The organism is Rhizomicrobium sp., assembly GCA_037200045.1.
Classification (GTDB): domain Bacteria; phylum Pseudomonadota; class Alphaproteobacteria; order Micropepsales; family Micropepsaceae; genus Rhizomicrobium.
Map to the genome: position 1 here is coordinate 571854 of JBBCHM010000001.1, position 57671 is coordinate 629524.

At 64.9% G+C, this 57671-nt stretch carries 42 protein-coding genes (2 of these 42 cut by a window edge); 21 read left to right on the forward strand and 21 right to left on the reverse strand.

What is annotated here, in order from left to right:
• On the forward strand, nucleotides 1–222 hold the 3' portion of the coding sequence (locus tag WDM86_02615) for a periplasmic heavy metal sensor (protein ID MEI9988908.1). The gene continues 249 nt to the left of window position 1, outside the view; the window shows 222 of its 471 coding nt (coding positions 250–471); its start codon lies off the left edge, out of view; the stop codon is at nucleotides 220–222.
• Between the two features lie 158 nt (nucleotides 223–380).
• On the opposite strand, the gene WDM86_02620 is transcribed toward WDM86_02615, so the two are convergent.
• Nucleotides 381–1460, reverse strand: a complete 1080-nt coding sequence (locus tag WDM86_02620) for an extracellular solute-binding protein (GenBank protein MEI9988909.1) — start codon at nucleotides 1458–1460, stop codon at nucleotides 381–383.
• A gap of 117 nt (nucleotides 1461–1577) precedes the next feature.
• Here WDM86_02620 and WDM86_02625 point away from each other — a divergent pair, with 117 nt between their 5' ends.
• A complete protein-coding gene (locus WDM86_02625) occupies nucleotides 1578–2978 on the forward strand; it encodes a glutamine synthetase family protein (protein ID MEI9988910.1) in 1401 nt (466 codons plus the stop codon).
• A gap of 6 nt (nucleotides 2979–2984) precedes the next feature.
• Here WDM86_02625 and WDM86_02630 read toward each other — a convergent pair whose 3' ends face one another.
• On the reverse strand, nucleotides 2985–3737 hold the full coding sequence (locus tag WDM86_02630; GenBank protein MEI9988911.1) for an AraC family transcriptional regulator: 753 nt from the start codon (nucleotides 3735–3737) through the stop codon (nucleotides 2985–2987).
• Nucleotides 3738–3836: 99 nt separating this feature from the next.
• Here WDM86_02630 and WDM86_02635 point away from each other — a divergent pair, with 99 nt between their 5' ends.
• Nucleotides 3837–5726 carry a S9 family peptidase gene (locus tag WDM86_02635; protein MEI9988912.1) on the forward strand — a complete coding sequence of 630 codons (1890 nt, stop codon included), beginning with the start codon at nucleotides 3837–3839 and terminating at the stop codon, nucleotides 5724–5726.
• Nucleotides 5727–5729: 3 nt separating this feature from the next.
• Here WDM86_02635 and WDM86_02640 read toward each other — a convergent pair whose 3' ends face one another.
• The 5 genes from WDM86_02640 to WDM86_02660 all read right to left on the reverse strand — a co-directional run bounded on the left by WDM86_02640 (nucleotide 5730) and on the right by WDM86_02660 (nucleotide 12854).
• Nucleotides 5730–7250, reverse strand: coding sequence for a HAMP domain-containing sensor histidine kinase (locus WDM86_02640; GenBank protein MEI9988913.1), 1521 nt, complete (start codon nucleotides 7248–7250; stop codon nucleotides 5730–5732).
• 87 nt (nucleotides 7251–7337) lie between these two features.
• Nucleotides 7338–9962, reverse strand: a complete 2625-nt coding sequence (gene pepN / locus WDM86_02645) for an aminopeptidase N (protein ID MEI9988914.1) — start codon at nucleotides 9960–9962, stop codon at nucleotides 7338–7340.
• An 89-nt stretch (nucleotides 9963–10051) separates the two neighbouring features.
• Nucleotides 10052–11164 (reverse strand): M48 family metallopeptidase, encoded by a 1113-nt coding sequence (locus WDM86_02650; GenBank protein MEI9988915.1) that lies wholly within the window; start codon nucleotides 11162–11164, stop codon nucleotides 10052–10054.
• On the reverse strand, nucleotides 11161–12237 hold the full coding sequence (locus tag WDM86_02655) for a YjgN family protein (protein MEI9988916.1): 1077 nt from the start codon (nucleotides 12235–12237) through the stop codon (nucleotides 11161–11163). Before WDM86_02655 ends, WDM86_02650 begins: the two co-directional genes overlap by 4 nt.
• Before the next feature lie 86 nt (nucleotides 12238–12323).
• The gene (locus WDM86_02660; GenBank protein ID MEI9988917.1) at nucleotides 12324–12854 is read right to left on the reverse strand and encodes a hypothetical protein; all 531 of its coding nucleotides are present in this window, start codon (nucleotides 12852–12854) and stop codon (nucleotides 12324–12326) included.
• 138 nt (nucleotides 12855–12992) lie between these two features.
• Here WDM86_02660 and WDM86_02665 point away from each other — a divergent pair, with 138 nt between their 5' ends.
• Together WDM86_02665 and WDM86_02670 are read left to right on the forward strand one after the other, a co-directional pair.
• Nucleotides 12993–14117: an acyl-CoA dehydrogenase family protein gene (locus WDM86_02665; GenBank protein MEI9988918.1), complete on the forward strand. Its 1125-nt coding sequence runs from the start codon at nucleotides 12993–12995 to the stop codon at nucleotides 14115–14117.
• Between the two features lie 37 nt (nucleotides 14118–14154).
• A complete protein-coding gene (locus WDM86_02670; protein ID MEI9988919.1) occupies nucleotides 14155–15396 on the forward strand; it encodes an acyl-CoA dehydrogenase family protein in 1242 nt (413 codons plus the stop codon).
• Nucleotides 15397–15435: 39 nt separating this feature from the next.
• Here WDM86_02670 and WDM86_02675 read toward each other — a convergent pair whose 3' ends face one another.
• Nucleotides 15436–15870 carry an Rrf2 family transcriptional regulator gene (locus tag WDM86_02675; protein ID MEI9988920.1) on the reverse strand — a complete coding sequence of 145 codons (435 nt, stop codon included), beginning with the start codon at nucleotides 15868–15870 and terminating at the stop codon, nucleotides 15436–15438.
• A gap of 122 nt (nucleotides 15871–15992) precedes the next feature.
• Between WDM86_02675 and WDM86_02680 the strand changes: the two genes are divergently transcribed.
• The 12 genes from WDM86_02680 (at nucleotide 15993) to gspG (ending at nucleotide 30478) form a co-directional block, all read left to right on the forward strand.
• Nucleotides 15993–16229 (forward strand): hypothetical protein, encoded by a 237-nt coding sequence (locus WDM86_02680; protein ID MEI9988921.1) that lies wholly within the window; start codon nucleotides 15993–15995, stop codon nucleotides 16227–16229.
• Between the two features lie 118 nt (nucleotides 16230–16347).
• Nucleotides 16348–18477, forward strand: coding sequence for a M3 family metallopeptidase (locus tag WDM86_02685; GenBank protein ID MEI9988922.1), 2130 nt, complete (start codon nucleotides 16348–16350; stop codon nucleotides 18475–18477).
• Between the two features lie 43 nt (nucleotides 18478–18520).
• A complete protein-coding gene (locus WDM86_02690; protein ID MEI9988923.1) occupies nucleotides 18521–20143 on the forward strand; it encodes a hypothetical protein in 1623 nt (540 codons plus the stop codon).
• Between the two features lie 296 nt (nucleotides 20144–20439).
• The gene (locus tag WDM86_02695; GenBank protein MEI9988924.1) at nucleotides 20440–21915 is read left to right on the forward strand and encodes a multicopper oxidase domain-containing protein; all 1476 of its coding nucleotides are present in this window, start codon (nucleotides 20440–20442) and stop codon (nucleotides 21913–21915) included.
• A 362-nt stretch (nucleotides 21916–22277) separates the two neighbouring features.
• Complete coding sequence (locus WDM86_02700) at nucleotides 22278–23660, forward strand: NAD-dependent succinate-semialdehyde dehydrogenase (GenBank protein ID MEI9988925.1); 1383 nt, start codon at nucleotides 22278–22280, stop codon at nucleotides 23658–23660.
• 47 nt (nucleotides 23661–23707) lie between these two features.
• Nucleotides 23708–24061 carry an HPF/RaiA family ribosome-associated protein gene (locus WDM86_02705; protein MEI9988926.1) on the forward strand — a complete coding sequence of 118 codons (354 nt, stop codon included), beginning with the start codon at nucleotides 23708–23710 and terminating at the stop codon, nucleotides 24059–24061.
• 69 nt (nucleotides 24062–24130) lie between these two features.
• Nucleotides 24131–25165, forward strand: a complete 1035-nt coding sequence (gene adhP / locus WDM86_02710) for an alcohol dehydrogenase AdhP (protein ID MEI9988927.1) — start codon at nucleotides 24131–24133, stop codon at nucleotides 25163–25165.
• A 52-nt stretch (nucleotides 25166–25217) separates the two neighbouring features.
• Entirely contained in the window at nucleotides 25218–26096 is an 879-nt protein-coding gene (locus WDM86_02715) for an NmrA/HSCARG family protein (GenBank protein MEI9988928.1), read from the forward strand.
• A gap of 132 nt (nucleotides 26097–26228) precedes the next feature.
• Nucleotides 26229–27149, forward strand: a complete 921-nt coding sequence (locus WDM86_02720; protein ID MEI9988929.1) for an NADP-dependent oxidoreductase — start codon at nucleotides 26229–26231, stop codon at nucleotides 27147–27149.
• Between the two features lie 42 nt (nucleotides 27150–27191).
• Nucleotides 27192–28844 carry a UbiD family decarboxylase gene (locus WDM86_02725; protein ID MEI9988930.1) on the forward strand — a complete coding sequence of 551 codons (1653 nt, stop codon included), beginning with the start codon at nucleotides 27192–27194 and terminating at the stop codon, nucleotides 28842–28844.
• A 100-nt stretch (nucleotides 28845–28944) separates the two neighbouring features.
• Nucleotides 28945–29208: a hypothetical protein gene (locus tag WDM86_02730; protein MEI9988931.1), complete on the forward strand. Its 264-nt coding sequence runs from the start codon at nucleotides 28945–28947 to the stop codon at nucleotides 29206–29208.
• An 841-nt stretch (nucleotides 29209–30049) separates the two neighbouring features.
• Nucleotides 30050–30478, forward strand: a complete 429-nt coding sequence (gene gspG / locus WDM86_02735) for a type II secretion system major pseudopilin GspG (GenBank protein MEI9988932.1) — start codon at nucleotides 30050–30052, stop codon at nucleotides 30476–30478.
• Between the two features lie 52 nt (nucleotides 30479–30530).
• Here the strand turns inward: gspG and WDM86_02740 are convergent, their stop codons facing one another.
• The 11 genes from WDM86_02740 to WDM86_02790 form a co-directional block, all read right to left on the reverse strand.
• A complete protein-coding gene (locus WDM86_02740; GenBank protein ID MEI9988933.1) occupies nucleotides 30531–31286 on the reverse strand; it encodes an A24 family peptidase in 756 nt (251 codons plus the stop codon).
• Between the two features lie 37 nt (nucleotides 31287–31323).
• Nucleotides 31324–32148, reverse strand: coding sequence for a hypothetical protein (locus WDM86_02745; GenBank protein ID MEI9988934.1), 825 nt, complete (start codon nucleotides 32146–32148; stop codon nucleotides 31324–31326).
• Between the two features lie 49 nt (nucleotides 32149–32197).
• Nucleotides 32198–34153, reverse strand: coding sequence for a type II secretion system secretin GspD (gspD, locus tag WDM86_02750; GenBank protein ID MEI9988935.1), 1956 nt, complete (start codon nucleotides 34151–34153; stop codon nucleotides 32198–32200).
• 59 nt (nucleotides 34154–34212) lie between these two features.
• Entirely contained in the window at nucleotides 34213–34821 is a 609-nt protein-coding gene (locus WDM86_02755; protein MEI9988936.1) for a hypothetical protein, read from the reverse strand.
• On the reverse strand, nucleotides 34818–35387 hold the full coding sequence (gene gspM, locus WDM86_02760) for a type II secretion system protein GspM (GenBank protein MEI9988937.1): 570 nt from the start codon (nucleotides 35385–35387) through the stop codon (nucleotides 34818–34820). Before gspM ends, WDM86_02755 begins: the two co-directional genes overlap by 4 nt.
• A complete protein-coding gene (locus WDM86_02765; protein MEI9988938.1) occupies nucleotides 35384–36472 on the reverse strand; it encodes a PilN domain-containing protein in 1089 nt (362 codons plus the stop codon). The genes gspM and WDM86_02765 overlap by 4 nt, the downstream gene beginning before the upstream one ends.
• Nucleotides 36469–37185, reverse strand: a complete 717-nt coding sequence (locus tag WDM86_02770) for a prepilin-type N-terminal cleavage/methylation domain-containing protein (protein ID MEI9988939.1) — start codon at nucleotides 37183–37185, stop codon at nucleotides 36469–36471. The genes WDM86_02765 and WDM86_02770 overlap by 4 nt, the downstream gene beginning before the upstream one ends.
• Entirely contained in the window at nucleotides 37110–37547 is a 438-nt protein-coding gene (locus WDM86_02775; GenBank protein MEI9988940.1) for a type II secretion system protein, read from the reverse strand. The genes WDM86_02770 and WDM86_02775 overlap by 76 nt, the downstream gene beginning before the upstream one ends.
• Nucleotides 37544–38764, reverse strand: a complete 1221-nt coding sequence (locus tag WDM86_02780) for a type II secretion system F family protein (GenBank protein ID MEI9988941.1) — start codon at nucleotides 38762–38764, stop codon at nucleotides 37544–37546. The genes WDM86_02775 and WDM86_02780 overlap by 4 nt, the downstream gene beginning before the upstream one ends.
• Nucleotides 38764–40491, reverse strand: a complete 1728-nt coding sequence (locus tag WDM86_02785) for an ATPase, T2SS/T4P/T4SS family (GenBank protein MEI9988942.1) — start codon at nucleotides 40489–40491, stop codon at nucleotides 38764–38766. Before WDM86_02785 ends, WDM86_02780 begins: the two co-directional genes overlap by 1 nt.
• Nucleotides 40492–40615: 124 nt before the next feature.
• Nucleotides 40616–41266 (reverse strand): energy transducer TonB, encoded by a 651-nt coding sequence (locus WDM86_02790; GenBank protein ID MEI9988943.1) that lies wholly within the window; start codon nucleotides 41264–41266, stop codon nucleotides 40616–40618.
• Between the two features lie 485 nt (nucleotides 41267–41751).
• On the opposite strand from WDM86_02790, the gene WDM86_02795 reads away from it, so the two are divergent.
• On the forward strand, nucleotides 41752–47808 hold the full coding sequence (locus tag WDM86_02795; protein MEI9988944.1) for an FG-GAP-like repeat-containing protein: 6057 nt from the start codon (nucleotides 41752–41754) through the stop codon (nucleotides 47806–47808).
• A 131-nt stretch (nucleotides 47809–47939) separates the two neighbouring features.
• Here WDM86_02795 and WDM86_02800 read toward each other — a convergent pair whose 3' ends face one another.
• Both WDM86_02800 and WDM86_02805 read right to left on the reverse strand, forming a co-directional pair.
• Complete coding sequence (locus WDM86_02800; GenBank protein MEI9988945.1) at nucleotides 47940–48287, reverse strand: hypothetical protein; 348 nt, start codon at nucleotides 48285–48287, stop codon at nucleotides 47940–47942.
• An 88-nt stretch (nucleotides 48288–48375) separates the two neighbouring features.
• A protein-coding gene (locus WDM86_02805) for an IS630 family transposase (GenBank protein ID MEI9988946.1) occupies nucleotides 48376–49439 on the reverse strand; the annotation gives its coding sequence in 2 pieces (ribosomal slippage) (nucleotides 48376–48956 and nucleotides 48956–49439; 1065 coding nt in all).
• 1277 nt (nucleotides 49440–50716) lie between these two features.
• Here WDM86_02805 and WDM86_02810 point away from each other — a divergent pair.
• The 3 genes in view from WDM86_02810 to WDM86_02820 are tightly spaced (at most 12 nt apart) and all read left to right on the forward strand, a layout consistent with a single transcriptional unit that may run on beyond the window.
• Nucleotides 50717–56818: an FG-GAP-like repeat-containing protein gene (locus WDM86_02810; GenBank protein MEI9988947.1), complete on the forward strand. Its 6102-nt coding sequence runs from the start codon at nucleotides 50717–50719 to the stop codon at nucleotides 56816–56818.
• A 12-nt stretch (nucleotides 56819–56830) separates the two neighbouring features.
• Nucleotides 56831–57262, forward strand: a complete 432-nt coding sequence (locus WDM86_02815) for a hypothetical protein (GenBank protein ID MEI9988948.1) — start codon at nucleotides 56831–56833, stop codon at nucleotides 57260–57262.
• A 5-nt stretch (nucleotides 57263–57267) separates the two neighbouring features.
• A protein-coding gene (locus WDM86_02820; protein MEI9988949.1) for a hypothetical protein crosses the window boundary here: on the forward strand, nucleotides 57268–57671 show its 5' portion. 52 nt of this gene lie beyond the right edge of the window; the window shows 404 of its 456 coding nt (coding positions 1–404); the start codon lies at nucleotides 57268–57270; the stop codon falls past the right edge of the window.

Below are 57671 nucleotides of genomic sequence, written 5' to 3' on the forward strand. Positions count from 1 at the left end.
CGCCGCGAGGTCTTCGGCGCCTTCGCGGCGCCGGACTACACGCTGCGGAAGATGGCCGCGTCGCTCGACGCCATGGCGGCGGCGGACGCCGCCGTCGAGCGCGAAGCGGTCGCCCTGGCGGGCGAGAGCCTGGCGACACTGTCGCCGGCGCAGCGCCAGGCCATGGCCGATCGCCTCAAGGCCCGCGACCACTCGTGGTTCTTCCGGATGCTGCAGCGGTAGCGGATACCGTTGAGCCTAAACCAAAACTGTCATGGCCCGCGAATGCGGGCCACCCAGTTGAGTTCTGCACGTACTATCCAGTTTCACTGACAACACAGTCACCCGCATTCGCGGGCCATGACACCTATTGTTTTTCGGCGGGCGGTCAGACCAACCCCTCACAACCCCGCCCGGATCTCCGTCCAGTCGTTGACGATCCGGTCCTTGTTCTTCAGCCGGCGCTGGAAGATGCCGCTCTTGAGGAAGGTCTCCACGTCGCGCGTCAGGCCGAGACGGGCGAAGGTCTCGTTCGACACGTTCTTCAGCGCCTCCTCGTTCGCCGGCTCGTCGCCGATCTTCTCGATCGTGTAGGCCGCCGCGCCGTCCGACAGCGAGGAATCGATCAGCGCCAGCGCTTTCGCCTCGTCCGACGGATCCTTGTGCATCACCAGCCCGCAGACATAGGTGAACATGCCGCCCGGCGGGTTCATGTACGCGACCGGCTTACCCTCGTCGTGCAGCGTCTTGTAGATGATGCGCCACGACATCGCCGCCACGATCTCGCCCGAGCCGAGCCCCTGCGTCAGCGTGGTGTTGTCGCTCGACACGACGCGCGTCTGCTTGATCAGTTCGCGCAATTTCGCCTTCACCAGCTCGTACTGCGCCGGGGTCATGTTGTAGGCGTCGACGCCGATCATGTGCGCGATGAACGGCACGGTATCGTCCACGCCGTCCAGCACCGAGACGCGGCCCTTGTATTTGGGATCGAACAGGATGTTCCAGCTCTGCGATTTGACATATTCCGGCGCCAGATCGGTGCGGAAGGTGATCGAGGTGTTGCCCCAGTAATGCGGCACGAACCAGACATGGGTCTTGTCGGCCCAGATGCCGGGCATGTCGCGCAGGGTCGGCGAGATCTTGTTCCAGTTCTTCAGCTTGGTCGTGTCGATCGGCTGCAGCAGCCCCGCCTCCCGCCAGCGCGGGAATTCGTAATAGCAGGGCCCCATCACGTCCGGCTTGTAGCCGGCGCGCATCTTGGCGAAGGCCTCATCCTCGTCGGCGAAGATCGTGATGTTCGGCTTCTCGCCATATGTCTTCTGGTAATCGGCCAGGAACGGCGCGTCCATGTAGTCTTCCCACTGGAACAGCGACACCGGCTTGCCGGCGGGCGCGGCGGCGTTCCTGTCCCCGCTTCGGCCGCAGGCCGCGACGCTCAGCGCCAGCGCGGCCGCGATCGCCAATTTGACCGGCAATTTCATTATCCCCTCCAGGGCGGAAACCGACATGAAAGCTAGGGCGGCCGGCCCTTCCGCGCAATCGCGCGCGTCGCGATCGTGTCAGTTGGTCGCCGCGCCGGGCCGGCCTATGATGTGCCCATGAACAAGGCAACGCCCCTTCCCGCCTTCGCGCGGCCGGCTTTCGTCGATTCCGCCCGCGCGGAATTCGAGGCGGCCGTCGCCGCCCATCCGGACGTCGAATGCGTCGATGCCGTGGTGGTCGACATCTCCGGCACGATGCGCGGCAAGCGCCTGCCGCTGGCGCAGGCGGCGCGCCTGTTCGAGACCGGCATGCAGCTGCCGCGCTCGGTCTATCTGATGGACGTCAAGGGCGAGATGGTGAACCCGTTCGGCCGCGGCTTCGGCGACGGCGACCCCGACGGCACCGCCTGGCCGGTGCCCGGCACGCTCTCGCCCGTCTGGGGCGAGGGGCCCAGGCGGCTCCAACTGCTCGCCAGCATGCGCAACGAGGACGGCGCGCCGACCGGCGGCGAGCCGCGCGCCGCGCTGGAGCGCGTGCTGGAGCGCTTCGCCGATCATCGCCTGACGCCGGTGGTCGCGCTGGAGCTGGAATTCTACCTGATCGACCGCGCCCGCGACGCGAACGGCGCGCCGCTGCCGCCGCTCTGTCCGCGCAGCGGCCTGCGCGAGAAGGACAACGCGGTCTATTCGATCGACGATCTCGACCGCTATGCCGCCTTCCACGCCGCGCTGGGCGAGGCGGCGCGGGTGCAGGGCATCCCGGTCAGCGGCGCCTCGTCGGAATACGCGCCGGGCCAGTTCGAGATCAATTTGCATCACCAGGCCGATGCGCGCCTGGCCGCCGACCACGCCGTGTTCCTCAAGCAGATCGTGAAATGCGCCGCCCGCGCCAGCGGCTTCGAGGCGACCTTCATGGCCAAGCCCTATCTCGACCGCATCGGCAGCGGCCTGCACATCCATGCCAGCATCCTCGACATCGACGGCCGCAACATCTTCGACGACGGCACGGCGGAAGGCTCGGAGCGCCTGCGCCACGCCATCGGCGGCCTGCAGGCGCTGATGCCGGAATCGATGGCGCTGTTCGCGCCGGCGATCAATTCCTACCGCCGCTTCGAGCCCGACATGTTCGCGCCGGTCAACCGCCGCTGGGGCGTCAACAACCGCTCGGCGGGGCTGCGCGTCCCCGTCGGCCCGGGCGCGGGCCGCCGCGTCGAGCACCGCGCCGCCGGCGCCGACGCCAATCCCTATTTCGCCGCCGCCGCCGTGCTGGCGGGATTGCATTACGGATTGGAGCGCAAGCTCGATCCCGGCCCGCCCGCGACCGTCAATGTCTCGCGCGAGCCCGATCTGGCGCTGCCCTTCACGCTGGACGAGGCGCTGACGCGGCTGAAGGACGGCATGACCGTCTCGAATTATCTCGGCGAGGAAACCGTCGCGCTCTATGGCGAGACCAAGCGGCTGGAAGCCGAACGCTTCCGCAAGATCATCTCGGCGGCGGAATACGATTGGTATCTCTGAGCGCGCTCAGGCGCCGAGCGCGCGATATTGCGACGGCGTCATGCCGAACCGCGCCTTGAACACCCGGCAGAGATGGGCGTGGCTGGCGAAGCCGCAGGCCAGCGCGATCTCCGTGATGCCGGCACGCGAGCGCAGCAGCCGCGCGGCCGCCTCCTCGGCGCGCAGCCGGCGCAGATAGGCGCCGATCGGCAGCCCGAAATGGCGGCGGAATTCGCGCGCCACATGCACGTCATGGCGTCCCACGGCGCGGGCGATGCGCGCGACCGTGAGCGTCTCGTCCGACCGGGCATGGATCATGTCGCGCGCCCGGCCGAGCCAGGCCGGCATGGCGGTGTCAGATCGCGCGCGGCCGAAGGCGGCGACGATCTCGAGCATGAGGCCCTCGCAGGCGAGCGCGGCCAGCGCGTCGCCGCGCGCCATTTCGGCGAGCAGGCGCAGTCCGAGCTCGCGGCCGGCCGGCGAACGCGCATGGAGCGAGGCCGCGCCCGGTTCGCGCTCGTCGGCGAGAAAGGCGAGCCAGTCGTCCTTGGGCCGGAAGATGATCTGCCGCGCGCCCTCGGCGCCGAAGCTTTGCGAATGCGCCACGCCCGCCGGGCAGAAGGAGACGATGCCCGGCCGGTAGTCGTGTTCCGCGCGGCCGATGCGCTCGCGGAACCCGCCCTCGACGATCACGCCGATCGAAGGAGTGTCATGGCTGTGCGGCGCCATCCTTGCGTGCGGCGCATAGCGCGGGGCGCGCAGGTCGTTGGTTGCGATCATGTCAGGCTCCAAGGCGCTCGGTCGGTGCAAGCGCGCTGGAATAGTGGAAGACGCCGCGCCCCGGCGCCAGCCTAGAATGGCCCCAACACGGGAGATCGCATGAACGTGACGCGCCTGCTCTGCGCCGGCCTGCTGGCCTTGATCCCTTTGGCCGGACACGCGGGAACTCCGCTGACGCCGAAGGAGGCGCTGGACTATCAGCGGGTCGGCGACCTGCATTTCTCGCCCGACGGGCGCCAGCTTGCCTTTGTCGCTTTGTCTTACGACTGGGACTGGCAGCAGCATCTGCGCGTCCTCGACGTAGCGAGCGGCGCGGCGCGCGAGATCACGCCGGCCGGCAAGACCGAACGCGCGCCGCGATGGTCGCCGGACGGAACCAGGCTGGCCTTCCTGTCCAATCGCGGCGGCAAGACGCAGGTCTATGTCATGGCGGCGGCGGGCGGCGAGCCAACGGCGCTGACCGACCGCAAGAACGGCGTGGCGGATTTCCGCTGGTCGCCCGATGGGCGGTCGATCGCCTGCCTCGCGCGGAGCGACGATGCGCCCGACGAGGACAGCGGACCCCAGATCGCCGACAGCGACAGCGCGCTGGAGCGGCTGTGGATCGTCGACGTCGCGTCGAAGGCGTCACGCGCCCTGGCGACGCCGGGCTATCGCATCGACGAATTCGCCTGGCGCGGCGCGGACGCGCTGCTGTTGCTGGCGACGAACGCGCCGCGCGTCGAGGAATTCAACACGGCGGTCTACGACATCGCGACGACCGGCGGGCCGCCGCGCCTCGTCGCGCATCCGCCCCAGCCGATGGAGGCCCTTGCGGTCTCGCCCGACGGCGCGCGGTTCGCGGTGCGCGCGACGCGGGCGAACGGTCCGCTCGCGCGCGATCTGTTCGTCGGCGCGGTCGGCGGCGGCGATCCGCGCGACGCGACGGCCGGCCTCGACCGCACGATCGTCGAGACGCGCTGGCACGCGCCGGGCACGATCTGGGCGCGGGTGTCGGACGGATTCTTCTATCGCCTCTACCGGATCGATCTCGGCGGCAAGGCGACGGCGATCGGGCTTCCGCTTTCGGCGGGTTCGTTCGACGTGGCGCGCGACGGCAGCATCGCTTTCGTCGGCGAGGACTTCACCCATCCCGCCCAGATATTCCTGCGCGCGCCCGACGGCCGCATCCGTCCGCTCGGCCGCCTGGCGCAGCCGGCCGCGGCGCATCTCGCGCGCACGACGATCTTCACGACCAGAAGCTTCGACGGATTGCCGATCGAGGCCGCGCTGATGACGCCGCCGGCGTCGAAAGGCAAATCGCCGCTCATCCTTCTGGTCCATGGCGGGCCGTCGTCGAAATTCGCGGCGCAGTACGGATGGGAGACCGCCTGGGCCGAGATGCTGGCCTCGCACGGCTATGCGGTGCTGATGGTCAATCCGCGCGGCTCCGACGGCTATGGCGAGGACTTCGTCAAGGCGAACCGCGCTGACTGGGGCGGCGGCGATTATCGCGACCTGATGGCGGTGCTCGACGCGGTCATCGCGCGCGGCGGCGTCGATCCGGCGCGGCTCGGCATCGGCGGCTGGTCCTATGGCGGGGAGATGTCCGAATGGGCGATCGGCCAGAGCGACCGCTTCAAGGCCGCGGTGGTCGGCGCCGGCGTGTTCGACCAGGCGGCGGAATTCGAGACCGAGCACGACCCGGCCGGCGACGAATGGTATTTCGGCACGCCGTGGGAGAATCCCGATGTGTTCGCGCGCAATTCGCCGTCGAGCCATATCCGCGACGCGCATACGCCGGCGCTGATCTTCGACGGCGCGGACGACGCGTCCAATCCGGTCGGCCAGTCCAAGGGACTCTATCGCGCCCTCAAGCATTTCGGCGTCGAGACGCAGCTCGTGCTCTATCCCGGCGAAGGCCATTCGCCGCGCAAGGGCGCCGACAATATCGACATGTTCCAGCGCATCCTCGACTGGTACGACCGCCATCTGGCGGCGCAGGACTGAGGCCTACGCCTTCGGCAGCCGCAGTTCCGCGACGCTGCCGCCGCCCGGCGTGCCGTCCAGGCGGATCGCGCCGCCCATCCGCCGCGCCAGCGACATCGCGATGGCGAGACCCATGCCGGCGCCGGTCGAGGCGCCCGGCCGGTCGAAGCGGCGGAACGGCCGTCCCGCCTTCGCGGCCTCGTCGCGGGTGAAGCCATGGCCGTTGTCGATGACGCGGATCACCACCGCGGCCTCCTCGTCGCGCACGTCGACGCGCACCAGGCCGCCTTCCTGCGTATAGGCCAGCGCGTTGGCGATCAGGCTGGTCAGGATGCGGCTCACCGCCAGGGGATCGGCGAGCGCCTGCGCCGCGTGCGCGAAACCGATCTCCAGCGCGATGCGCCGCGAGAAGGCGCGGCCGGCATGCTCGTTCACGCAATCATTGGCGACGGCGCAGGCGTCGACGCTCCGCGGCTTTATCGGATAGCGCCCGGCCTCGACATTGGCGAATTCCAATATGTCGCCGATCTTGTTGTGCAGCGCGCGGCCGGCCTCGTTGATGTCGTGCGCGTATTCGACGTATTTGGCGTGGCCCACCGTGCCGTAGAAGCCGCGCTCGATCACCTCGGAGAATCCGATGATCGCGTTCAGCGGCGTGCGCAATTCGTGGCTCATATGGGCGATGAATTCGGACTTGGCGCGCGCATCCTCCGCCGCCTCGCGCTCGGCCGTCGCCAGGCGGACGAGCAGCTTGGCCTCCACCGGCCGCGTCGAACGCAGCGAGCGGATCGCCTCGGACGCCCGCGCGCGCCGCTCGAATTCGCGCACGAACACCGCCGCCAGCGCCGCGCCGGCGAGCGCCGGGCCGAGAATCACGAACAGATAGAGCGGCAGCGATCCCTGCCACGCCGCCAGCGCCGCGTCCTCGTCGACCGAGGCACGCACCGTCACCGGCCAGCCAGCGACGGCGATCGCCGCACCGCCGCCGGTCCAGGCCGCGTCGCGCAGCAAGACCTTTCCGTCCTTCAGCACGATCGCCGCGCGCGCCAGAAGCCGCGCCGGCACCAGCACATGCGGATCGAAGCTCAGCGCCACGGTCTTGGTGCCATAGGGGAAGATCAGTGTGCCCGGCGCCAGCACGCGCGGCATGCCGGCGGTGACGGCGTCGGGCGGCAGGGCCTGGTCGGCGAGACTGTCCTGCGTCGCCAGCGCCAGGCCGCTCGCGTCGAACACGGTGATGTTGCCGATGCCGTTGGCCGCGCCGTCGACCGGCTTGCCGTCGGCGAAGGCGCGGCCCTCGGCCGCCAGCCGGTCGAGCGTCGCGGCGGCGGTCGCGGCGATATCGGCGGCACGCTCCGCCTCGAACACGCGCGCCTGGGCCAGCGCATGGACGCGGTCGTTGCGCATTTGAAGCATGGCGGCCGCCGCGAAGGAGCCGCAGATCAGCACCACGCAGACGAGCACCGTCATGCGGATGTTGCGGGTCGCGCGGCGGGCCAGCCCGGTGGCGAACGGCACGGTATCTGCGGTATGCGCAAGCGCCATCGGATTGGCGAACCCCTGAAAGCGAATCAGTCGCTCTCAAGTCATTATGCGAATCGCGGACTCGCTGTCACGAAAGTTAACGAGTGGTTACTCGAGCATTTTCGTGGCGACCTCGAACAGGTTGGCGGAAAGCCCGTCCAGCTTGGTCAGCGCCTGGAGCTGCGCCTTCATCAGGCCCTGCCGCGCCGTGTCGTAGCGCCGCCACGCCTCGAACGCGCCGGCCATCCGCGCGGCGACCTGCGGATTGATCTTGTCGAGCGTCGCGATGGTCTCGCCGACCAGGGCATAGCCGCCGCCGTCCTTGGCATGGAAGCGCAGATGGTTGCCGGCGAAGGCGCCGACCAGCGAGCGCACCCGGTTGGGATTCTTGATGTCGAAAGCCGGGTTCTTCATCAGCCGGCGCACCGCGTCGGCCGTGCCCGGCAGGCAGGAGCCGGCCTGCAGGCTCATCCATTTGTCGAGCACCAGCGGGTCCTTCGCGAAGCGTTCGCGGAAATGCGCGAAAGCGGCGTCGCGGCGCGGAGATTCCATCCGCGTCAGCGCGGCGAGGCCGGCGATCATGTCGGTCATATTGGTCGCGGCGCGGTAATGCGCGTCGGCCAGCGCCGCCGCCGCCTCGTCGTCCGCCGCCGTGAGGTAGCGCAGGCAGGCATTGCGCAGCGCGCGCCGGCCGGCCGGCTTGGCGCCGGGATCGAAGGCGCCGGGCGTCGTCATCTTGTCGTACAGCGCCTGGATGCGCGCACCGTGCGCCGCGACGACGGCCCGGATCAGCGCCACGCGGCCCGCGAAGATGCCGTCCGGATCGGGCGTCTTCATCGCCTGCGCCAACTCGCTGTCGAGCGGCGGCAGCATCATGAAGGCGGCATAGGCCGGATCGGCCTCGGCGTCGGCCAGCACCGCGCCGATGGCGTCGACATAGGGCTTCTCGTCCGCCAGCGCGCCGCCCTTCGCGGCCGCCGCGAGCAGGATCTGCGTCGCCAGCTTCTGCGCCGCCTCCCAGCGGTTGAAATCGTCCGGATCGGCCTTCATCTGGAAGGCGAGTTCGTCGGCGGTGTAGCCGGTCACGAAATTCGCCGGCGCCGAGAAGTGCCGCCCGACCGACACCAGCGGCTTCTGCGCCACGTCGACGAAGCGGAAGGTGTGCTCGGCCCGCGTCAACTCGACCACGCGTTCGTCCGGGCCGGTGGTCTTCTCGCCTTCGAGCGTCAGCGGCATCGGATTGCCGTTCTGGCCGATGAAGCCCAGCCGCACCGGAATATGCATCGGCTCCTTGACCGACTGCCCCGGCGTCGGCGCCAGCGACTGCGTCAGCGTCAGCGCGAAGGTCTTCTTCGCCGCGTCATAGACGCCCTTCGCGGTGATCGTCGGCGTGCCGGCCTGGCGGTACCAGCGGCGGAACTGCGTCAGATCGCGGCCGCTCGAATCCTCGAAGCACTTGACCCAGTCCTCGACCGTCGCCGCCTGGCCGTCATGGCGCTTGAAATAGAGATCGGTCGCCTTGCGATAGCCCTCCGGCCCGACCAGCGTCTGGAGCATGCGGATGACCTCGCTGCCCTTCTCATAGACCGTCGCGGTGTAGAAATTGTCGATGGTGATGTAGCTCTGCGGCTGCACCGGATGCGCCAGCGGCCCGGCATCCTCCACGAATTGCCGCATGCGCAGCGCCTTCACGTCGTTGATGCGGCACACGCCGTGGGACCGCATGTCGCCGGAAAAGCTCTGGTCGCGGAAGACGGTGAGGCCCTCCTTGAGCGAAAGCTGGAACCAGTCGCGGCAGGTGATGCGGTCGCCGGTCCAGTTGTGGAAATACTCGTGCGCCACGACGCTCTCGATCCGCGCATAGTCGTCGTCGGTCGCGGTTTCGGGCGAGGCCAGCAGCAGCTTGTCGTTGAAGATGTTGAGGCCCTTGTTCTCCATCGCGCCGAAATTGAAGGCGCTGACGGCGACGATCATGAAGATGTCGAGATCGTATTCGCAGCCATATTTCTCCTCGTCCCAGCGCATCGCGCGCTTGAGCGAATCCATCGCATAGGCGACCTTGGCCTCGTTGCCGTGCTCGCAATAGATGCGCAGATCGACCGGCTTGCCCGAGCCGCGCGTGTAGCTGTCCTTCAGGACGCCCAGATCGCCCGCCACCAGCGCGAACAGGTAACAGGGCTTGGGGAACGGATCGTTCCACACCGCGAAATGGCGCCCGCCGGGCAGATCGCCGCTCGCGGTCGGATTGCCGTTCGACAGAAGGATCGGATAGGCCGTCTTGTCCGCCTCGATCCGCGTCGTATAGACGGCGAGATTGTCCGGCCGGTCGAGGAAATAGGTGATGCGGCGGAAACCCTCCGCCTCGCACTGCGTGCAGAACATGCCCTTGGAGGTATAGAGCCCGTTCAGCGTCGTGTTGTGCTCCGGCGAAATCTCGGTGACGATTTCGAGCGTGAAGGCGTCGGGCAGCTTGGGCAGCGTCAGCGACGTCTCGCCCAGGACATACTCGTCGGCGCCGAGCTTGCGCCCGTCGATCGCGACCGACAGCAGTTTCAGTTCCTCGCCGTCCAGTGTCAGCGGCGCCCCGGCCGCGCCGGTGCGGGTCACCTTCGAGGTCGCGGTGACGCGGGTCGCCAGCGGATCGAGCGCGAAGTCGAGCGAAATCTCGGCGATATGGTAGTCCGGCGCGCGATAATCCTTGAGATGGATGGCGCGCGGTTCCTCGGTGCGCATGACGGATCCTTGTGTGGGGCAGGGCACCTTATCCACCACAACCACCGCTGTCATGGCCCGCGAATGCGGCCATGACGCCGTGCGTTGGTTCAATCCCACCCCAGACAGCGCAAGGAAATGCCGCTCTTCCAGGGCCTGAGGCAATCTTCGCCCGGCGTGATCGGCCCCTTGTCCTCCGCCCGCAGGCGCGCGGCGCGGGCGGCCGTGTCGGGGTGATCGCCGATCCAGCTCGGCGGGCAGCCGTTCTTGCCGCACAGCTTCTTGTCCATCCGCTCCAGCAGATCGGCCATGTGCGACGGCTTCTCGCCCATGCGGCGCAGGGTCGCCGCGCCGTCGTCGTCCGCCTGCTGCTCGAAGCCGCGCGAATAGGCCGACTGCACGACGATCCCCGGCAGGATCGCGGAGATCTGGCTCATCTGGCTCATGTCGCCGGTGAAGATCGCGATCGTCGCTGGAATCAGCGAGGCCTCGAAGATGCGCTGGAGCTGGTGGGCGTGATCGACATGGCTCATCTCGTGCGCGAACACGCCCTCGATCTCCGCGTCGTTCTTCACCAGCGCCCATAGCGGATCGGTCATCACGATGGTGCCGTCCGGCAGCCCGAACGCGTTGGGCCCGATCCTGCCGCCGCCGCGGAAGATCAGGCGATAGCCGCTCGCCGCGCCCCTGGCATGCGCCGCGACGCGGTGGAACAGCGCCGCCGCCTTCGCCTGGTCGGCGGGCGCGAGCTGGGTCGGCGTCAGCGCGAAGCGGTCGAGCGTCAGCAGGGTCTGCTCGGTCATCGCATGGCCGACCGTGGGCAGCGCTTTCAGCGCCAGCCACTCCGCCGCGAGCGGCACCGCCTGCACCACGATGTAATAGCCGAACAGCAGCGACACGATCAGCGACACGCCGACCGCCGGCCAGGCGCGCTCCAGCCGGTCGGTGAAGCGGCCGCGGCGGCGCTTGCGAAGCGCGCGCAGCAGGGCGTCGGCGCCGTCATTGTCGTCGGTCTCGAAGCGCGATCCGTCCGGCAGGTCGAACCGGCGCATCAGGCGCGCGAGCCGCGACGTCACCTTGACGCGCCTCGCCGGCGCCTCCGCCAGTGTGTGGCCCTCTTCGTCCGCGACGCGCAGGATGCGTTTCGGCTCCGCGCTGGCCCGCGCCGGCACATGGCGCGCGGCGCCCGGATAGAAATAGCGTCCCTCGATCGTCCAGCTCATAGGCCGAACCCGAGGTCGAAGAAGCCGGCGATCTCCTGGCCGATGGCGCTCTGCGCCTCCAGCGCCTCGGAGGTGAAGTCGTCGAGGTTGCCGCTGGCGATCAGCGCGTATTTGCGCATGCGGTAGCGCGCCAGCCGGACACGGCCGAAGGGATAGAACAGGCCGAGCGTCGCCAGGGTCAGCAGCGCATTCGTCACCACGATCCAGGCGACGCGCAGGCCAGACGCCTTGGACGACAGCTTGAAGCCGCCTTCCAGCGTCGCGTTGCTGACCGACAAATTGGTCACCAGCGTGGTGACGAAGCTGGCGACGAACGCCGTGCCGATGCCGAACAGCACGAGCACGATGAGCGAGAAATTCTCCGGCCCGAGCGGGATGGAGAACCGGCCGAACACATTGTGGACATGGGTCGCGATCTCGACGGCGGCGCCGGCGATCGCGATCACCGCGAGCAGCAGGACGACGATCAGGATGAAGCCGAAGAGATAGATGAAATAGATGCGCCGCGCCGCGAACGCCGTCTCGAAGCCGCGCCCGCCGAAGCGATGGTGGTTGATGTAGAAATAGTCGTGGACCCGGCGGGCATAGGGGATCAGCGGGAAGAAGGCGAGCGCCGCGACGCTCCACACCACATAGGCGATGAAGGTCTCGAAATAGGTCGCGTTGAAATTGAACCGCACATTGCGCCACGAGGTGTTGCGCGCGCCAAAGCGGGTCGAGGTGTTGGCGAGCCAGGGCAGCGCCGCGCCCAAGATCAGGAACCAGATGCCGAAGGTGAGCGGCACGAACACCACGCTCAGCGAATAGCCGAGGAACAAAGTGAGCGCGATGGCGCGGCCGATCAGGATGCGCCAGGCGCTGGCGTGATATTCGAAGGAATGCCCGGCGAGATAGGTGTTGCCGTAGAAATAGCGCTGCGTGCGCACCTTCGCCCAGGCGGTGTAGATGCCCAGCGTGAGCACCGACAGCGCGATGTTCACGATCCAGATGCGGAAATACTCTCCGCCCCGGCCGCGAAATTCGACAGTATGGATTGTCGGCGCGCCGTCCGGCTGCGCAGGCAGATCCGGCATCGCCCAGCTCCCCACTCGGGCGGCACTATGCGGGGGCTATGCGGCGGTTTCCACCGCCGTTCTCCAAGCAAGGTTAGGGAACGTCGTTAATTCTGGCCCTCGATGGACGTGAGAACGTCCTGCGCCTCATGCGCGAGTTCCACCAGCGCGTTCGGCATGTCCTCGCCGGACTTGCGGGCCCAGTCGATCAGCCCTTCGGCGAAGGCCATCAGCCTGGGCGAACACGCGATCATCCGCGCCTGGCGCTCGATCCGCGGCGGGTCGAGGTCGTATTCGGCGCCCGGCACGCGCCAGCCGCCCCATTCCGCCTGGCCCGTCACCACGACGGGATAGGTTCCCGGCACCGGATGGCGGGCGCAGTCTTCGCTCGGCTGCCACTTGTTGCGCGCGCGCACGACGCGCCAGAAATCGCCGTCGGCTTTCTTCTCGCCGGTCAACGGTTCTTCGGCCTGCAATTCGTCGGCGGTGAATTCGCGGCCGAGGCCGACGTCGTAATGCACGCGGATCGGCTCATCGAGGCCCTTTGCCCAATGCGGCACGACGTGCTCGATCAACGCCCATGTGCCGACCGGCTTCACATAGACGCGCTGGCTCTTGTGAAATTGTGCCTTCGCCATGACCAACCTGCGTTTACCCAAGGTAAGGCTGACACAGCGCGATTAAACGCGCGTTAAGACGCGACGGACTGGCTTTGAGCGCGCGGCGTGTTCTATCGTCGGTTAACGCCAAGAGATAACGGGGCAGGAACCGCCAAGATGAATTTCGATTTCTCCGACGACCAGAAGATGCTGAAGGACCAGGCGCGGAAGTTCCTGTCCGAGAAATGCACGACGAAAACCGTGCGCGCGGTGTTCGAAGGCGATGCGCATCACGACGCGGCGCTGTGGAAGCAGGTCGCGGAGATGGGCTGGACCGGCACCGCGATCCCCGAGGAATTCGGCGGCCTCGGCCTCGGTTATCTGGAACTCTGCGTGATCGCGGAGGAATTGGGCCGCGCTTTGGCGCCGGTGCCGTTCTCCTCCACCGTCTATCTCTTCGCCGAGGCACTGCTGATCGCGGGAACCGACGAACAGAAGAAGCGGCTATTGCCCAAGGTGGCGTCGGGCGAGATCGTCGGAACCTTCGCGCGCGCCGAAGGTCCGGGCGCGGTCCTGCCCAAGAACGTCCGCGCCACGCTGAAGGGCGGCAAGCTCAATGGCAAGAAGATCGCGGTGATCGACGGGCCGATCGCCGACTACGCCGTGGTGCTCGTGCGCGGTTCCGACGAGCCGGGCGAGCGCGGCCTGCAACTCGCATTGGTCGATCTCAAAGGCCCCGGCGTGAAGCGCACGACCTGCGACACGCTCGACGCCAGCCGTGGTCACTCCGACATCGTGTTCGAGAACGCCAGCGCCGAACCGCTCGGCAAGCTCGGCGAGGGCTGGAGCGACGCCAGCCGCGTGCTCGACCGCGCCGCGATCCTGCTCGCCTTCGAGCAGGTCGGCGGCGCCGATGTCTGTCTGGCGCTCGCCAAGGACTACGCGCTCAATCGCTACGCCTTCGGCCGGCCCATCGCCTCGTTCCAGGCGATCAAGCACAAGCTCGCCGACATGTACGTCAACAACGAGCTCGCCCGCTCCAACGCCTATTACGGCGCCTGGGCGCTCTCCACCGGCGCGCGCGAATTGCCGCTGGCCGCGGCGGCGGCGCGGGTGTCGGCGACGCAGGCCTTCGACTACGCGGCGAAGGAGAACATCCAGACCCATGGCGGCATCGGCTTCACCTGGGCGATGGATTGTCACTTCTATTACAAGCGCGCGAAGGAGACCGGTCTGGTGCTGGGCCCGCAGCGCGCCTGGAAGGACAAGCTCGTCACCGAACTCGAAACCAGCAACGCCTAAGCGCGCTCGCGATCAGAACAGAATACGGGAGAACATCATGGACTTCGAAGACAGCCCCGAGGAAGCCGCGTTCCGCAAGGAGGTTCGCGCCTGGCTCGACGCCAACGCCAAGAAGCGCACCGGCAAGCGCGAGATCGGCGCGGACGAATTGGAGAACGGCGCCGAAGGCGAGATGGCCGCCTCCAAGGCGTGGCAGAAGACCAAGGCCAAGGCCGGCTATGCCCGCATCACCTGGCCCAAGGGCATGGGCGGCATCGGCGGCACGCCGATGCAGTCGATCATCTTCGGCCAGGAGGAATCCAAATACGACGTGGCGAGCGGCGCGCCCTTCGCGATCGGCCTGGGCATGTGCATCCCGACCCTGATGGCCTATGGCGACGAGGCGGCGAAGGCGCGCTTCGTGTGGCCCGCCGTGCAGGGCGACGAGATCTGGTGCCAGCTCTTCTCCGAACCGGCCGGCGGCTCCGATGTCGCGAACCTGCGGACCAAGGCGGAGAAGCATGGCGATACCTGGACGATCAACGGCTCGAAGATCTGGACCACCGGCGCGCAATTCTCCGACTACGGAATAATCCTCACCCGCACCGATCCCAACGTGCCCAAGCACAAGGGCCTGACGATGTTCTACATCGACATGAAGGATCCGGGCGTCGACATCCGGCCGATCAAGCAGGCCTCCGGCGGCTCCGGCTTCAACGAGATCTTCTTCACCGACGTGAAGGTGAAGGACAGCCAGCGGCTCGGCGAAGTGGGGCAGGGCTGGACGGTGGCGCTGACCACGCTGATGCATGAGCGCCTCGCGGTCGGCGGCGGCGCCGGCGGCGGCCTCGACGTGCCGCAGCTCATGGCGCTGGCGCGCGAGCTCGAACTGGAAGACGGCCCGGCGATCAAGAACGCCGCGGTGCGCGAGAAGATCGCCGACTGGTATGTCCGCTCGGCGGGCCTGCGCTACACCACGTTCCGCACCATGACCGCGCTCAGCCAGGGCAAGCAGCCGGGACCGGAGGCCTCGATCGCCAAGATCGTCGTCGCCACCAAGCTGCAGGACCTCTCGGCCTTCGCGATGGAGCTCGAGGGCGAGGCCGGCGTCCTGCAGGGCGCCGAGGCGCCGATGCACGGCCTGTTCCAGGGCGGCTGGCTGTCGGCGCCCGGCCTGCGCATCGCCGGCGGCACCGATGAGATTTTGCGCAACATCATCGCCGAGCGTGTGCTTGGCCTGCCCGGCGACATCCGTGTCGACAAGGACGTGCCGTTCAACAAGATCCCGACGGGGCGCTGACCCCGGCGATCCATCGCGCGAATTTCGGCTGGGCGCCCGCTACGCCCAGCCGGCCTTGCGGGCATTCGCCGCCGCCTGGGCCAGGTTGCGCGACTCCAGCACATCCGCCGTCGCGTCGCGCGCCGCCAGCAGCACCTTGCGGATCGAGCAGGTCGCCTCGTCCACGCAATCCTCGCATTTGTGATAGGCGGTGACCGACACGCAGGGCGCCAGCGCGAGCGGCCCGTCGATGGTGCGGATCACCTCCGCGAAGCTGATGTCCTTGGGGGCGCGGCCGATGAAATAGCCGCCGGCGCGGCCGCGCTGGCTGCGCACGATGCCGCGCTTCTTGAGATCGACCAGGATCTGTTCGAGGAATTTGCGCGGCACGCGCGCCTCCTCCGCGATCGTGGCGATCTGCATCGGCTGCTCCACGGAGTGTTCGGCCAGGACGATCAGCGCGTGCAGCGCATAGCGGGCCTTTTGCGACAGCATCTCGCGATTCCCTATTTGGCTTCGGGAGTTTAGCGCGAATCCGTCCGGACCTCGAATCGTCGCATCCCCGCAACGGGCCCGAACCTGTGTTAGACAGGGATGGGGATTGGACCGATTGGGACATGCGCAAAGGCACGCTCGCCCGCGTTGAGATATTTCTGAGCCTGGCGGCGGTCGCGGTGCTGCTGGTCATGGCGGGATACGGCCTGGTCTCGGCGCTGGCGGACCGGCTCGACCCCAAGGTGCGCGCCTGCGTCGAGCGCAGCCTGCAGACCGCCGCCAACAGCGGCAAGCCGCCGGATCGCGGCTATGCGATCAAGCTCTGCAAGCATCTGGAGGAGATCGGGGCCTTGCCCTGACGGGGCGGATCGAGCGGTCCGGCCGCTGGCTTTCCAGCCCGCCGCTACGGTAACGTCTTCGTGTCCCCAGGGCGCCGCCGGCGCCTATAAGCTTTTCCGACCGAAACCGGGAATCACCATGCATCGTCTTGCGAAAATCGTCCTTGCCACGACCGCGCTCGGCGCGGTCCTTGCCGCGTCCAGCGCGGCGACCGATGCTCCGGCCAATCCCTTTTCCGCGCCCAGCACCCTGCCGCTGCAGGCGCCGCCCTTCGACAAGATCAAGGACACCGATTACGAGCCGGCCTTCCTGGAGGGCATGCGCCAGCAGCGCGCCGAGATCGACGCCATCGCCAACAACCCCGCCGCCCCGACCTTCGAGAACACCGTCGTGGCGATCGAGAAATCGGGCCGGATGCTGGAGCGGGTGGCGCAGGCGTTCAACGCCGTGGTCGGCGCGAACACCAACGATACATTGGACAAGGTTCAGTCCGCCATCGCGCCCAAGCTGGCCGAGCACCAGGACGCGATCAATCTCGATCCCAAGCTGTTCGCCCGCGTCAAGGCGCTCTACGACACGCGCGATACGCTCAAGCTCGATCCGGAATCGCTGCAGCTCCTGAACGTCTATTATCTGCAATTCGTGCATGCCGGCGCCAATCTTTCCGGCGCCGACAAGACGGCGCTGATGGACATCAACCAGCGCGACGCGACGCTGGAAACGAACTTCCAGCAGAAGCTGCTCGCCGGCACCAAGGCGGGCGCCCTGGTGGTCGACACCAAGGAGGAACTGGCCGGCCTCAGCGACCAGGAGATCGCCGCCGCCGCCTCGGCCGCCGAGGCCCGCGGCCTCAAGGGCAAATATCTCATCCCGCTGCAGAACACGACGCAGCAGCCGCTGCTGGTGTCGCTGTCCGACCGCGCCGTGCGCGAGAAGCTGTTCGACAATTCCTGGACCCGCACCGAGAAGGGCGACGCCAACGATACGCGCGCCATCATCGCGGAGATCGCGCAACTGCGCGCGCGCAAGGCCAAGCTGCTCGGTTATCCGAGCTATGCCGACTATGTGCTCTACGACCAGATGGCGCATACGCCGCAGGCGGTGCAGGCGTTTCTCGGCCAGCTCGTGCCGGCCACGGCGGCCAAGGCGGCGGACGAGGCCAAACAGATCCAGGCGGCGATCGACAAGGACGGCAAGCATTTCGACCTGAAGCCGTGGGACTGGGAACGCTATGCCGAGCAGGTGCGGCGCGAGAAATACGATCTCGACCAGAATGCGCTGAAGCCCTATTTCGAGCTCAACAACGTGCTGGAGAACGGCGTGTTCTATGCCGCGACCCGGCTCTACGGCATCACCTTCAAGGAGCGGCACGACATCCCGGTCTATCACCCCGACGTGCGCGTGTTCGACGTGATCGACAAGGACGGTTCGCAGCTCGGGATGATCTATTTCGACTACTTCAAGCGCGACAACAAGAACGGCGGCGCCTGGATGAGCAATTTCGTCAACCAGTCGCACCTGCTGGGCACCAAGCCGGTCGTGTATAATGTGGCGAACTTCACCAAGCCGGCGCCGGGCCAGCCGGCCCTCATCAGCTTCGAAGACGTCACGACGATGTTCCACGAATTCGGCCATGCGCTGCACGGCCTGTTCGGGAACGAGCGCTACGAGACGCTGTCGGGCACCTCGGTGGCGCGCGACTATGTCGAGTTTCCCTCCCAGTTCAACGAGCATTGGGCGCTCTATCCCGACGTGCTCAAGCACTATGCGGTGAACTACAAGACGCACGAGGTCATTCCCCAGGCGCTGGTCGACAAGATCAAGGCGTCGCAGACCTGGAACCAGGGCTATGAGCTCGGCGAGCTGCTGGCGGCGTCGGAGCTGGACCTGCAATGGCACGCCCTTGCGGCCGATGCGCCCCGGCAGGATGTCGATACCTTCGAGACCCAGGCGCTGGCCGCGACGCACACCGACTTCCCGAACGTTCCGACGCGCTATCGTTCGAGCTATTTCCTGCACATCTGGGGCAACGGCTATGCCGCCGGCTACTACGCCTATCAGTGGACGGTGATGCTGGACGACGACGCCTTCGCCTGGTTCGAGGCCCATGGCGGATTGACGCGCGAGAACGGCGACCGTTTCCGCGACCTCATCCTGTCGCGCGGCCACACCGAGGATTACGGCCCGATGTTCCGCAGGTTCTACGGCAAGGATCCCGATATCGGCCCGATGCTGGAGCATCGCGGGCTGGTGCCACCGGCCAAGTGACGGCGGCGGATTAAAGACGGCATGGCAAGAAGGGGTGGGCATGATGGGTGAGAATTTCGGCAGGTGGATCTATATCGCGGCCGCGCCGGTGGTGGCGCTTCTGGTGGCGATGGTGGCCTTCGCGGCCGACAAGCCGTCGCCGCCGGCCAACCGGGCGGACCAGTACTCCGGCAAGTTCTTCAAGGCGGAGGAGACCGTCACCGAGGGCTCGGTGAACGGGACGTCCTATGAGGCGATCGCCGGCACCATCGTGGTGCACCCCGACGACTGGAACGACGCGGCGCAGAGCGGCGGCGCGAAGAACCCGGACGCGAAGGCCGACGAGACCTCCGCCGAGGCGTCGATGTTCTTCGTCTACTACGCCAAGCGCGGCGCGGCCGCCGAGCAGCGTCCGATCACCTTCCTCTACAATGGCGGTCCGGGCTCCTCGACCGTGTGGCTGCATATGGGCGCCTTCGGGCCCAAGCGCGTCGTCACCAACAACGACACCCACACCGCCGCGGCGCCCTATCGGCTGATCGACAACGCGTCGAGCCTGCTCGATGCCAGCGACCTCGTCTTCATCGACGCGCCGGGCACCGGCTTCAGCCGCATCGCCGGCAAGGACAAGGAAAAGGCGTTCTACGGCGTCGATGTCGACGCCAAGGCGTTCGCCAATTTCATCAAGCAGTTCCTGGCCAAATACAGCCGCTGGAATTCGCCGAAATATCTGTTCGGCGAGAGCTATGGCACGCCGCGCTCGGCGCTGGTGGCCAACTACCTGGAATCCAACGACAGCATCGACCTCAACGGCGTGATCCTGCTGTCGCAGATCCTGAATTTCGACCTGTCGGTGGACGGGGCGGAGGCCAATCCGGGCATCGACCTGCCTTACGAGCTGGCGCTGCCGACCTATGCCGCGACGGCGTGGTATCACCACAAGCTGCCGGGCAAGCCGCCCGCCGACCTCGTGCCCTTCGTGCAGTCGGTCGAGCGCTTCGCGATGGGCGACTACGCCTCGGCGCTGTCGACCGGGCTGAGCCTGTCGCCGCAGCGGCGCGCCTATATCGCCGGCAAGCTGCATGACTACACCGGACTGTCGCTCGCCTATATCTACAAGGCCAATCTGCGGATCGAGGGCGGCGAGTTCGAAAAGAACCTGCAGGACGATAACGGCCTGACCACCGGCCGGCTCGACACCCGCTTCTCCGGCCCCTCGCTCGATCCTCTGAGCAAGGAATCGGAATACGACCCACAGTCGGCGGCGATCAGCTCGGCCTATGTCTCGGCCTTCAACGACTATGTGCGGGCCACGCTGAACTACGGCCTGGGCAGACGCTTCCTGCCCGAGATCGATGCCTACAAGTCATGGGACTTCAAGCATCAGCCGCCGGGGGCGCCCTTCGCGCTGCCGAGCGCGCCCAATGTGATGCCCGACCTCGGCAACGCGATGAAGCAGAATCCGAACCTGAAGGTGATGGTGAACGGCGGCTATTACGACCTGGCGACGCCGTATTACGAAGGCTGGTACGAGATGCATCATCTGCCGATTCCGCTGAATCTGCAGGCAAATATCTCCTATCACTACTATCCGTCGGGCCACATGGTCTATGCCAATGAGGAATCGCTGAAGGCGCTGCACGACGCGGTGGCGGACTTCATCCGGCAGACGGACAATGTGAAATAGGCGCGAGGCTTCGATCGCCGGTGCGACGCATCGTCAGCGACGCATGTTTTCGCTTTACTATACCAATTCGATAGACTTTAATTCGCGGGTCGTCGCTTTCGCCCTCTCGGAGGCGACGTGTTTCCTCCCTGAACTTGGCGGGCCGGCTTGTCCGGCCCGTCCCTTCCGGGCCCAACTGGCCAGGATGCGAACGGGCCGGCCGGCGCGACCGTCCATGCGACAACGCCGAGCGGTACCGCGCCGCATATATTGATTATCATTCGCATATTGACGATTCGGCGACCGGGTTGCGCATCATGACGCTTGATCGACGCCATCTCCTCCAGCTTGGCGCCGCCGCGGCGCTCTCGGGCGGCGTCGCGCATGCCGCGCACCCAAGTCCTGCTCCGCGGTCTTTGCCGCATGGCCAGGCCGCGGCCGACCACACGATCCGCATCGCGACCGGCCTGGTGGAATTGGGACCGGACGCGGCGGTCTCGACCAAGCTCTATAACGGCCAGTTTCCCGGCCCGCTGCTGCGCCTGACCGAGGGCAAGCGCGTCGTCGTCGATATCCACAACGACACCGATACGCCGGAGCAGCTTCACTGGCACGGCCAGTTCCTGCCGGCCGATGTCGACGGCGCCGCCGAAGAGGGCACGCCGTTCATTCTGCCGCATGGCATGCGGCGCGTCGCGTTCACGCCCAAGCCGGCGGGCCTTCGCTTCTATCACTCCCACCTTGCAGCCAAGACCGATCTCTCGGCCGGTCTGTACAGCGGACAGGCCGGTCTCGTTTACGTCGAGCCGCGGCAGAACCCCGGCGCCTATGACCGCGAGGTCTTCCTCACGCTCAAGGAGTTCGCGCCCTATTTCAACCGCATGGAAATGGCGCTGGATTTCCTGTCGCCGACCAACATCGTTCCGGAACTCCGCGCCGCTGCGCTGAAGGCGCTCGACGCCTCGACCAAGCGCGGCCTGCCGCAAGCCTTTGAGCTCGGCTACGACTTCCTGACGATCAACGGCCGCATGCTCGGGCAGGGCGCGCCGATCCGCGTTCGCGCCGGCGAGCGCGTCCTGTTCCACATCCTCAACGCCAGCGCCAGCGAGATCCGCAGCCTGGCCTTGCCGGGGCATGTCTTCACCGTGCTCGCGCTGGACGGCTATCCCGTGCCGCGTCCGGCGGCGGTGCCGGTGCTGTGGCTCGGCCCGGCCGAGCGCATCTCGGCGATCGTCGAAATGAAGCAGCCGGGCGTGTGGACGCTGGGCGAGCTCGACGACGACGCAAGGGCGCACGGCATGGGGATCGTCGTCGAATATGCCGGCCAGAAAGGCGGGCCGGCTTGGCAGAAGCCGGCGCCGTTCCGCTGGGACTATCGGCGCTTCGGCAGGGCGTCCGGCGCCTCGCCGCCGCCGGACGAGACCATCACCATGACCTTCGCGGCGCGCCCGGGCGCGCGCGACGGCTTCGACGAATTCACCGTCAACGGCGTGCCGTTCTCGATGGAACGGATGGAGCCGCTGTTCCACATCGCGCGCGGCCGGCGCTACCGCCTGCGCCTGCGCAACGCCACCGACGACATCCATCCTTTGCATCTGCATCGCCATGCTTTCGAGCTGACCAGCATCGCCGGCTTTCCCACGGCGGGCGTCATGAAGGACGTCGTCATGATCGGCGGATTTCAGGAGATGACGGTCGACTTCGTCGCCGACCAGCCGGGGCTCAGCCTCTTCCACTGTCACATGCAGCAGCACATGGACTATGGGTTCATGGCGCTGTTTTCCTGCGCGTAGGCACAAGGCCGCCCCTCCGCGCAGCGCGGATGGAGCGTTTCGTCGCAGGCACTATGACCGGTTTCGCGACCGGCCGCCGCAGACGCCGTTATTGCCGAACAATAATGGATCGAAGCCGGCACAGGACCGTTGTTCAGGCGAGCGAGCACGGTCGATGCTCCCCTATCTGGCGCTATCATGACAGTTCTCGTTCATCTGGCCGCGGGCAACAAACCCCTGGACGCGTGTCGAAACCCGAAATCGCCGCGCCGACCACCACCTGGAGGCCGCCAGGGCATACCGCCGTTATCATCGTGGCGTGAGCGCCGCCACGCCGACGTTCCGCGGCTTCCGTGGAGCGATTCCGCAAAAGGACAATTGTCATGAGCTATCAAAGCTTCAATCCCGCCACCGGCAAGCTTCTGAAGTCGTTCGACGAACTGACCGACAAGCAGTTGGAGAGCAAGATCGCGGCGGCCCAGGCCTGTTACGAATCCTGGCGGCACAAGACCTATGCCGAGCGCGCGGCCATCATCGCGAAGGCGGCGGAACTCCTGCACGCGAAGGCGGCCGAGTTCGCGCATATCATGACGCTCGAGATGGGCAAGCGCATCGGCGAAGCTGTCGGCGAGGTGGAGTTCAGCTCGAACATTCTCTCCTACTACGCCAAGAACGCAGAGCGTTTCCTGGCGCCGGTAAAGCTCCATCCGTCGCTCGGCGAGGGCCACATGGAGAGCAGCCCGATCGGCGTGGTGTTCTGCGTCGAGCCGTGGAACTTTCCCTATTACCAGCTGGCCCGCGTCGCCGGCCCGCATCTGATGGCGGGCAACGTCCTTTTGGTGAAGCACGCCGGCATCGTGCCGCAATGCGCGATCGCCTTCGAGAAGCTGTTGACCGAGGCCGGCGCGCCCGCCGGTCTGTATACCAATTTGCTGATCTCGCACGATCAGTCGGACCGCGTCGTCGACGACCCGCGCGTGAAGGGCGTGGCGCTGACCGGCAGCGTCGCGGCCGGCCGGAGCATCGCGGCGCGCGCCGGAAAGAATCTCAAACCGTCTTCGATGGAATTGGGCGGCAGCGACGCGTTCATCGTCCTTGAAGACGCCGATCTCGAACACACCATCAAGTGGGCCGTGTGGGGCCGGATGTACAACACGGGTCAGACCTGCTGCGCCGCGAAGCGGTTCGTCGTCGTCGAAAAACTCGCCGACACGTTCCTGGAGAAGTTCAAGGCCGCGCTGGAGGCCCTGAAGCCGGGCGACCCGTTGGACGAAAAGACGACGCTGGGCCCGTTGTCGTCGGAATCGGCCCTGGTCGATCTTCTGAAGCAGGTCGACGGCGCGGTCTCCCACGGCGCGAAGGTTCTCATGGGCGGCAAGCGTATCGACCGTCCGGGTTCCTACATGCAGCCCACCATTCTGACGGACGTCAAATTCGACAACCCCGCCTTTCGCGAGGAATTCTTCGGGCCGGTCGCGCTGTTCTTCCGCGTCAAGGACGAGGACGCGGCCGTCGCGCTCGCCAACGATTCCGATTTCGGCCTGGGCGGCTCGGTCTTCACCAAGGACGTCGCCCGCGGCAAGCGCATCGCCAGCCGCGTCGAGACCGGCATGATGTTCATCAACAACATCTCCTGGTCCGATGCCGAACTGCCGTTCGGCGGGATCAAGGACTCCGGCTATGGCCGCGAGCTCGGCGACATGGGCATCCAGGAGTTCGTGAACAAAAAGCTGGTCCGCTATGTGGCAGCCGAGGCGCCGCTGTAGGACGCCGCGGTTTGTGAGTCCGCCGCGGCACGGGCAGGAGAACGCGCATGCAAGTCCTCGTTTATACCGACCATAATGTCCAAGGGGGTGAGGAATTCTCTCACCTCACCGAGGCGGAGCTGCGCACGGCCTTGCATCGCTACGTCGACGAGATCACGCGGGTCGAGGTCTATTTCAGCGACGAGAACGGCGCGAAATCCGGCGACGGGGACAAGCGATGTCTTATCGAGGCGCACCTTGCCGGCCATCAGCCGTTGACCGCGCGTCACGACGCGGCGACCTCGCCGGGCGCCTTCGACGGCGCCGCCAGGAAGATGGCGCACCTGCTGGAGTCGACGCTGGGACGGCTGCACCATCACAAGGGCGAGGCGTCGATCCGGACCGAAAACGTCATGGAATAACCGCGTCCGCTCCCATGTCGGCGTCGGCGCCGATGCCGGCCGAACCCAGTTCCGAAAACAGGAGTCCCCATGGCTCATACAATGCACGCCGCGATCGTCGAACAGTTCGGCAAGCCTCTGGTCCTTCGCGAATGGGACATACCGACGCCGGGGCCGGGCCAGATCCTGGTCAAGACGGAAGCCTGCGGCGTCTGCCACACCGATCTTCATGCCGCGCAGGGCGACTGGCCTTTGAAGCCCGCGCTCCCGTTCATTCCCGGTCACGAAGGCATCGGCCGCGTTGCCGCGGTGGGTTCCGGCGTGACCATCGTGAAGGAAGGCGACCGGGTCGGCGTGCCCTGGCTCTATTCGGCCTGCGGGCACTGCGAATATTGCCTGTCGGCCTGGGAGACCGTGTGCGCCGAGGCGCAGTTCGGCGGCTACACCAAGAATGGCGGCTTCGCCGAATATATCCTCGCCGATCCCAATTATGTCGCGCACATTCCGGCCGGCCTCGCGGCCAAGGAGGCCGCGCCGATCATCTGCGCCGGCATCACCACGTATAAAGGGATCAAGGTAACCGATGCGCGGCCCGGCGAGTGGATCGCGATCTCCGGCGTCGGCGGTCTCGGGCATCTGGCGATCCAGTATGCCAAGGCCATGGGCCTCAAGGTCTGTGCCGTCGACATCGATGACGGCAAGCTCGCGCACGCCAAGCGCCTCGGCGCCGATCTGGTATTCAATGCCAAGTCCGGCGATCCGGCGGCCGCGCTGAAAAAGGAAACCGGCGGCGGCGCGCATGGCGTCCTGATCACGGCGCCCTCGCTTCCGGCCTTCAAGCAGGGCGTCGGCATGACCCGCAAGCGCGGAACCTGCGTCCTGGTCGGATTGCCGCCGGGCGAGTTTCCGGTTCCGCTCTTCGATGTCGTGGCGAACTGCATCACCATTCGCGGCTCGTTCGTCGGCACGCGGGAGGATATGGCGGAGGCGCTTGCCTTCGCGGCCGAAGGCAAGGTGAAGGCCGATATCGAGCTGCAGCCCCTGTCGAACATCAACAAGGTCTTCGACCGGCTCGAGCATGGCGATGTCCCTTCGCGCGTGGTTCTCGATTTCTCGGCGCGTTAGAGCGGAAACGCTGGGCACGGGAATTTCGCAACCGCTTCGAGGAGCATTCGCCATGGCGATACTTGTAACCGGCAGCACCGGCACGATCGGCTCCCAGGTCGTTTCGCATCTGCAGGGTAAGGGCGTCGAAATCCGCGCGCTGACGCGTTCGCCGGAAAAGGCCCAGGCCAGGGCCGGCGTCACGCCGGTCAAAGGCGATCTCGCGGATGTGGATTCGGTGCGGGCCGCGCTGGCCGGCGTCAGCACGCTGTTCCTGCTGGTCCCGAATGTCGCCGACGAACTGACCGAGGCGATGCTGACCTTGAACCTGGCGCGCGATGCGGGGATCAAGGGCGTCGTCTATCTGTCGGTGTTCAAGGGCGAGGACTATACCGATGTCCCGCATTTCGCCGGCAAATACGCGGTCGAGCGCATGATCGAAGACCTCGATCTGCCCGCGACGGTGCTGTGCCCGGCCTATTTCATCCAGAACGATCTTCGCCAGAAGGACGCGCTGCTCGGCGGCGGCGTCTATGGCATGCCGGTCGGCCAAAGGGGCATTTCGATGGTCGACACGCGCGACATCGGCGAAGCCGCCGCGATCGAGCTTCTGCGCCGCGACCGCGCGCCGGCGGCATTGGGCCGGGAAACCTACGAGCTGGTCGGGCCCGACAGCCTCGGCGGCGAAGACCTTGCCGCGATCTGGAGCGAGACGCTTGGCCGCTCGGTCCGTTACGGCGGCGACAATCTCGATGTGCTGGAGCAGAGGTCGAAAGCCTTCCTGCCGCACTGGTACGCCTATGATCTGCGGCTGATGTTCCGCCGGTACCAGGAAGACGGTGCCGCCGCGACGCCGGGCGATCTCAAACGTCTGGCGGGCCTGCTCGGCCGGGCGCCGCGAAACTATCGCGATTTCGCGAAAGCCGCCGCGGCCCAATGGGCGAAGGGCTGATCTTCCGCCCAACCATCAAGGAATTTTGTCCATGGCAAGGAACGCCTCGTGGAGAGGCTCGGTCCGGTCGGCGGAATTTCCCTTTGCTTCCTGAGGGAACACCGGCGCAAAATCACCATCAAGGAGAAGTCCATGTCTCGTGCAGTGCGATTTGACACGTATGGCGGCATCGATGTCTTGCGCGTTGTGGAGGTCGACCGGCCGGTCCCCGGCCCCGGTCAGGTTCTCGTCCGCGTCAAGGCGGCGGGCATCAATCCCGGCGAGGCCGCGATCCGCGAAGGCGCCATGGCCGAGCGGTGGCCCGCGACATTTCCCTCCGGCCAGGGCAGCGACCTTGCCGGTGTCGTCGAGGAAGTCGGCGGCGGCGTCAAGAACGTCACGGTCGGCGAAGAGATCATCGGGTTCACCAACAACCGGGCCAGCCAGGCCGAACTGGTCGTGGTGGACGCCGACCATCTTGTCCGGCGTCCCGCGCATGTCTCGTGGGAGCAGGCGGGTGCTCTGTTCGTCGCGGGAACGACCGCCTATGCGACCGTGCGCGCGGTTTCGCTGAAGGCCGACGATACCGTGGTCGTCTCCGGCGCCGCGGGCGGCGTGGGCTCGATCGCCGTTCAACTGGCCAGGATCGCCGGCGCCAAGGTCTTGGGTCTTGCCGGCGCGCAGAACCATGCCTGGCTCACCGCTCACGGCGTGATCCCCATTGCCTATGGCGACGGCGTCCTGGAACGGATCCGCGCCGCGTCCGGCAACAAGGTCGATGCCTTCATCGATACGTTCGGCGGCGGCTATGTCGAACTGGCGCTTCAGCTCGGCGTCGCGCCCGGCCGGATCGACACGATCATCGATTTCGCGGCCGCCGCGAAGTACAAGGTCAAGACGGACGGCAACGGCGCGGCGGCGAACGCCGAAGTGCTCGCGGAACTCGCCGGCCTGATCGACACCGGCCGCCTCGAGATCCCGATCGCCAAGGTCTATCGGCTGGACGATGTGCGCGAGGCCTATCGCGATCTCGCGCGGCGTCACACGCATGGCAAGATCGTGCTCGTGCCCTGACGATTTCATTTCTTCGCCGGGATCGACAGGAGCGAGAACGACATGGCCGACCCGCCGGCGCCCAAACGCCCGAGTCTCGATCTGCAAAGTCATCTTGCGGAGCTCGAAGCGCAAGGACTGCTCGTCCGCGTCGACCGTCCCATCAACAAGGACACCGAACTGCATCCTTTGGTACGTTGCCAGTTTCTCGGCGGCATTCCGGAGGACGAGCGCCGCGCCTTTCTTTTCACCAATGTCGTCGACACGCAGGGCCGCCATTACGACATTCCCGTCGTGGTGGGTGCTCTGGCCGCGTCGCCGAGGATCTATGCGATCGGCCTGGGCCGGGCTGTCGCGGACATCGGCGCCGATTGGCTTCACGCCATCGCCAACCCGATCGCGCCGGTGATGGTGAGCGCGCCGCCCTGTCAGGAGATCGTGATCACCGGCGATGATCTCAAGCGGCCGGGCGGCGGGCTGGCGAGCCTGCCGGTGCCGATCTCGACGCCGGGCTTCGACGCGGCGCCCTATCTTACCGCCACTCTGTGCATCACGGTCGATCCCGACAACGGCATCCGCAATGTCGGCACCTATCGGGCGGCGCTCAAGAGCCCCACCCGCCTGGGCGTGCGCATGTCGTCGCGGCTTGGCGGCGCCGGCGGCTATATCCATTGGCGCAAATATCGCGAGCGCGGCGTGCGCATGCCCTGCGCCATCGTCATCGGCGCCGCGCCGGTGATCGCCTATACCGGCGCGCAGAAGCTCGCCATCGACCAGGACGAGATCACGGTGGCCGGCGCGCTCGCCGGCGTTCCGATCCGGACGGCGAAGGCGCTGACCGTCGATCTCGAAGTCCCGGCCGATGCCGAGATCGTCATCGAAGGCCTTATCGATACCGACATGCTCGAGCCCGAGGGGCCGTTCGGCGAAAGCGACGGCTATGTCGCGCTCGAGGACTTCAACATGTCGATGGAGGTGACGGCGATCACCCACCGGCGGGCGCCGGTGTTCATCTCCATCATCAGCCAGGTCACGCCGAGCGAATCCAGCGTGATGAAGAAGCTGGACCTGGAGCCGCTGTTCCTCAACCACCTGCGCAACGACCTGTCGCTCAAGAGCGTTCGCCGCGTGGCGATGCACGAACCGCTCAGCAATGTGCGGCCGGTCATCTTCGTGCAATTCGACGACGACACGCCGCGCACCGAAGTGTGGCGCGGCCTGCGCGGCATCTCCGCGCGGCAGGCCGATTGCGGCAAGATCGTCATCGCGGTCAGCGAGGACATCGATCCCGACAACACCGACGCGGTGGTGTGGTCGCTCGCCTACCGCTCCAACCCGACGGAAGACGTGCAGGTCGAGCCGTACCGGTCGATCGGCCACGCGCCGAAATCGGGGCCGGGAAACATGGATTCGACGCTGCTGATCGACGCGACCCGCAAATATCCCATGCCGCCCCTCGCCTTGCCCGGACGCGAATTCATGGAGCGCGCGCAGGGTTTGTGGAAGGAGCTCGGCCTGCCGGCCCTGAACGTCCGGGCGCCGTGGCACGGCTATTCGCTGGGCGACTGGACCGACGCGTGGGAGGGGTTCGCACGCAAGGCCGTTGCCGGCACTTGGGCGGAGAACGGGGAAAACACCTGGGCGCGGCGGCGCGGTGGACTGACGCCGGAGACGCCGGTACGAACGGTCGAGCCCGCGGCAAAGCCGCAAAAGTGAGGCGCGGGAATCCCGTCTGCACGGTACCAAGGCGCTTCGCGTTCGGTGCATGGCCGGGATTGGTATAGGCTGCGACGCGTTTTGCCGCCAGGAGATCACCATGGGACTGTTCGACAATATCGAAGCGAATTTGGGCACCATCGCCGAAAAGGTCGGCGTCTCGCCGGAGCAGGTGAGAGCCATAGCCAATACGTTCCAGGCCAATCTGACCAGCAGCGACGGCAATCCGCTCGCCGCGATCGAGGCGACCGCCGCGCAGCAGGGCGTGCCGACGGCGACCGTTCACGAGATACTGAATCTGGGAGGAGGTCTTGAGAACGAACTCGGCGACTTTGCCGGCAACCTCTTCAAGGCGGGACGATAGCGGCATTTGCGCCAACATACCGGCTGGATGGCGACCCCGGCCCGATTCGAACGGGCGGCCTACGGTTTAGGAAAAAGATAAATCTCTGTTTCAGCGTGTTTGACGCGGTTTCACCGTGCTCGCGAAGCCTTGTCAAATAAGGGCGCACCCGCGCCTTCCGCACTATCGGACGCGTGGGTCTGCGGCGCTCTCGTCGCGTTTGCCTTTCCCGTATTGGTCTTGGAACGCCATTTCGCGGGGCAGGGCGCCCGTATCGCGCCCGACGCGCCGGCCCTTACCAAGCTCTTGAGGCTATTGCTGTTGAATCTTCTGGCATGTGCCGTCGTGTTTCTGCTGCTTTGGCTCGAGCTGTCTTGGACGGTGTTAGTCGAGCACTCGGTGATCTCGAACAGCGGCTGTCTATGCTGGACGCCGGAACAAAGCTCAAGCCTTGTACCACTTCGCGCCAACGCTGGAGCTGAGTGTGGTTGATATGACCGTCTTCGGTATGCCTGCATTTCGCACTTCGGAAGGCGGGGGCGCAGACAATAGGCGAGATTGCTGCCAATTGGAGCGAAATTCATTTTTACCTAAGCTGAATGGATGGTCAGATGTTGAAGTGTGCCCTCTGCTTCTGGGCGACCAGTGATGCCTCGACAGGGAGCTGCGCGACGAGCATTCGATGCCGACGGCCAAGGCAATGAACAGGAAAATCGTACAACTGAAGGGAGATGTGGGTTGTCAGACCTCATGGGAAAGAGCCTTCCTCTTCTGATATATTGCCTCACGATCAATCGGATCGGACTGGTTGGCCATGTGTATAAGGGGTCATGAACATTGACGTTCGAGGGCTTTGGGGCAGATGACCATGTGGACACAAGGCAATCGCCGCGAAGATGGCTATACGTTGGTCGAGTTGCTTGTCGTTCTGGCCATATTGGGCCTGCTTGCGACCATTGCGACGACGCAAGTCTTGAAATACCTCGCATCGGCAAAGATGAGTACGGCCCATGCGCAAGTGGAGAGCCTGTCATCCGCCCTCGACCTCTACAAGCTCGACATGGGCCGCTATCCGACGACGCAGGAGGGCCTCGCTGCGTTGAAGACCAAGCCCGCGGTCGCCGACAATTGGAACGGTCCCTATATCAAGAGCACGACAAGCCTCAACGATCCTTGGGGGCGCCCCTATGATTATGCGTCCCCCGGCAAGCACGGCGAATTCGATCTTTACAGCGGCGGTCCGGACGGTACGACAACTGCCGGTACCGATCCGCCTGTGCGAAACTGGTAGGCGCCGGGCCGCCGAGACCGTTGGGGAGTATGGCGGACAGACACCGCCCGCGTCAGCCCGGAACGAGAGGGCCATACAGCCAGACAAGCCAAGTCGCAGCCGCCAGCGCCGGTCCGAACGCGACGCGACTTGTGGCTTCGATCGTCCTGCCCCTGAACCGCTCTACGAGAACGAGCGCCATTCCGAAGAGCGCCGCGAGAAGGACGACGCTCGGCAAAGCGATCCAGGAAAGCCAGGCGCCCGCGGCGCTCAACAGTTTGGCATCGCCCAATCCCAGACCAGCCCGACCCCGAATCCGGCTGTAGATCCCGGCTAGCGCCACGAAACCGGCAAATCCAGCCGCCGCACCGATCAAGTGATCGCCAAGGGCCGGGCCATCGATGAGAAACGCCGTCAGCAAGCCGGCGCCGATGAGCGGCACAGTCAGGATGTCGGGAAGAAGGCCAGTCCGCCAGTCGATCGCAGCGAGCGTCAGCAAGGTCCAGCCCAATATGCAACTGGCGGCGACGATCCATCCCGAGGTCACGATGGCGGCCCACACCGCGACCGTGGTGGCGCCGATCTCCACAACCGGATGCAGAGCGTCGATCGGTGCCCCACAATGGCGGCAACGTCCGCGCTGGAAAACAAAGCTGAGGAGCGGAATCAACTCTGCAGGTCCTAAGATGTGCTTGCACGCATCGCAGGCGGAACGTCCGGTTACAATGCTCCTTCCGCCGACCAGGCGCATGATCACGACAGCCAGAAAGCTCCCAACGAAGGGGGCAACCACGATGGCGATGATGGGAATGGCGCTCTCGACGATCATAGCGACTTTCAGCGATACAGACACTTGGCTGGCGAGACTAACGCCATAGCAGCAGGAGATAGGGTCGGGTCGGACTACTTGTCAGCATTACGACGGCTTCCCGGCTGATCCTTCGCTGTCCGACGGACGCAGTAGCTGTGATATCAAATGTCCGGCCGGCAAGACCGTACGTCGAGGCGATCGTGCCGGGCACGGCGTCCAACGTGTCACCCGATCCCCCGCCGCGCGTCTTCAGCAACTCGGAGACGCGCTCCGGCTGGTCGGGATAGTAGGCCAGCAAAGCCTCGCGCGGCGCGACGGCCGTGTCGATGGCCGGGTGATGCGAATAGACCGTAAGCGCCGCCCTGATCCGCGCGAACAACGCCGAATTCATCCCCAGGACGAGCCGCAATTCGTCGACGCTTTGAAACGCACCATGCCTAGGCCTGTAGGCCAAACCCGCGCTCGCGTAGAGATCGTCCGTTCCGCCGTGCAGACGTGACAGGCCGTCGTCGCGTTCCCGCCAGCTCAAAATCCGGTCGGTCAGCGTTTCGGCATCGGTCTCGGAAACGCCGGCCGACCGCAGGAGCTGGCGCAGCAGCGAACCATCCGCGGCGTTCAGGTCGATCCGGCCGAACTCATCCTGAACCGCCATTCGCAACACATATCCATCGAACTCGAATGTTTGCGGCACGCCGTCGACGCGCCAGCGGTGGTCCGGTCTCGCATCGCCCAATCCCAGCACGGCGCGCGCGATCGCGGCGTCGAACACGGCGTCGATCTGCGCGTCGTCCAACTGCCGTCGCTCGATCCGCGCCGAGTTGAACGACAAGGACTGTGCCGCCGCCGCCAGCATCGCCAGGACCGCGATGGTCCAGAGCACGGACACCAGCGCCCAGCCGCGCTGGTCTCTCATGACCTTCGTTTCGCCGTCAGGGCGCACGGCTGAGCAACGGCTGCACCGCCGGCAATTTCTGGCGCAACTCGTCGGCGATGGCGCGCGCCGCGGAGACGCTGTCCACCACGTGCGGGGTCAGCAGAACGACGAGCTCGGTCTTGGTGCCGCTGTTGTGCGTCTCGCGGAATAGATTTCCAAGAACCGGTATATCCTGCAGGAACGGAATGCCGTTGCGATCGCGCTCGCGGTTGTCGACGATCAGGCCGCCCAGTGCGACAGTCTCGTTGTCCTGCACGGCGACGGAACTGTTGATTTTGCGCTCATGGATGGTCGGCGAGTCGATTCCCGATGTTTGGACGTTGGCGACTTCGCTGACCTCCTGGGTGATGTCGAGCATCACGAGGCCGCCGCGATTGACGCGCGGCGTCAGCTTCAGGATCACCCCGGTGTCCTCGTATTGCACGCTGTTCACCAGCGGCGCGCCGGACGATGCCGTACTGATGGCCTGCTCGGTGATGATGGGCACGCGATCGCCGACCTGCAGCGTTGCGGTCTGATTGTTGAGGACGAGGAGCTTCGGCGAGGAAATCACTTCGACATGGGTCTTGGACGCCAGCGCACTCAAGATGACCTTGATGGAATTGCCGTTGGTGAAGGCGTAAGAGAATCCCGGCAACGCCGGCGAGATTGCCGTCGACGCAATATCGGTGAGAACGACGGAGTTCGAGCTATTGGGCTGATAAAAATATTGCAGCCCGTATTTGAGGTCGTCGGTCAGCGTGACCTCCGCAATGGAAGCCTCGAGGAAGACCTGAAGCGGCGTCGTGTCGAGTTCGTGGACCGCGGTCAGAAGACCGCTGTATTCCTGCGGCGTCGCCAGAATGACGAGCGCATTGTTCGGCTCGCTGGTGGTGATGCTCAGTCGATTGGTTCCCGGAGAATTTTCGGCGTCTTCCGGCCGTGGCGGCGCGGCGGAACTCGTCGCTGCGGGCGGCGGACCGCGATCTGCCGGGCCGGCGGGCGCCTGGTCGGGCGCGGCATCCGATGCCAGACCTTGCGCGAGCTTTTGGCCGTAAACACGCATGAGCGTCGCCGCCAGGTCGGAGGCGCGACCGTTCTGGACATGGTAGATGAAGACCCGCCTCTCGCTCCCCTGTCCGGGCCGGTCCAGGCGCGCGACCCACGCCTGAAGTTGTTCGATGTAGCGGGGCTGCGGCGAGATCGCCAGGACCGCGTTGAGGCGCGCGATCGGCACCAGTCGTACCACGCTCGCAATCGGACTGTTCAATCCGCCCAGTACCTGCGCCAGTTCGCGGTCGAGTTCGACGGCATCGACATATTGGGGATTGAACACCGCGAACGACATCCCAGCCATCCAATCGACATCGAACATCGCGATGTCGTCGAGGAGCGTCTGTCGCTCCTCCTGCGTACCTTCGATGATGAGGACATTGCGCGCCGAATCGACATGGACGATCCCTTGGGCCGGCGCCAGGGGCTTCAGGAGCTTTTCCATCTCGGCGGCGGACAGGAAGTGGATCGGAACGACTTCGATTCCGTAGCCCATCTGGCCGCTGCGACCGCGGGCGTGCGATAGCGCATCGATCGTGGGGCTCACCTCGGCGATCGGGGCTACTCTATAGATGCCGTGGGATTCGACGACCGCCATTCCGTTCAGGCGCAGGACCTGCTCGAAGATCGGCATGACCTGCGATCTGGTGAGCGGCTGACTGGTTTGGATCGTGACCGTCCCTTTGGCGTCGTCGGCGATCTCGTAGTTGAGGTGCAGATAATCGCCGAGAACCGCCTTGGCGACGTCCTTCACGTCCGCATTGACGAAATTCAGCGTGATGTTGGCCGGCTCCCCCGGATTGCCGAAGGTATGCCTTGGCGGCGCGCCGACCAGACGGCCATTGCCGCGAACGATCTCGCTTGGCGACGCGCCGGCGGACGGCGTGGGGACGCTCTGCGCACCGGCCGGCCCCGTCATGCCGGAGGCTATGCATAAACCGAGTAGGAGGATGGCCGAACGGCCTCCCCGGTGCTTTATCATTGGTCCCCACTCTCGGTCGGCGCGGCCGGTGTCTCGATGGTGTTGGTCGGCGGCGGCGGATTGCGTCCCTGTATCGATGGGGCGGTTCTGCCCGGTACGCCGTCGCTTGGCGCCATGCTTGGCGTTCCGGCATGCGCTGCGTTGAGGGCGATCGGAAAGTCCGCCGCTCCCGCGTGAAGCACGATGTGATCCGGCTCTATGGCGACGATCTGCCAGCCGTTGATCTCGCCGCCCACTTCGACACCGATCTCCAGCGGCGAAGACGGTGTGTGCAGCATTGCGAGGCGGCGGTCGCCCTCGATGATGACGCCGATCAGGCTGATGTCGGTTGGCGGCGGCGTTGCCGCAACGGCGGATGTCTGCGGAACCTGCACCGGCTTGCGCGCTGGATTGAACAGCGGGCGCGCATCGATGGCGGCAAAACTCTGGGATGCCGGAAACGGCGTGGCCAGCGCCAGAGGCCCGGGCTGCGCCGGCAGTCGCCATTGCAGAACGGGCACATCCAAGGCGGCGGCAGGCATGGCGAGTTCATAGCCGAGCACGAGCGCGAGGGCGCTGCAGAGACCGGCGAGCAGGATATGGTTGCGGCTCAGAAGGTCGATCATTTCGGATCGCTCCGGCGATAGGCCGATACCGTCCAACGCGCCTCTATCCGCGGCTCCGGCGCCCTGGGATCGCTCGGCCAGGTTTGAGGTGCGGCGATGTCGACGGACGAGAGGAACAGATAGGGCAAGTGGCTCTCGATGGCATAGAGGAGCCCGCGCAGCTTGGTGACCGGCAGCGTCACATCGTATTGGATCGACAGGGCGGCCAATCCGTTCTCCGGGGCCGGGGGCAAAGCGAAGGAACTGCGCACCTCTCCGCCATTCGCTTCGATCATCGATTTGAGTTCGCCTTGCAGCGCAGAAAGCGCCAGCGCGTCGCTGTCGCCTTGGAGCAATCCGGGCTGCGCCTTGGCTTGGCCGCGCAGCGCCACGACGGCGCGTTCAACCTGAGGCAATGCGGATGCCTCCGCCTGGAGCGCGGCCAGATGCTGGAGGGCTTCAGTCTCGTCGCCGGGGACAAGCGCCGCCGAGAACGTCCAAAGTGCCAAGCCGAGCACGACGGCAAGACCGGCGCCGACCACGGCGAGCGCGGCGTTGCGGCCCAAAAGGATCGCTGGGACCGTCATGGCGCGCCCATCGCCTTGACGGTCAGATCGAACCGGTCCGTCCCGTCGGAATCGTTGCGGACCAGCGGCGCGGCGAACTGCGCGTTCGTGAAGCGGCCGGAACGGTCGAGCTTGCCGATCAATTCGGCGGCCGCGTGCGAATAGCCCTGGATGTGCAGCTTGCCGCCGTCGAACTGGATGTCGGTCAACCAGGTGCCGTCGGGCAGCGTATCGCTCAGCGCCGCGAGAAGGTTGACCAGCGAGGGTCGCGATTTGCGGGCCGCAACGGCGGCGGTCTGCTCTCGGATTGCCGTCATGGCGCGCTCGAGCCGCGCGACGCCGGCCGCGCGCAGTTCGGCGTCGGCGATGCGTTCGTCCAGGGCGTCGGCCTGCTGCGCTGAGCGCGCCGAGACGGCGAGAAGGATGGCCAGCATTAGCAGTCCCGCAACCGTCGCCAGCACCACGCTTCCCCATTGCTTCCACCGTCCGCGCAGCCAGGCGGGACGATCGACCGGAAAGTGACGCCAATCGGCGAGCGCTGCGTCCTGACCGAGCGCGATGCCCGCGACCTCGAAGCCGGCCTGATGCACGAAAGCGACGGCCTGGTCGACGGCGCGCCGGCGTATCGCGCGCGATGCCAGGTTTATCCGGTTCGCGCCGTCGGCCGTTCTTCCCGCTGTGAAATCGAAGTAGAGCTCCATCGCCGGTATCGGGCTCAAGCGGTCGAGCTCGAAGCCGAGCGCGCCGCGCAGGGCGCGGCGCGCGGCGCGCGGCAGGTGCGTCTGCGCGCGCAGGACCGCCGCTTCTTCGAAGTGAAGGATAACATCGGACGGAACGTCGCCCCGCGCCCCGATGTTCTTTAGGTGCACCTCCAGAGCGTCGGCGCCGGAGACGCTGTTCTCGAAACGGCCGAGTTCATGCGCTCCGTATCGCGCGACGATCTCGCGCTGGGCGACGGTCAGCCAAAGCAGGTCGCGCCCGGTCGCGCATGGGCGGTCTCGCCAATCGCGCGCCAGAGCCGCGATCTCGTCGCGCCAGTTCCGCAGCACAATGCGGGCGGCTTCGCGCCAGCCCTCGGCCTTGGGGAGCACGGGCTCGATCGTCATCGGCCCCCCCGACAGGCGTTGGTCAGCGCGTCTAGTACGCAGCCGGCGTCGCCTGCCAGCCGCGGCGCCACGGCAATGTCGCGCGGCGCGATCGCCGGATCGCGAAAACGCAGGCGGATGCGGACCAGTTCCGGCAGCCAGGCCTGGTCGTACCAGTCGCCACCCCAGCGCGGCGCCTTGTCCTCCGCGCGGCGGCCGAAATATTGGATATCGAGCGCGGCGACGCCGGAGAGCCTGTCGATGGTTGCCGCCGCAGCAGGGGCGAGCTCATCGCTGGTCGCGACGTCGACCTCTGTCACGCCGCCGCGGGCGTAAAGTCGAAGTCGTGTCATTCCGCCGTTTGCGGTCCGCGCCGCCGACAGCCATGACAGCGCGTGAACGCGTCCGTCGAAATCGATGCGCGCGTGTCCCGCATCGTCGTGAAGCGGCAACGGATAGGCTTGTGCGATATTCGACAGGAGAAACCGGGAGATGGACTGAAGCACCTTTTCGTCGACATAGGATTGCTGCGTCCGCTCCCAGACTCGCGTTCCGAAACGCAGGCCGCCGAACAGAAGAACCGTCAGGAAGCCCAACAGGGTCATCGCCACGAGCAATTCGACAAGTGTAAATCCGATCTCCCGGTTCGACGTCGACATCATCGTGCGCCATCCGCCGCGATCGGCCGCAGCGTTCGCAGCGACAGGCCGTACGCCCGGCCGTTCATCCGCCACTGCACGGTCGCCGTGACCTGTGCCGGCGCAAAGCGCCACGCTTTTCGGTCGGCGTCGCTGCCATAAGGTGCGACCCCCAGGCTCCAGGACAGGCCGTCGCCGGCGACCCCTTGCTTCGCGATGGGGTTCTCCGCGCCGGCCGAAGTGCTCTCATCGAGCAGCGCGGTCGCGAATAGCCGCGCCTCGGTCTGCTTGCGGCTCAATTGTTGCCGGTCAAGGTCCTGCGAGAACGCGGCGAGCAGTACGCCCAGCGCGATGCTCAGTATCGCCAGCGACACGATCATCTCGATCAGCGTGAATCCCACCTCTGGACCGATCGTGGTCGAAGCCTTCGGGCGCGCGCGCCGAGCCGACCCGATCATTGCAGCGCCAAATCGTTGACGCTAAGAATTGCAACGAGCATCGAAGCGATCAACCCGGCGACCACGAAGCCAAGCAATATCGTAAGCACCGGTACCAGCAGCGCGAGAAGCCTGTCGAGCCTGTGGCGGATGCGCTGTCCATCGAGGTCGGCTTGCCGCAGCAGCATCTCGTCAAGCTTGCCGGTCTCTTCGCCGATCTGAATCAAATCCAGCGTCAGCGGCGGAAACGATCCGCTGCTTGCCAGGTGCCGGGACAGGCTCTCGCCCTCGCGCAGGCCCTTCGCCGCGCCGTCGACCGCCGCGCGCAATTCGCCGTTCCAAAGAACGCCGCTCGAGAGTTTCAGGGCGAGCGGGAGCGCGACGCCGTTGCCGGCAAGCGTGCCCAGCGTGCGGCAGAAGCGTTCGATCTCCATCGCGCGCAGCAAATCGCCGACCAGCGGCAGTCGCAGCAACGCGCGATCCAGCTTTAGCCGCAAGTGAGGACGGCGCAACGCGGCGCGCGCACCGGCAATGCCGGCCGCCAGCACCGGCGCGAACAGCCACCAATACGTCCGCACGGTCGCGCTTGTTCCCATGATGGCGCGCGTCGGCCAGGGCAGGGCACGCCCGGACTCCGCGAAGAGCGGCTCGAATTCGGGGAGAACAAACGTAAGAATGATGACGATCGAGGCACCGGCCGTCGCCAGCAGGATTGCAGGATAGACGAGGGCCGACACGACGGCGTCGCGCAAAGTCTGTGCGCGTTCGAGATAGTCGGCAAGCCGCTGCAGCGTGGTGGAAAGCGTGCCGCCCATCTCGCCGGCACGGACCATGTTGACATAGAGCGGCGGAAAAGCGGCATCCTTCTCCATCGCCTCGCTGAAGCTCGTGCCGCCCCGAACGGATTGGCGTGCCTTTTCGAAGGACGCATGCAGTGAAGCGACATCGGCGAGGTCGCTCAGTGTGCCCAAGGCGCGATCGAGCTCCAGTCCGGCGCCCACCAGCGAAGCCAGTTCCTGCGTCGCCGTCGTAAGGACGCGTCGCGGCGGCCGGCCCTTCCGACGAAGGATGCCCATCAACCGGCTTGCCAAGGAAGACGCGCCGACCTCCGATGCTGAGACCGGGTAGTGACCTTGCGCGCGCAACTGTTCGGCCAGGAGCGCCGCGCTGTGTGCCTCGCCCATCCCCGTCACGATCGCGCCGGAACCGGCGATCGCCTTGTAGCGATAGAGGGCCATTATGGAGCCTCGAGCGTCACGCGCAGAACCTCGTCGATCGACGTCAGGCCCACCAACGCCTTTGCGAATCCATGACGCTGCATCGGCACCATGCCGGACGAGGACGCCAGCGAGCGCAGCTCCCCCGCTCCGGCTTTTCGCATGATGGCATCGCGCAGCGCGTCGGATATGGCGAGGATTTCGACGATGGGTGTGCGGCCGCGATAGCCGGTGCCGCGGCACGTCCCGCATCCGGTCGCGCGATACAGTTCAACGCCCCGGCCATTGGCGGCCGCGACGAGTTCCAAGCGCTCGATCAGTTCGGCGCCGGGAACATAGGCTTCGCGGCAGGCAGGACAGAGCGTGCGGACCAGTCGCTGCGCGACCACGCCGTTCAGCGTGGCGGTCAGGAGATAGTCCTCGAGCCCCATGTCGATCAGGCGGGCGATCGCGCTGGGCGCGTCGTTGGTATGCAGCGTGGAAAGGATGAGATGTCCGGTCAATGCCGCCTGCGCCGCGATTCGCGCCGTTTCCAGATCGCGGATTTCGCCGATCATCATGATGTCGGGATCGTGACGCAGGAACGAGCGCAGCGCATTGGCGAAGCTCAGCCCGATTTGCGGCTTGACTTGAACCTGATTGATCCCGTCGAGGCGATATTCAATCGGATCCTCGATGGTGAGGATCTTGCGGTCGACCGAATTCAGCTCCGACAGAGCCGTATACAACGTGGTCGTCTTGCCGCTTCCGGTGGGTCCCGTGACGAGCACGATCCCGTGCGGCCGCTGGGTGAGCCGGCGCAGACCGGCTACGAGGTGATCCTCGAAGCCCAGCGCGCCGAAGTCGAGCGATAGCTGGCCGCGGTCGAGCAGGCGCAGCACCACGCTCTCGCCGTGAACGGTCGGCGTAGTCGCCACGCGGAAATCGATGTCGGTTCCCCGCACGGCGAGCGTGATGCGGCCGTCCTGGGCCAGGCGGCGTTCGGCGATGTTGAGTTTCGCCATGACCTTGATGCGCGACACGATCGGCGCGGCAAGGCCTTTGGCCGGCGAGTCCGCGCGTTGCAGCACGCCGTCGACGCGATAGCGCACGACCAGCTCGTTTTCCATGGGCTCAATGTGGATGTCCGAGGCCCGCATTTCGGCGGCGCGTGCGATGATAGCGTTGACGAGCCTGACGACCGGTGCCTCGCTCGCCTGGTCGCTGAGCCGGTCGACGTCGTCGGCGACGCTGCTCTCCGGCGACGATGCATTCTGGCGCGCTATGCCGTCGTCGCGCGCGTCGCCATATAGCCGCTCGAACGCGGTCTCGAATTCCGATGGATAGGCGACACATACTTCGATCGGCATTTCGGCGGCGAACCGGAATGCCGAGATCGCGTAGTCGTCGAGCGGATTGACCATCGCAACTCGCAGCCGATCCGCGGCAAGCCGGAGCGGAATTGTCCGCATGTCGCGCAAAAACTTCGGGCTTAGTCGGTCTTCGAGCACGGGAACAGCCGGATAGTCCGTCGCCGACGCGATGCGAAGATCGAAGGCGGCGGCGATTGCGCCCGTGAGGTCTCGTTCGGATACGAGCCCAAGACGCGTCAGGACCGTCTCGATACGGTCACCGCTTTCCCCGGCGGCTTGCGCGGCGCGCTCCACGCCGCCTGGGGTGATCCTGCCGGCAGCGATCAGGTGGGCGATCAGTCTTTCGGGCTGTCGTGCGGCCTTCTCGCGCGCAGTCGCTCGTTCGGCTTGAACCATTGCCACGGACGCCCCCGACGGTACCAGTCGGACTACACCCGCTGATCTCGAACACACTCCCGATTTCTGGCCAAGCCTAGCGTCAAAGGGTGTTTTGGCAAAGGGCGTCGCCCGTTGCCCGTGATCAGAACGGCACCACCGCGGTGGTCGTCACCGAAATTGCGTGACCGTCCTGCATCGCCGGCCTGTAGCGCCAATGCGCCTGCACCCAGGAAACCGCGAGCGCATCCAATGCCTGCAGGCCACTGGAAGTCTCGACCACTGCTCCGGCAATCGAGCCGTCGGCCGCCACTGTGAGAAGCAGGCGCAGCTGGGCGCGATGCGAAGCCGCGAGCATGATCCCGGTCAACGGCGGCGCGCTGTGGAACTCGCCGATCGCTTCGGCGGGGACCGTGACCGCGGGTCCGCCTGTCGCCGTCGCCATCGAGATTGCCTTTTGCGGCGGGTCGGCGACGATCACGATATCAGGCGGGAGAACAGCCGCGTCGTTCGGGGATTTCAGATCGAGTTTGGGAGGCATACCCCGAGAGAGACGCGGTCCGCCGGGACTTATCGAGATCGTCATTCCGGGAAGCGCCTTCGCAACAGGGGCGGGCCTCAGCGGGTCGATGAGCACGAGTACCAGAAGCGCATGGATGACGAACACCATGGCGAACGCCGTTTCGCGTCGCCGCATCCAAGAGAGGCCGGCAACCCATGAAATAAATGGCCGAGCCCGGGAAACAGGGCTGTGGAACAACCGCCAATCGCCATTTGTGTTGGTGAAAAAGCTCATCTTCTTATCTGTATTTGGGTTGATTTCGGACACATCGTCTTACGCGTATGTGCGAAGTAAAGAGAAATACTCCAGGCACCTATTTTTCAGGCGTTATGGAGCGTCCCGCAGAGTGAACATCGGAGGCCATTTTCCGCTTCGAGCCGGCGATCCTGCAAAACATAAGCTCCAACCCTAATATTATTGGCAGGAATTCCGACGCTCCATTATGTCAGAAATATTCTGCTCCTTGGATATCTTGATCTCGCAGATCGATCGATGTTAATCATGAGTTACTGCGCATGCGTTCCACGTGCGCCTCAGTAACAGTTCGTGCGCGTTCTGATTGCCCGGCCGAGTCGGCAGGGGAAGCGGGTGATTGCTGCGCGAATGTTTTCGCGCATCGCATGATTTGGGGGGCGTCGATGCGAATTTGCGTTCTTGTGGCATTGCTGTCTGTGCTTGGGCTGACGGCTCCGGTTCGCGCGGCGGATGCACCTCCGGCGATGATCGTCCCGGGCCAGTTCGCTGTGAGCTCGACCGGCGCGGCGACCTACATGATTCCGATTACGGTTCCGCCGGGCACCGCTGGCATGGTCCCGGCGCTTTCGCTGAGTTATTCGAGCCAGAGCGGAGACGGTATCGTCGGATGGGGATGGGCGCTCTCCGGACTCCCCTCGGTTGTAAGATGCCCAAAGACGCTCGCGCAGGATGGCGTCCATGGCGGAGTCCGCTACGACTCGAACGACCGTTTCTGCCTAGAGGGCCAGCGGCTGGTCGCGATCAGCGGTACCTACGGCGCCGACAGCACGGAGTACCGCACCGAGATCGATGGATTCAGCAAGATCGTGTCTTATGGTGCTGCCGGCTCAGGGCCTTCCTATTTCCGCGTTTGGACCAAGTCGGGTCAGATCATGGAATTCGGCAACTCGACAGATTCGAAGTTGCTGGCCGTCGGCACCAGCACCGCGCGTTCCTGGGCCGTCAACAAGATCGGGGATCGCAAAGGCAACTATCTCACGGTCAGCTATACGAACGACGCGACCAACGGTCAGGCCTATCCGACGCGCGTCGATTATACGGGCAACGCTTCGGCCGGGCTCGGTCCTTACAATTCGGTGCAGTTTGTCTATGCGACGCGCGGCGATATCACGCCCACCTATCAGGCCGGTTCGCTGCAGCAGACGACCGTCGTCCTCACCAATATCAAGACCTATCAGGGCGCCAATCTGGTTTACGACTATCGCCTCGCCTACCGGACCGGCACTTCGACGGTACATTCGCGGCTGACATCGGTGACGCTGTGCGACGGCGCCGGCGCTTGCCTCGCGCCGACAACGTTCGGCTGGCAAGGCGGGACGGGCACGCTAAGCTATTCGACCGCGGCGCTGAGCCTGATGACCGGGACTGGAACCTATGCGGCCCCCGGAGACTTCAACGGCGACGGGCTGACCGATCTTGCGATCAATCTCGACGCGACCATGACATGTCCGACGGGCGGCTCGATCTACGATGTGACTGCCACCGGCACCTACACTCAAGCCAATATGGGGATGTGCCTGACGGGCGCCATGCTCTCCAATCAGAACGCCGACGGCTACACCGACCTGGCGCTGGACTCCGCCTCTGGAGCATTTTCGCCCGCCTGGACGTATCTGTATACGAACAATCGCACCGGCGGGTTCACGCTCTCGCAGCTGATCACCTCGGGCAGATGGGTCACGTTCGGAGATTTCAACGGCGACGGTTACGGCCTCGACTATGTCCATAACGGCACTGTGTCGGGCACGACCGACGTCACGTCCTTCGTCGGGTCGCCCTATGGCGGCACGACGGTTACGCTGTCGACGCCCTGGGTTGCGAATTTCATTACCGGCGATTTCGATGGGGACGGCTGCGACGATGTCTGGGCACCCAATCCGGCCAATAAGATCTATCTGATCTGCGGTCCGTCCGTGCCGACCATCACCGTGCCCAACTGGTCGGCCTATAACGTGGTGCTGGGCGACTTCAATGGCGACGGCAAGCTCGACGTCCTGGCCGTTCCGGCCAGCGGAGCCGGCACGATGCGGCTGTCGACCGGCACCTCGCTGGTGGCGACAAGCTTCACGGTTCCGACCGCCTGGGACGGCAAGAGGATCGCCGCAGGCGACTGGAACGGGGACGGAAAGACCGATATCGCCGTCATCGACACGACCACGACCTTTTACCTGTCGACCGGCACGGGATTCGTTTCGGTTACCACGGCATCGACGACGGGCACGATCTACAACGCCACGCGCGGTGACTGGAACAGTGATGGGGCGGACGATCTGTTGATCCGCAAGTCCACCGGCGACGTGCAGATACTGTTCTCCAATGCGCCCGAACTGATCACGTCGATTTCCAACGGCGTCGGATCGACAACGGCGGTAAGTTACGATCGGCTGAACAAGAATGGCAGCTTCTACGCACGGGACACCAGCGCGAGCTATCCGACGGAGGACGTCGATGGACCGCTTTATCTGGTGAGCCGCATCGATCAGTCCAACGGGGTCGGCGGTACCTATAGCTCGACCTATGCCTACGGCAGCGGCAAGACCGGTTTGACCGGGCGTGGCTTCCTCGGCTTCGCCAATATGACGATCACCGATCTTCAGACCGGCGTCGTGCAGACGACGAATTATCGCACCGATTTTCCGTATGTCGGCCTGACCGCCTGGCAAACCAAGACGGCACCCAAGACCGGCGGCGGCACGGTCACGATCAGTTCCACCGTGAATACCTATGAGGCGGTCACGCTCGGCAGCGGGGGCACCGCGCGGAGCTTTGTCGCCCTGACTCAGAGCGTGGTCAGCGGCGATGACGAGGATTTCGCGACCGGCGCCACCTACGCGATGCCGACCACGACGACGAATTACACATTCGATTGCGATTCCAATCCCAACCCTTGCTATGGCGAGGCCACGAATGTCGTCGTTTCGACGTTGTATGGCGCCGGCACCTCGACCAAGACGAACGGCAACGCCTATGCAGACGATGCCGCGAACTGGATTCTAGGGCGCGTCACCTACAGCACGGTCGAGAGTGTGGTCGGAAGCTCCGACATCGTCCGCCACACCTGTTTCCAATACGAGAGTGGAACCGGCGTTCTGACGCGGGAGGAAATCGAGCCCAGCAGCTCGGCTTGCAATTCCTCGTTCGGCACCTACACGGTCGAGATCGACTACACCTTGGATTCGTACGGCCATCGGACGGCCACGGCCACTAGCGGCGATGCTATCACGTCCCGCTCATCGGGGGCCGGCTTCGACAGTTTCGGCGAATTTCAAACGTCCGGCACCAATGCCCTCTCGCAAAACGAAAGCTGGACCCACAGCGCCGCTTTCGGGAGCTCGACCAGCCATACTGGGCCCAACGGGCTGACAACGTCTTGGACGTACGACACCTTCGGGCGCATCACGCAGGAGACCGTTCCCATCGGAACCAAGACCAACACCTCCTACGCCTACTGCTCGGGCGTGAACGGCGGCAGCGCGTCTTGCCCGACGAACGGCGCCTTCCTGCGGAACGTGACGCCGGTCGCCTCCGACGGCGTGACCCAGATCGGCCCCAAGGTGACGACCTACTACGACTGCCTGTCGAGGGCGATTGCGATGGACGGCCAGGGCTTCGACGGCAGCACCGTCCGCCAGGCGACCCAATATGACGCCGATGGCCGCGTCCAGCAAACCAGCCGTCCCTACTTCCTCTCGGGTGGAACGGCGAAATGGACGGTGTTCACCTATGACGCCCTCGGACGTGTCACCCGCGCCGATCTGCCGGACGGCAGCCACATGGGAAATACCTTCCAGGGCCTCACTACCGTCGCGACCAACGCGCTCGGACAGACAACGACCTCGACGAACAATGCGCAAGGGCAGATCGCCTCGGTCGCCGACAACGCCGGCCATACGACGAGCTATGTCTACGATGCGCTCGGCAATCTGAAGACCGTCACCGACTCGGCCGGCAACGTCACCTCCACCACCTACGATCTGCGCGGCAACAAGACGGCGGCATCGGATCCCGATCTGGGCTCCTGGTCGTATACCTACGATGTGTTGGGCGAGATGCTGACGCAGACCGACGCCAAGTTGCAAACCGCCACGCTGACCTACGATCTGCTCGGCCGCGTCGCGACCCGCAACGAGAACAATCTCTATACTGCCTGGACCTATGGCACCTCCGCCGCCAGCCACAATGTCGGCCAGCTCGTCGAGGTGAAGGCGTGCACCAATTCGGGATGCGGGTCGGTCGTGTCCGACAAGACGATCGCCTATGACAGCCTCGGCCGGACCTCGACCGTGTCGCTGGCGACCGGCGGATCGACCTACATCACCACGACGACCTATGACGGCTACGGCCGCGCCGCCACGGTGGCGAGCCCCTCGGGCTTCGTGCAGCTCAACGTCTATACCAGCCTGAGCTACCTGTCGCAGATCAAGGACAACGGCACCGCTGCGACGCTTTGGACCGCCAATGCCCGCGATGCGGAGCTTCACCTGACTCAGCAGACGGCCGGGAACGGCGTCGTTACGACCGACACCTACGATGCCAATACCGGTCTGCTCACCAACGTTCGCGCCGGCCCGTCGGACTCGGTGGCGGCGTTCGACTACACCTATGACAGCCTCGGCAACCTCACCTATCGTTCGGACAATTATCAGGGCGTCTTCGAGCGCTATTGCTACGACAATCTGAACCGGCTGACGAACTCGGCGACCGGCGCGAGCGGGGTGTCAAGCTGCACCTCGTCCGGCGGCGGCATCACGACCAAGACGGTCGGCTACGATGCGCTCGGCAATATCACCTCGAAGTCAGACATCGGCACCTACAGCTATCCGTCGGCCGGCTCGGCGCGGCCGCATGCGGTCGCCTCGATCGTCGGCACGGTCAACGGCGTGACCAATCCCGCATACACCTACGATTCGAACGGCAGCCTGACGGCGGGCGCCGGCCGCACGGTCAGCTACACCGCCTTCAACATGGCCGACACGATCACGCAGGGCGCGACCAGCTCCGCCTTCGCCTATGACGGCGACCACGCCCGGCTGACGCAGACCCTGACTGTCGGCGGGACGGCGACGACCACGACCTATCTCTACGGCACCGGAACGATGGCGGAGAAGTCGGTCACCGGCGGCATGACGACGTGGCACGACTATCTGATGGCCGACGGCAAGATGGTGGGTGAGCGCTTCTGCACCGGCGGCGCGCCGTGCACGAGCGGGGCCATCTGGTTCTTCTTCGTCCTCGACCATCTGGGCTCGATCGCGGTGATCGCCGACGGCTCCGGCGCGGTGACGGAGCGACTCAGCTATGACGCCTGGGGCAGGCGGCGCAATTCGAACGGAACCGATAACACCTCCTGCGGCGTCGCCAGCGGCACCACGCGCGGCTTCACAGGCCAGGAGGAGATCGACGCGGTCTGCCTCGTCAATCTGAACGCGCGCCTTTACGATTCCACCCTTGGCCGCTTCATGTCGGCCGATCCGATGACGGAGAACTGGTACAACCAGCAGATCCTCAACCGCTATTCCTATGTCGGCAACAATCCGCTTTCCTTCACCGATCCGTCGGGTCTGTGTTTCCTTGGCTGTTTCTGGAAGCACATTCCCATCTTGGGCTCGCTGATCGACGCCCTGATCGCCAAGCCGATCTGGAACACCTATCTCGCCATAAAGACAAACCCGCTGAAGTTCGCGCTTTATGAAATCGGCAAGATCGTGGTTAGCTACGTGACGGCCGGCATCACGGACTTTCTCGAAGATGAGTTCGATATTGCCTCGATGCAGCTAGGCGGGGTTTCCGGAGACGTACTCGTCAGCAGTACGTTGAACAGCGCCGGAACCGCCGCAATCGGCACGGGCATATACGGCGGCAACTGGAACTACGTATTGCTCGCCAGCGCCGATGGAGCCGTGACGCCGATTATCAATGCACAATTCGCTCCCGCATTCGATGATCCGAATGGTGCCGGAACCGGTGGAGGCTTGACGCCCGATCAGATGAACAGCACCCAAATCGATTGGGGCGGTGCGGCGGAACACGCCCTCGCCATGGGCGCGAAAGACGCCGCCATTGCATACGCCCTGGGCAGAAATGCTCTCGATGCGTTTTCCACTGGCGCCGTCGGAACATTCTCCTCCGATGTCTATCGCAGCTACGTGCATCAGGATCCGAATTTGATCGGGACCGGCGATGGTGGCGTGGATAAGTTGGGCAATAACTGGGTTATTGGGTACGGCGTGAACAACTGGGGCCGCTGGTGGTCAAGTACCGAAGGTCCGCAAGCCTTCTACGAGGAGGGTGGATGGCTCAGCCAGTTTATGGACGTTCTGCCAGGCATGGATCCAACCTCGATGCTGCATGACGTCTGGTCGGTCCAATATCTGAATACCGACTGTTTCGGGATGGACACGTGTCCGACGATGATGGCGCCCGCATACTATGTATCCGCGATGGCGCTTTCGTCGAAATATATCCCGGCTTACGGTCTGCCTGGGAAAGATTGCCGAAAATCAGACGAACACCACTGCTGAGGGGCGGGGCGATGCAAATGCGATATGTCTTGGCGCTTTGCCCTTTGCTTCTGATCGGATGCGATAGCACGTCCGCGATATACCCTATCGGATACACAACCGAAGTCGCAGCTCCCGCCGAAGCAGCTGATCTACAGCGAATTGACGAAGCACTTGAAGAAAGCGGATTTATTCTCGCTTCGCAACCAAACAAGCGAATCAGGTTTGGTCGCGACGAGAGCGCAATACTTCTCCAAATCTGGAAATGGCGACGTCAAAGCTCGACGGATGTCGGTGTTCATCGGGAGGGCGATGCGTACAGAATCACTTTCACGGATCGTCAAACGACCGGGATCGAACTGGTGGGAGAGCCTTGCCGCACGTATTTGGAGTTCATGTCGACTTTGAAGGCCAAGTTCGGGTTGGAACAGTCGCGGCTCACGTTCCGCAGAGAAGCCTGCAATCCGTAACGGACGCAAGCCCTTTTGGGGACGCGCCAAGGTGACTGAGCGTCTCTCCTGCGACGCCCGGCAAGCGGCGCAATTCGAACGCGCCAGCAGCACTTTCTGAATACTAATACCAACGGCCTCAGTGGTTGACACATTTGGCCCATGATCTTTGGGTTATCGAGGCGATATTGTCTGGGTGGCTGAGCAAGCTTCGCCAAGCGTTGCAACAAGCATCGAGGATGGCGTCGTAGTCCTTGAAGACGCGGTTTGCGAGATGGTTCTGGCGCAGGAACTGCCAGACATTCTCGACCGGGTTGAGTTCGGGGGCGTAGGCCGGCAACGTCAGCAGCGAGATGTTGGACGGCAGGTGGGTGATGGCTTTCTCGTGATAGCCAGCGCCATCCATGACCAGGACAGCGTGGGCGCCTGGCGTGACGGCCCGGCTGATCTCCTTGATGTGTGCCGTCATCGCCCTGGTATTGGCGCAAGGAAGAACCAGACCGGCGGCACAGGCGCGCTCGGGACAGACCGCGCCGAAGAGGTAGGCCCACTTGTAGCGCTGATCGCGCGGCGCGGTGGGGCGTGTCCCGCGCCGCGCCCACATTCTGGTCAAGCTTCCCTTCTGGCCGATCCGGGCTTCATCCTGGAACCAGATCTCGATCGGCTTGGTTTTGGCGGCATCCGGCAAGGCGCGATCGACAAGCTGCGCGAAGTTTTTTTGAACGCCTCTTGGGCATCGGCGTCTGCTTTGGGATGGCGCGGGCGAACCGACATATGACTGAAGCCAAGCCGGTCCAGCACCTTGCCCACGGTGCGCTCGTGAAGCGCAACGCCAAAGCGCGCGGCGATCACGTCGCGAAGATCGACGCGGCGCCAGCGCACGATACCGTCGTTCGCAAGATCGGGACCTTGCTCCACAATCTGGGCAAGTTCAGCCTCCTGCTGCTCCGTCAGCCGGGGCGTTGGGCCTGGAGCCTTGCGGTCGACAAGACCATCGACGCCTGACGCATTATAGCGATGCACCCAGTCGCGCAGCGTCTGGCGATCCATGCCGCACGCCGTTGCCGCGTCCGTGCGAGACGTGCCTTCCAGCACCAGTGCCAGCGCCAACAGCCGGCGAGCTTGATCGGCGTGCCGCGTCTTGGCCGCCTCCCGCCGCAAATCCGAAGCACTGTGTTCCGGACGCATAATCTTGATCGCCATCGCCGATCCCCTTCGCGAATCACCTCGCAAAGCGAATCACAGACAGCGGCCCCGTTGAATCCTCACGAGTCAGAAACTAAGGCCGTTGGTATAATTGTCTCGGGATGGGGACGCGTCCACGATGATGGCGCCGTATTCTATGCATCCATCGTGGCGCTTTCGTCGAAATATATTTCGGCTTACGGTCTGCTTGGGAAAGATTGCCGGAAATCAGACAGTCACTCCTGCCGGGGCATGGCGATGCAAATACGAGATATCGTGGCGTTCTGCCCCCTGCTTCTGCTGGGATGTGGGAGCACGTCCGGCATATATACGATCTGATACACGGTCGATGTCGCGCCGCCTGCCGAAGCGGTTACCCTACAGCGGGCCGACAACGCGATTGAAAAAAGTGGATTTGTTCTCACGTCGCAGCCAGGCAATCGGGTTAGATTCAGCCGAGACAAAAGCGCAATACTTCTTCAAGTCTGGCAATGGCAACTGCGGACATCGACAAATGTCGCTGTCTATAAGGAGGTCGATTCATACAGCCTCAATCTCACAGACTATCAAACGGTCGGCGTGGATTTGGTGGGCGATCCCTGCCGCAAATATTTGGAGCTTGTGTCGGCCTTGAAAGCCGAGTTCGGAGCGCAACAGTCGCGGCTTACGTTCCGCAAGAAACCCTGCAATCCGTAGTGAACGCAATCCCCGTCTAAGCCGCGTCAACGCGACTCGCGAGCGGCTCTCCGACGATGCCTGGGGCAAGCGTCGCATTCGAACCTCAGCGACAACACCTCTTGTGGCGTCACCCGTCGCACCGCGCGCGGATTCACCGGCCAGGAGAAAATCGATGCGGTCCATCTCGGCAATCGGAACGCGCGCATCCCGCTGCGGACGGCTGATAAGCGCATGACAAGCAATAATGTCGCGAGTGTGCCGCGAGTTGACGGTGAACGCCAACGCGGTCGTCAAGAAACGCCATCGTGTAATGCAGTGGTTCGCGGCGATGCTGTAAATATTCGATATACGCTCCGATTCAGCATTGAATATTTCGAGCCAACGCGCCTATAGTTTTTTCGCGCATGCTTTCTATGCGCACTTCAAGCGTAAACGTTTGCTGAAGCCGCATCCGGCGAGGATGCTAAGTGTCGGCTGCGTTCTTCGTGCACGAATAACAATCGTGCGGCGAAGCTTGCTGCGAGCGTATTGGGGAACGCATGCACAAGATCTTCGGGCGCGCCTTTGGCGCGGCGTTTGTTTTTTGTCTCGGACAATCTGTCTTTGCGGGCGGCGCCTTGGCCGACAGCGCACCGCTGATGACGGTTCCGGGTCAGTTTGGCGTCGGCGCGACCGGAGCGGCGACCTATTCGATTCCCATCGCGGCACCGCCCGGCACGGCGGGCATGGTGCCGGCCGTTTCGCTCGACTATTCGAGCCAGGGCACCGACGGGATCGTCGGCTGGCAATGGTCGCTCGGCGGGTTGCCGGCCATCACGCGATGCGCGCGCGCAATCCAGGAAGACAGCGTCCACGGCGGCATCAATTACGATTCCAACGACCGGTTTTGCCTCGGCGGTCAAAGGCTGATGGTGATCAGCGGGACCTACGGCGCCAATGCCAGCGAATACCGCACCGAGATCGATACCTTCAACAAGATCGTGGCCTACGGCACGGCTGGCAGCGGCCCGTCCTACTTCAAGCTGTGGACCAAGTCGGGGCAGGTGCTCGAGTTCGGCAACACCACCGATTCCAAGATCCTCGCGGTCGGCAAGGCAACGGTGCGCGCCTGGGCGGTCGACAAGATCGCCGACACCAAGGGCAATTACCTCACCGTCACCTACACCAACGACACCACCTATGGGCAATATTATCCCACGCGCATCGACTATACCGGCAACGCCGGCGCCGGCCTGTCGCCGTACAACTCGATCCAGTTCACCTACAACACCACGCGCGCGGATGTGGCGCCGACCTACCAGGCCGGCTCGCTGATCGAGACCACCGTGCTGTTGACCCATGTAAAGACCTATCAGGGCGCGAACCTCGTCTACGATTACCAGCTTGCCTATCGCGCCGGCACATCGACGCTGCATTCGCGGCTCACCTCCGTCACGTTGTGCGACGCGGGCAGCAACTGCCTAGCGCCGACAAGCTTCACCTGGCAGGGCGGCTCCGGCCTGCCGGCCATGAGTTCGACGTCGAGCAGCCTGGCGCAGGGCCTTCAGATCCTGCCGGGCGACTTCAACGGCGACGGCATCACCGATGCCATCGTGAAGAACTCTCCGAACACCTCCTGTCCGTCCGGCGGCATCATCTCGACCGGCTCGACCAGCGGCACGTTCACCGCAGCCAACATGACCTTCGGCTACCCGTATTGGCCCGCGCCCAATCACACGGTCATGGCTTATAATAGCATCGCCTGCTACTACAAGGTGCAAGGCGGCGTGCCGGCCGATTTCGACGGCGACGGCTATACCGACGATCTGATGCAGGAGCTCTACTGGTACTACGAAGCGGGTCCGGGCGAGTGGTTCTACACACTGACCACCATTCCGCTGGAGAACAACGAGTCGGGCGCGCTCAACGACGTCCACACCAACACTGCCGGGCCGCAGTTTTCGATCATCGGCGACTTTAACGGCGACGGCCGGACCGACGGATACTACCAGTCCGACACGACCGGATACGGCTATGCCTATATGAGCAACGGCGACGGCACGTTCACCGTCGATGCCGGCGAGGCCGGCCTTGACGTTTCAAGCACGGTCTATCCGGGGGACTTCGACGGCGACGGCTGCACCGACATGCTGTCCCAGGGCGGAGCCAACAAGATCGTCTACTTCTGCCATCCGGCAACGAGCAGCGTGAGCGTGACGAACTGGTCCGGGTCGGCGATCTATCCCGGAGACTACAACGGCGACGGCAAGACCGACATTCTCGTCGTCGGCGGCTCTGGCGCCACGATCTATCTGTCTACCGGAACCGGCTTCTCCTCCGGCCATGCCGTCTCCGGTTCCTCGGGCTGGTCGAGCTACGGCATCGTCGCTGGCGACTGGAACGGCGACGGCAAGACGGATGTGGCGCTGATTTCGCACACGAGCGGCACGCCGCATGCGATCTACCTGTCCACCGGCACCGACTTCGCAGCGGCCACGACGATCTCCAACAGCGCCACCGACGCCACGGCCGTCGCCGCCGACTGGAACAGCGACGGCGCCTCTGACATCTGGCTGCAGAAGTCCTCCGGCGACGTCGAATACACCTTCGCGTATGTTCCCGAGACGGTGACGGCCGTGTTGAACGGCGTCGGCGCGACGACGACGATCACCTATGACCGGCTGAACAAGAACGGCGCGTTCTACGCGAAGAACCCGCAGACCTACCCCTATGTCGCTCTCGACGGCGCCTATTACGTCGTGTCGCAAGTCGACACGAGCAATACGCTCGGCGGCAATTTCACCCAGACCTATGCCTATGCCGGCGCGTTCGGCAATGCCGGGTCGTTTCAGTACATGACGGCCCAAGGCTTCAGCAATTTGGGCTTTCGCGGCGTTTCCGCCGCGCACGGCGCGGGCGCGGTGCTGGGCTTTGCCCAGATCAAGGCCACCGACTCACAGACCGGCGTGGTCACGACCGTCAACTACGGCACTTCCGTGCCCTATCTGGGCGTGGTCACCTCGCAAACCGTGGTGCACGGCGCCGTCACGCTGGCGTCCGTGACCAACACGCTGGAGAACGTCGCGCTCGGCGGCGGCCGCTATTTCGTCGGCGTGCACCAGGCCGTGACCGCGGGCAACGACCTCAACGGCGCCGCGCTGCCGACCACCACCACGACCTACACCTATGACTGCGACAGCACAACGGCGTGCTACGGCAACACGACCGTCGCCGCCGCGGCGGTGAGCGACGGCTCGTCCAGCACCGTCACCAACACCTTCGCCACCGCCGACACCACCAACTGGCTGGTCAACCTCGTCACCGGCCGCACGGTGCGCAACATCGTCGGCGCCTCCGACCTGACGCGCACCACCGCCTACGCCTATGCCTCGGGCACCAACATCGCGACCCAGAGCATCGCCGAGCCGTCCGACTGCGAGCACAAGCTGCAGATCGACGTGACGCTGGACGGCTACGGCAACGGGACGGCGACGCAGGCGAGCGGGGCCGGCTGCTCCGGCGACGGCTATCGCAGCGCGATCGCGACCCGCACCGCCTATGCCGGCTTCGACGCGGCCGGCGCGTTCCAGACCTCGGCCACCGATCCCCTCTCGCATGGCGAGAGCTTCGCCTACAGCGCCGCCTTCGGCGCGCCCACCAGCCACACCGACATCGACGGCCGCGCCACGGGCTGGAGCTACGACACGCTGGGCCGCCTCACCCTGGCGATCCGGCCCGACGGCACCCGGACCGCCGTCTCCTACGCCTATTGCGCGGGCGTCAATGGCGGGGCGGCGAGCTGCCCGACCTATGGCGCCTATCTGAAGCAGACCGAGGCCTTCGCGTCGGACGGCGTCACCCAGATCGGCCCCGTCGCCACGGCCTATTACGACGCGCTCGGCCGCGTCATCGCCCAGGACGTGCAGGGCTATGGCGGCGGCGCCAGCCGCATTGCCACGGTCTACGACGCCAACGGCCGGGTCTACGAGACCAGCCGGCCCTATTTCGTGTCGGGCGGCACGCCCAAATGGACGGTCGACACCTATGACGACCTCGGCCGCCTGACGCGCCAGGACCTGCCCAATGGCGGCTATGCCACCGTCGCCTATAACGGCCTGACCGTCTCCACCGCCAACGACCAGGGCCAGACGACCGCCGTCACGCGCAACGCCCAGGGCCTGAACGCCTCGGTGACCGACGCGCTCGGCCACACGACCTCCTATGCCTACGACGCCTTCGGCGATCTTCTGACGGTGACCGACCCTTCCGGCAACGTCATCGCCAACAGCTTCGACATCCGCGGCAACAAGACCGCCTCCGCCGATCCCGACATGGGCTCCTGGAGCTATGTCCCCGACGTTCTGGGCGAGATCCGGTCGCAGACCGACGCCAGGAGCCAGACCACGACGCTGTCCTACGACCTGCTCGGCCGGGTGCTGGAGCGCAACGAGGCCGGAAGCTACACCGACTGGGTCTATGACGGCGCCGTCCATGGCGTGGGGATGGTGCAGGCAAGCTGCACCTCCGCGTCGAGCAATCCGAGCTGCGCGTCGGCCACCACGGCCAAGACCTTCACCTATGATGGCCTGGGCCGGCCCACGGGCACGACGATCGCCGTCGGCGGCACGAACTATGCCTATGCCACGGCCTATAACGCCACCAACGGGGCCGTCGACACCGTGAGCTATCCCTCCGGCCTGGTGGTGAAGGACCTCTACAACGCCTATGGCTATCTGTGCCGCGTCACCGATAATGGCGGCAGCCACACCTGCGCCACGGGCTCCGACAGCCATGTGCTGTGGACGCTGTCGGGCGCCGACGCCGAGCTGCATCCGACCGTCCAGACCGCCGGCAACGCCGCCTTCTCGACCACCCAGACCTACGACGCCAATACCGGCCTGCTCACCAATGTCCGGGCCGGGGCGTCCGACGCGGTGGCGGCGTTCGACTACGGCTACGACACGCTGGGCAACCTGACCTATCGCTCCGACAACCATCAGGGCATCTTCGAGAAGTTCTGCTACGACGCGCTGAACCGGCTGACCAACGCGGCCACCGGATCCTCGGGCCCGGCCTCCTGCACCAGCGGCGCCATCACCAAGTCGGTCGGCTATGACGCGCTGGGCAACATCACGTCCAAGTCCGATGTCGGGACCTACAGCTACCCCGCCGCCGGCACGGCCCACCCGCATGCGGTGTCGTCCATCGCCGGCACCGTCAACGGCGTGACCAATCCGGGTTACACCTACGACGCCGACGGCAACATGACGGCCGGCGCCGGCCGAACGGTCACCTACACCGCGTTCAACATGGCGGCCTCCATCGTCCAGGGCAGCACGGCCGATTGCCTGACCTATGATTCCGACCACGCCCGCGTCGCGATGGCGGTCTATGCCGGCACCGCCTGCGGCGGCACGCTGAGCTCGACCACCACCTACCTCAACGACCCCGCCTCCGGCGCCATGAGCGAACAGCTCGTCGCCGGCGGAACCACCACCTGGCACGATTATCTCAAGGTCGGCGGCGCCATCCTGGGCGAGCGGTTCTACACGGTCGGCGGCGCGACGAGCTGGAAGTACTTCGTGCTGGATCATCTGGGCTCGGTCGCGGTGATGACCGACGACGCCGGCGGCGTGGCCGAGCGCCTCAGCTACGACGCCTGGGGTCGGCGCCGCAACAGCGACGGCACCGACAACGCGGCATGCAGCATCACCTCAACCACGACACGCGGCTACACCGGCCACGAGATGCTGGACAGCATCTGCGAGATCAACGCCAACGCGCGCATCTACGATCCCACGCTCGGAAGGTTCATGAGCCCGGATTCGACGATCCCCGATCCGTTCAACGGCCAGAGCTTCAACCGCTATAGCTATGTCATGAACAATCCTCTCTCCCATTACGACCCGTCCGGATATGCGCCACAGACACGGACCGTCATCACCAATTGCGAGAAAGACGTGTGCACCGGATCGAAGGTTCCGGGAGGATGCGGCGGCTGCTATATCGGCTTTGGCGCGCAATTTCTCGCGTTCACTTCCGGAGCCTCGGGTGCGGGTCTCGGAGACGCGTGGACCGGAAGCAGCACCGGCGGCGTTTGGGTGGAAACGTCCGAAACCCTCGTCGGCACGCCGATCGAGACGGTGGTGGTAACCTGCTGCTTCTGGGTGTCGTTCAACTTTGAAAGCTTCAATCAATTCGGCCTCGCCAATTACGGCGCCTCGAACCGTGACCCGACTCCGATAGGTGGCGGTGACACAAATGGTGGAACGTATTTCAGCAACGACAATTCCACGGTCGGCTACGCGATCAAGCAATATGAAAGGGCATTTGGGCCATTCGATCCACGCGGTCCGAACTCGCATATTTACTCGGTAGGACCGATTCAAGTCTGCAACAACGGTCCTAGCTGCGCGATGAATGCGGCCCTGCACTGCAACGTGCCGACGGGGTGTTCTTCCACCGCAGTCAAGACCGGCGATGTTATGTTCGCTGGTCCAGGCTGGGTGTCTGTGAATGTTGATATGGCCAACCACGACATCACGAACATCACAACGATGGCACATGGGCTCTATCCCGGCGTGGTCAGCATTGACGTGATTCAGAACGGCAACACGGGATCGGTGATCTTCACCGGCGTTGGTACTGGAATGATGGGGCAAACCAACGATTACTACGCACCTGATGTGTGGGGATACACAGCCTCACAGATGTCTGCTTGGGCGGCATCACATCACTGAAGAGGTGGGCCGATGAGCTTTGAAATAGTGCGTGTGATTCAGGCGGCTGTCGCGGTGGCGGTGTTGGAAACGCTAATCAATGCCTATCCCTTCCACCCGTTCTACCCTTTGCCCACGGCCATGTACGCTGTTCTCGAAGCGCTGTTTTACCTCGTAATAATTTGCATTGCGGCGTTCATCGCAACGCGCATTCCATCCTCGATTGGTTGGGCGCAGAAGCTTGTGTTCTTTGTTCTTGTGGTCACGCCTTCGCTCATCTCGTCGTATTTTTTTTATCGAGACGTGTCGTTTTACTCGCAGGGAGGACGCGCATTGGTCACTGATCACCGCGTCACGACGGCCGGTTTTGAGCATCTTCTAACGAACCTGGGGGTAGCTGCATTGCTCGCTTTGGTCGCGGCGTTGATCTACTTCCGTGCGAACCCGCAGCCGCACCAGGCGTGAGCAGGATGGGACTGTTGATGCTTAGACGCGTGATATTTGCGGCTCTTGTGACGGCACCTGTTCTTCTCGCAGGACGTGCCGATGCTGCCAAACCGTTGGCTCCAGACTTCGTGCCAGGGCAGGAATGGTCGATCAAATCGGCGTCACCGACGACAGCAAAGGTCGTCATCGGCCGCGTGGAAAAGTGGAAAGGCAAGCTCGCCATCCATGTGTCGATCATCGATATATCGATCCCGCAGGGCATGCCTGGTGCAGGCAGCGTGATCAGAATTGGGCATGTTGCGTTCGAGAAATCTGCGCTCGCGGCATCGGTAGGTCGACTTCTTGCAACTGGCGTCTCACCAGCTCCAAGCTTTGAGACTGGCTACCAGCAATGGAAAAATGAGCAAGGCGATCTCTCTGTGATGAG

Excerpts from the sequence above, each read along its gene's own strand:
- adhP (MEI9988927.1), top strand. The coding sequence starts at position 24,131 with ATGGCTCATACAATGCACGCCGCGATCGTCGAACAGTTCGGCAAGCCT.
- WDM86_02795 (MEI9988944.1), top strand. The coding sequence starts at position 41,752 with ATGATCGTCCCGGGCCAGTTCGCTGTGAGCTCGACCGGCGCGGCGACC.
- WDM86_02790 (MEI9988943.1), bottom strand. The coding sequence starts at position 41,266 with ATGAGCTTTTTCACCAACACAAATGGCGATTGGCGGTTGTTCCACAGC.
- WDM86_02685 (MEI9988922.1), top strand. The coding sequence starts at position 16,348 with ATGCATCGTCTTGCGAAAATCGTCCTTGCCACGACCGCGCTCGGCGCG.
- gspG (MEI9988932.1), top strand. The coding sequence starts at position 30,050 with ATGACCATGTGGACACAAGGCAATCGCCGCGAAGATGGCTATACGTTG.
- WDM86_02675 (MEI9988920.1), bottom strand. The coding sequence starts at position 15,870 with ATGCTGTCGCAAAAGGCCCGCTATGCGCTGCACGCGCTGATCGTCCTG.
- gspM (MEI9988937.1), bottom strand. The coding sequence starts at position 35,387 with ATGACGGTCCCAGCGATCCTTTTGGGCCGCAACGCCGCGCTCGCCGTG.
- WDM86_02700 (MEI9988925.1), top strand. The coding sequence starts at position 22,278 with ATGAGCTATCAAAGCTTCAATCCCGCCACCGGCAAGCTTCTGAAGTCG.
- WDM86_02725 (MEI9988930.1), top strand. The coding sequence starts at position 27,192 with ATGGCCGACCCGCCGGCGCCCAAACGCCCGAGTCTCGATCTGCAAAGT.
- WDM86_02740 (MEI9988933.1), bottom strand. The coding sequence starts at position 31,286 with ATGATCGTCGAGAGCGCCATTCCCATCATCGCCATCGTGGTTGCCCCC.
- WDM86_02780 (MEI9988941.1), bottom strand. The coding sequence starts at position 38,764 with ATGGCCCTCTATCGCTACAAGGCGATCGCCGGTTCCGGCGCGATCGTG.
- WDM86_02660 (MEI9988917.1), bottom strand. The coding sequence starts at position 12,854 with ATGGCGAAGGCACAATTTCACAAGAGCCAGCGCGTCTATGTGAAGCCG.
- WDM86_02715 (MEI9988928.1), top strand. The coding sequence starts at position 25,218 with ATGGCGATACTTGTAACCGGCAGCACCGGCACGATCGGCTCCCAGGTC.
- WDM86_02765 (MEI9988938.1), bottom strand. The coding sequence starts at position 36,472 with ATGACGATCGAGCCCGTGCTCCCCAAGGCCGAGGGCTGGCGCGAAGCC.
- WDM86_02705 (MEI9988926.1), top strand. The coding sequence starts at position 23,708 with ATGCAAGTCCTCGTTTATACCGACCATAATGTCCAAGGGGGTGAGGAA.
- gspD (MEI9988935.1), bottom strand. The coding sequence starts at position 34,153 with ATGACGGGGCCGGCCGGTGCGCAGAGCGTCCCCACGCCGTCCGCCGGC.
- WDM86_02620 (MEI9988909.1), bottom strand. The coding sequence starts at position 1,460 with ATGAAATTGCCGGTCAAATTGGCGATCGCGGCCGCGCTGGCGCTGAGC.
- WDM86_02785 (MEI9988942.1), bottom strand. The coding sequence starts at position 40,491 with ATGGTTCAAGCCGAACGAGCGACTGCGCGCGAGAAGGCCGCACGACAG.
- WDM86_02755 (MEI9988936.1), bottom strand. The coding sequence starts at position 34,821 with ATGATCGACCTTCTGAGCCGCAACCATATCCTGCTCGCCGGTCTCTGC.
- pepN (MEI9988914.1), bottom strand. The coding sequence starts at position 9,962 with ATGCGCACCGAGGAACCGCGCGCCATCCATCTCAAGGATTATCGCGCG.
- WDM86_02630 (MEI9988911.1), bottom strand. The coding sequence starts at position 3,737 with ATGATCGCAACCAACGACCTGCGCGCCCCGCGCTATGCGCCGCACGCA.
- WDM86_02815 (MEI9988948.1), top strand. The coding sequence starts at position 56,831 with ATGAGCTTTGAAATAGTGCGTGTGATTCAGGCGGCTGTCGCGGTGGCG.
- WDM86_02670 (MEI9988919.1), top strand. The coding sequence starts at position 14,155 with ATGGACTTCGAAGACAGCCCCGAGGAAGCCGCGTTCCGCAAGGAGGTT.
- WDM86_02625 (MEI9988910.1), top strand. The coding sequence starts at position 1,578 with ATGAACAAGGCAACGCCCCTTCCCGCCTTCGCGCGGCCGGCTTTCGTC.
- WDM86_02720 (MEI9988929.1), top strand. The coding sequence starts at position 26,229 with ATGTCTCGTGCAGTGCGATTTGACACGTATGGCGGCATCGATGTCTTG.
- WDM86_02665 (MEI9988918.1), top strand. The coding sequence starts at position 12,993 with ATGAATTTCGATTTCTCCGACGACCAGAAGATGCTGAAGGACCAGGCG.
- WDM86_02655 (MEI9988916.1), bottom strand. The coding sequence starts at position 12,237 with ATGCCGGATCTGCCTGCGCAGCCGGACGGCGCGCCGACAATCCATACT.
- WDM86_02640 (MEI9988913.1), bottom strand. The coding sequence starts at position 7,250 with ATGGCGCTTGCGCATACCGCAGATACCGTGCCGTTCGCCACCGGGCTG.
- WDM86_02690 (MEI9988923.1), top strand. The coding sequence starts at position 18,521 with ATGGGTGAGAATTTCGGCAGGTGGATCTATATCGCGGCCGCGCCGGTG.
- WDM86_02775 (MEI9988940.1), bottom strand. The coding sequence starts at position 37,547 with ATGATCGGGTCGGCTCGGCGCGCGCGCCCGAAGGCTTCGACCACGATC.
- WDM86_02650 (MEI9988915.1), bottom strand. The coding sequence starts at position 11,164 with ATGAGCTGGACGATCGAGGGACGCTATTTCTATCCGGGCGCCGCGCGC.
- WDM86_02635 (MEI9988912.1), top strand. The coding sequence starts at position 3,837 with ATGAACGTGACGCGCCTGCTCTGCGCCGGCCTGCTGGCCTTGATCCCT.
- WDM86_02695 (MEI9988924.1), top strand. The coding sequence starts at position 20,440 with ATGACGCTTGATCGACGCCATCTCCTCCAGCTTGGCGCCGCCGCGGCG.
- WDM86_02730 (MEI9988931.1), top strand. The coding sequence starts at position 28,945 with ATGGGACTGTTCGACAATATCGAAGCGAATTTGGGCACCATCGCCGAA.
- WDM86_02680 (MEI9988921.1), top strand. The coding sequence starts at position 15,993 with ATGCGCAAAGGCACGCTCGCCCGCGTTGAGATATTTCTGAGCCTGGCG.